Here is a 57,671-nt window from a genome sequence, read left to right as displayed (position 1 = left end):
AACTTCCTTCTCTATGGCCGTCAGAGAGTTGCCGATCTTATCGACGATCCTGATCAGATCGGCATTGGAGATCTTGAGGTGCTTGCGAACGGACTTGACCTGCTTCGCGTTCGCAAGATCAAGCGTTGTGCGAATGACCCGTGGCGGTCTTGAGCGCAGCATCAGAAGGTCTCCTCACCAAGGTAAGGGCGATGACGTCGCTTTGTTCCTATTTTTCCCGATCGGCGCGGCCTCGACTGGCGAACAAGCGAAACGGCGACGATCGCCGTCGCTATCGACATGGCCATCCGCGCCGGCCGAGGACGACGCCGACCGTGTCGGAAGCTGGGTGTGCGCAAGCAGAAGTTGATCCTCCCGGCTGCCTCTCGGTCTTTACAGTGCAGGCCAGTTGCGCACGGACTGCCGGCTGAAACCACAATCCGGAATGAGGGGGGCGCGCTGCCGCCATTGGCGCTCCCCTTACCATCATGTAAGCCATCCAAAACCTTTTCGGGATCGAACGCTCATGGCCACCACCGACGACGCGGGCACCGGCACCCGCGTGCTGATCCTTGCACTCGTCGCGCTCGCCTTCGGCCACATGCTCTCGACCCTGCTGCGCACGATTCCGGCCGTCAGCCTCGACCTCATGGCGGCAGATTTCTATCTCGAGCCGCAGGCGCTGGCGAGCCTCACCTCGATCTATCCTTTCGCGTTTGCCGCGGCGCAGATCCCGGTCGGGGCGGCAATGGATCGCTTCGGCGTGCGACCGGTGTCGCTGAGCCTGCTGGCGGGGACCGTGCTCGGCGCGGTCGCCTCGGGGTTTGCCACCGGCCCTGCGAGCTTTGCGGTCGGGCAGTTCATGCTGGGGGTCGCCACCTCGGGCATGCTGATGTGCCCGATGACGCTGGCGGCGAAGCAATTGTCTGCGGCGCGGTTCGGGCTGTGGTCGGGCGCGATCCTCTCGATCGGCAATATCGGCATGCTGCTGTCGGCGAGCCCGCTCGCCCTCGTGGTCGACACTTGGGGTTGGCGCGCCGGGTTCTGGATGTCCGCGCTCGGCGGCGTCGCGGTCGCGCTCGCCGTGTTCGCGCTGGTGCCGCATCAGCCGGCCGAGCACAAGGACGAGTCCTCGCCGCTGGCGCAGATGATCGAGGTGCTCAGGCTCGGCCTCTCGCGGCCCTTGCGCGGCCTGATCGCGCTGGCGCTGGTATCGCTGGCGAGCTCGCTGGTCCTGCGCGGCTTGTGGGGCGGGCCGTGGCTGATGGACGTCAAGGGATTGTCGCGGGTCGAGGCCGGCAACCAGCTCGGCGCGTTCACGCTGGCCATGATCATAGGACCGCTTGTCATCGGCGTGATCGACCGCCGGCTCGGCCGGCGTCGCGCGCTGGTGGCGGGCTCGCATATGGCCGGAGCGCTGCTGCTGGCGCTGATGGCACTCGGAGCACCCCATTATGCGGTCTCCGTGCTATCAGGCCTACCCGTGATGCCGCCGCAATACGACCTCGTGCTGTTCGTGCTGATTGGGCTTGCGACCTCCGCCCAGCCGCTGCTGTTCGGCATGTCCCGCCAGCTCGTCGATGCGCAAGTGGCGGGCAAGGCGCTGGCCGCGATCAACCTCGCCTTCTTCCTCGGCGCGGCGCTGATGCAGTCGATGACGGGCGCGGTGGCAGCGCTCGCCGGACTCCCGGCCGTGCTGCTGTTCATGGCTGCCATGCTGGCACTCGGCGTGCTGATCTTCTTGGCTTACACCGCAACAAATTCGTAGGATGGCTGGAGCTCTTCGCGAGCCCATCATCCTCGCGTCCTACGAGATCGCTCGCCAAAGGAATCACCCATGCCTGTCGACACCAAAGCCGCCACCGACCGTCTCATGCGCTTCCTCGCTGTGGAGGGCGTCACCGGACAGGAGGCGGCGATCGGGCGCGAGCTCATGTTCGCGCTGAAGGAGAGCGGCGTGCCCGCGAAGGCGATCCGGCTCGATGATGCCAACACCCGCATTCCCGTGCCGACCGAGACCGGCAACCTCATCGTCGACCTGCCCGGCCGCGGCGCGCTGCACAACCAGCCGCGCATCATGTTCATGACGCACATGGACACCGTACCGCTCTGCGCCGGCGCCAAGCCGAAGAAATCGGGACGCAAGATCATCAACGAGGCCAAGACCGCGCTCGGCGGCGACAACCGCTGCGGCTGCGGCGTGCTGGTGACGCTGGCGGCCGAGCTCGAGAAGCAGAAGCTCGATCATCCGCCAATCACGCTGTTGTTCTGCGTCCGCGAGGAGAGCGGGCTCTACGGCGCCCGCCACGTCAAGCTGGACGAGCTCGGCTCTCCGGTGATGGCCTTCAACTATGACGGCGGCGCCGCGTCCAATGTCGTCATCGGCGCCGTCGGCGCCGACCGCTGGACCGTCGAGATCTTCGGCCGCGCCTCGCATGCCGGCGTCGCACCGGAGCGCGGCATCTCCGCGACCATGATCATGGCGCTGGCGCTCGCCGACGTGAAGGCCGGTGGCTGGTTCGGCAAGGTGGTGAAGGGCAAGCGGCAGGGCACCAGCAATGTCGGCCCGGTCACCGGCGGCGAAGGCCGCCCGGCTGGCGATGCCACCAATGTCGTCACCGACTACGTCCATGTGCGCGGCGAGAGCCGCAGCCATGACGGCAAGTTCTTCAAGGAGATCACCAAAGCCTACAAGGCCGCGTTCGAGAAGGCGGCCAAGAAGGTCACGAATGCGCAGGGCAAGTCCGGCAAGGTCAAGTTCAAGGCCGAGACCGACTATTATCCGTTCCGCATGAAGGACAGCCAACCGGTCATCAAGCGCGCGGTCGAGGCCGTGACCGCAGTCGGCGGCACGCCGAACGTCCGCACCGCCAATGGCGGCCTCGATGCCAATTGGATGGTCCGTCACGGCATTCCGACCGTGACCTTCGGCGCCGGCCAGAACGAGGCACACACGATCGACGAGTGGATCAATCTCGACGAGTACGACCGCGCCTGCGCACTGGCCGTGCAACTCGCGACGATGCGGTGAGTTGGGTTTGTAGGGTGGGTTAGCGTCAGCGTAACCCACCACCATATCCATCCACGGCAACAGAAGAGGTGGGTTACGCCGGCGTTTGCGCGCAACCGCTAGCTAACCCACCCTTCGAACCAAAAGAAGAACAGGGAGGCACCATGCCGCGCATCGCCAATATCGAGACCGGACTCTACCGGATCCCCCTCCCCGTCACGCTGTCGGATTCCACCCATGGCGAGATCACGGCGTTCGAGCTGATCACCTGCCGCATCCGCGATGCCGATGGTGCCGAGGGTGTCGGCTACACCTATACGGTGGGACGCAACGGCGGGGCGACGGCGGACATCCTCAGGCGCGAGATCCCGCCGCTGGTCGAAGGGCGCGAGGCCGACGACACCGAGGCGATCTGGCAGCAGGTCTGGTGGGCGCTGCACTATGGCGGCCGCGGCGGGCCGGTGGTGCTGGCGCTCTCCGCGCTCGACATCGCGCTGTGGGATTTGAAGGCGCGGCGCGCCAAGCTGCCGCTGTACCGATTGCTCGGCGGCTTCGACGGACGGGTGCCATGCTATGCCGGCGGCATCGACCTCGATCTCTCCGTGGATGAGCTGCTCGCGCAGACCGACGGCAATCTCGCGAAGGGCTTTCGCGCCATCAAGATGAAGGTCGGCCGGCCTGACCTCAAGTCCGATGTCGCGAAGATCTCCGCGATGCGACAGCATCTCGGCGACGGCTTTCCGCTGATGGCGGATGCCAACATGAAGTGGACGGTCGAGGAAGCAATCCGCGCCGCGCGCGCCTTCGTTCCCTATGATCTCACCTGGCTGGAAGAGCCGATCATCCCCGACGACGTCGCCGGGCACGCGCGCATCCTGCAGGCCGGCGGCGTGCCGATCGCCGCGGGGGAGAATCTGCGCTCGCTGTGGGAGTTCAAGAGCTACATCGCCGGCGGCGCGGTGTCCTATCCAGAGCCCGACGTCACCAATTGCGGCGGCGTTTCCGCCTTCATGAAGATCGCGCGGCTGGCGGAAGCTTTCAATCTGCCCGTCACCAGCCACGGCGCCCACGACATCACCGTGCATTTGCTCGCGGCCTGCCCGAACCGCTCCTATCTGGAGGCGCACGGCTTTGGGCTGGACAGATACATCGAGCATCCGCTGGTGCTCGAGGACGGCAAAGCGCTGGCGCCCGACCGGCCCGGCCATGGCATCAGCTTCGACTGGAAGGGGCTGGCGAAGCTGGCCGCGTAGAGCACGCCGTCATGGCCGGGCTTGTCCCGCCTGCGCGGCCGAAGCCGCTTCGGCGCGGCGAAGGCCCGGGCATCCACGTTCTTTATGCCGAGAGGAAGACGTGGATGGCCGGGTCAAGCCCGGCCATGACGATGTGGCTGCACGCGAGGCATTCCAAGGCGCCAGGTGCATCACCGCGATAATCCGTTATGGTGACGACAATCGACACCTTGCGAGAGAGCGTTGCCTTGACACCTGAGCTGCACCAGAAACTGACCGCGTGGCGCCGGCACCTTCATGCCCACCCGGAGCTGTCGCTCCAGGAGAAGGAGACCGCCGCCTTCGTGCAGGACAGGCTCACCGAGCTCGGCATTCCGTTCGAGGCCGGTATAGGCGGCCACGGCATCGTCGCGACCTTGACGCGCGGGCATGCGCAAAGCCGCGTCGGCTTGCGTGCCGACATGGACGCGCTGCCGATCACCGAGGACACCGGCCTGCCCTATTCGTCCAAGACGCCAGGCGTGATGCATGCCTGCGGCCATGACGGCCACACCGCCGCGCTGCTCGGCGCTGCCGCGCTGCTCGCCACTGATACCAGCTGGAGCGGCACGGTCGATCTCATCTTTCAGCCGGCGGAGGAAGGTTTTGGCGGCTCGCGCGCGATGGTCGCAGCCGGGCTGTTCGATCGCTTTCCGATGCAGCGCGTGTTCGGCTTCCACAATTGGCCCGGCCTTGCCGCCGGCACCATCGCCGTGCACGACGGCGTCGTCATGGCCTCCGGCGGACGCATCACCATCACCATCGAGGGCCATGCGGGCCACGCCGGCATGCCGCACCTGACGCGCGATCCGGTGATGGCGGCCGGCCATCTGATCGTGGCGATGCAATCGATCGTGGCGCGGGGCGTCGATCCGCTCGACACCGCCGTGCTGTCGCTCTCCACCATCGAAGGCGGCACCGCGCCGAACCAGATCGCGGGACGCGTCACCATCCGCGGCACGCTGCGCTACCACCGCGAAGCGGTCAAGGACGTCATCCTCGACGGCATCGAACGCACCTGTGCCGGAATCGCGACCAGCTTTGGCGTCAAGGTCACGCCCGAGATCGTCTGGGGGGTGGGTGTGGTGGTCAACACGCCTGATGAGGCGGACCTCGCGCGCATCGCCGCGGAAAAGGTCCGGGCGCCCGTGCGGCGCGACCTCGCGCCCAGCATGGCCGGCGAGGATTTTGCCCATTATCTCCAGCAGCGGCCGGGCGCCTTCGTCTGGATCGGCAATGGTGAATTGCGCAACGGTGCCGAGCTGCACGGCCCGCGCTACGACTTCAACGACGCCATCCTGCCCGTGGCGTCGAGCTGGATGGCCGAGGTGGCCAAGGCGGCGCTGGCGTCGAACTGATCTACGCCCGCCACGCCGACAGCAACATATCTTGCGAACGAACGTTGCCTCCAACAAGGCGCGCGGCCTCCCGCCGCGTCCAACGGATGGCAGATCGATGGCGCGCGTTCTGATCGGAACCTCGGGCTGGCATTACGATTCCTGGCGCGGCCCGTTCTTTCCGGAGGGCGTGACGCTGAAGCAGCAGCTCAGCTACTACGCCGGGCAGTTCGACACCACGGAGCTGAACGGCGTGTTCTACCGCACGCCGACGCCCGAAGCGGTGAAGGGATGGCGCGAGCAGACCGGGCCGGATTTCATCTTCGCCTGGAAGGCGTCGAAATTCATCACGCATTGGAAGCGCCTGTCGGAGCGCTCCGTCAACAGCCTCGAGCTGCTGGAGGACCGCATCTCCAGGCTCGGCGGCAAGGCCGGCCCGATCCTGTTCCAGCTGCCGCCGCAATTCGAGGCGAATCCCGATCGCCTTGCAGCCTTCTTCAAGCTGCTGTCGCGGAAGCGGCGTTACAGCTTCGAATTCCGGCATCCGAGCTGGTATCAGCCGCGCATCCTGCGCATGCTGGCGGACGAGAACATCTCGCTCTGCCTGTCCGACCATCACGACGCGCCGGCGCCGTGGAAGCGCACGGCGGATTTCGTCTATGTGCGCGGGCACGGGCCGAGCGGCCGATATCACGGCCACTATACGAAACCCGCGCTGGCGCAATGGGCCAAGCGCATCAAGTCCTGGAAGCGGCAGGGCTGCGACGTCTACGTCTATTTCGACAATGACCAGAAGAGCGCCGCCCCAGCCGACGCACTGGCGCTGAAGCGGCTGCTGCGATCCTAGATGATGCCGCCCTGCCGAAGCGCCGCGATTTCCGCGGCGTCATAGCCGAGCTCTTTGAGGACGCGATCAGTGTGCTCGCCGAGCGTCGGCGGGCGGCTTGCGATTTCGCCCGGCGTTTCCGACAGCCGGACCGCGGCCCGTGTCACCGGGGCCGGGCTCGGCAGGCCGGGATAGTCGACGTCCTGCATAAAGCCGGCGGCACGGATGTGCGGATGATCCAGCGCCTGTTGCGGCGAGAGCACGGGGCCGGTTGGAATCATGGCCTGGCCCAGCGTATCGACGGCCTCCTGCGTGGTACGCTCGGCGCACCAGCGCGCCATCCGCTCGCTGATGATGCGGCCGTTGTTGCCGCGGCTGATATCGTCGGCAAAGCGCGGATCGTTCAGCCATACGTCCTCCTCGCCCATCAGCCGCGCCCAGCGCTTGAACAGCGGATGGCCCGTGACCTGGCACAGCACCCAGCCGTCCCTGGTGCGGTAGATGTCGGCGGGAGCCGCGGTCTGGCCGAGATTGCCTGTCGGCACGCGGTTGACGTTGATCAGCGCCTGCTCGATCAGCGTCGCGTTGGTGAAGGACAACGCGGTTGCGAGCAGAGCGCCCTCCACGATCTGTCCGCGCCCGGACTTGCCGCGCTCGATCAGGGCGGCGAGCGTGCCGAACGCGCAATGCAGCGCGGTGCCGAAATCGACCCAGTTCACCGCGGCGCGGTACGGCGGATCGCCTGCGCCCGTCATGTACACCGAGCCGGACATCACCTGCCCGGCACCGTCGAAGCCGACGCGGTCGGACCACGGGCCGGGCCCGCCGAACGCGGTCGCCGTGGTCAGGATGATGTCGGGCTTGATCGCCTTCAGGGACTCGTAGTCCAGCTTCATCGCGCGCAGGGTCTGCGGCGGCAGATTGGCGACGACGACGTCTGCGGTCGCCACCAGGCGGCGCATCACCTCCTGCCCTTCCGGCTTCATCGGATCGAGCGTGACGCACTTCTTGTTGCGGTTGACCTGGAGAAACAGCGCGCCTTCGCCGTTTTCGCCGACCGGCGCCACGAAGCGGTCCTCGCTGCCGTCGCGCTTCTCGACGCGAATGACCTCGGCGCCGAATTCGGCCAGCAGCGTCGCGCAATAGGGCCCGGCGATATAGCGCCCGAAATCGAGCACACGCACGCCTTCCAAGACTCCCCCCATCGATCCCTTCCCTGTTGTTTGTTGCAGATTACAGGGAAAGGCTGCCGGGGCAAGCTGGGAAGCGGAAGGCACATGCGGCTTTCGTCATCGCATCGCGAACAGCTCCTGATGAAACCGCAGTTCGACAGGAAAGCCGTGCGCACGGAAGTCTCGCCTGAGCGCCTCCCCGAAAGCCGCCGGACCGCAAAACCAGATGCTCGCCTCGCGCCATTGCGGTACTGCTTCGCGAATGCGGTCGCCGGTCAAGCGGCCATCGCGGGCGTCGATGAGAACGTGGAGACGAACATCTGCCGAGCGTGCATCTGCCGCAAGCCTGCCGAGGGCTTCTTCATCCACATCAGCGGTGGTGTGGAAGAGATCAACCGCCTGCGCGACAGAGCAGCCGGGAACGTTCTTCATGGCCGCCTGTTTCATGCGGGCAACGAAGGGGGTGATGCCAATACCGCCGCCGATCCAGATCTGATGCGAGCAATCGTCGTCGAAGGTGAAGCAGCCATAGGGCCCTTCCACCTTCACCTCCTGCCCGACACGGAGCTTGTCCCGCAGCCGGCTGGTGTGGTCGCCAAGTTCCTTGGTGATGAAGATGATTCTGGGGTCTGCAGCGTTCCAGCCGGAGGCGATCGTGTAGGGATGCGCGCCCTCGGAGAGGTCGGACGTGGCGAATGCGAACTGGCCCGGCCTATGCCCCGGCCAGCCATGGGGCACCTCGATCTCGGTCTCGATTGCTCTGACGCCGGGATAATATTTGAGCGAGGTGATCCTGCCCTGGACCTGGCGTTGGGCGCCAATGCGTCGCAACAGCGCAACGAGCGCCGCCCATGTTCCGACGGCAAGCAGCGCCGCGACGATCCAGCCGAGCGGCGACATCCAGTAGCTGAACTTGATCAACGTGACCGCATGAAAGACCAGGACCAGATATGCGACGGCGAGGAGCCGATGCGTCTTGTAGAAGAGCCGATAGGGAAACATTTGGATGAGCGCCAAAGCAATCAGCACTACTGTGCCGTAGAAGGCCCATTCGCCCAGCCCCTCCGCCGCTCCATGCAGGCCGTTGAAAAAAGCCTCGATGGGATTGTCGATGGCGGGCCTTGGTCCACGCTGCGGTCGGGTCAGCAACCCCCAACCGACCGCCCATTTCGGACCATTGGCCCAGAGCCAATGGACAACCGCCGTCACGAGGGCCGCGATCCCGAACCATTTGTGCAAGCGGTACATCTTGTCGAGACCGCCCAGCCACGCCTCAGGCCAACGCGGTCGCAGCGCGAGGATCATCGCCATGCTCATGCAACCGATGGCAAGGACGCCACTCAACTGGACCATCCTCTCGCGAAGCGGGAAGAAGGGGCCCGGGCCAAATGGCTGCGGCTCCGCAATCAGCCACAGCAGGACGAGAACCGCCAGACTGCCCCAAAAGACCCGTTTGAGCTTCTGCATGTCGCCCTTCCCTCACGAGTTACCCAGCTTGAGCCAATCGCGCTGCGTTGCATTGAGCTGACTCAAAGCTCGTTCATGATGGGCTGCATTGGCCGACGACGGTCCGGCGCCTGGCTCCCGGCGCATCCTGCGTCGTGGGGCCGCAGCTCGTTCAGCCCGCGACTTTGCTCCAGCACAAACTCCCGTCCGTCGCGAATCCCCATCTGGATGCAAGAAGCTCTCCGGAGGAAATCCATGATGATCCCGACCAAATCGTTCGCGCTGGCCGCCCTCGCGCTGTGTCTTGCCGTCGGACAGCCTGCCCTCGCCGCCGGGCCACACGCGCACGAAGGACCAACCGAGACCGCCCGGCCGCAGCTCGACCACGGCAAGAAGTGGCCGACCGACGATGTCCTGCGCCGCGGCATGAACGACATCGCTCTCGCGATGAGGCAATCGCTGGCGCCCATTCACAGCAATGTGTTTACGCCTGCGCAATATGAGGCTCTGGCCGCGCGAATCCAGGCGCAGGTCGATGACGTCGTGGCAAACTGCAAGCTGCCCGAGCAGGCCGATCAGCAGCTCCATCTCGTTCTCGAGCAGATCATCGACGGTGCGGCCAAAATGAAGAGCGGCACAGGCCGCGATCAGGGAGCCGTGAAGATCGTGCGGGCGCTCGCTCAATACGGCCGGTATTTCGACCACGCCGGCTGGCGACCGCTGGAACACTGAGATCGATTGACGGTTATGCGGCGACGGCCTCGTAGATATCCTCCTCCTGGGCCGTGTGCATGCGCACCAGCGTTTCGATCGCCTCGATCACGCGCTGGGCGTCTCGGATGAGGTAGCGGTCGATCTTCTCCGACGGCAGATCCTCCGCGATCCGTGCGAGCAGCCGCGCAAGATGCAATATCTCGCGATGCGCACGGCTCATGGCAGCGAGCCCATGGCGGTCGCGCAGCACCTCCGTGAGCTTCGGATAGACGCTGTCCTCGTCCTCGCGCTCGTGCAGCACGACGCTGCCCTGCACCAGGCGGTGGGCTTCATCAATCAGGGCGGCGGCAGCTTCGGGCACCGCATCATCCAGCGCATCGACGATGTGGCGCAAGCGGTCGAGATCCCTGAGCAAGGCCTGATGATCGTGATGCAACGTCAGCCCCTGCTCCGCCGTGAGACGCGGTCCACCCCTGACCAGGGGTGGATTGAGCGCTCGCAGCGCGTTCAGAATGACGGCGACATCGATCACCTCCTGAACGATCGCGGCGGGCACGGGAGCTAACCAGCCGAGGCTGGCGGCGGCCATTGCCACCAACGACAATCCCATCCCGACGAAGATGCTTTGCAGGGCAATGCGCCGCGCACGCTGCGCGATGATGATCGCTTCGCCGACCCGATCGAGCCGATCCGTCAGAATCACCACATCCGCCGCCTCCGAGGAGGCGCTGGCCCCGCGCGCGCCGAGCGCGACCCCGGTGTCGGCCACGGCCAGCGCGGGAGCGTCATTGATGCCGTCGCCGACCATGATGGTCGGATGCAGCCGCTGCTCGCTCCGCACCGCTTCGACCTTGTCCGAGGGAACGCGATCGGCCAGCACGGCATCGAGGTCGAGCGCGGCCCCGATGGCCTGCGCCGCGGCGGCGCGATCACCCGTGACCATCACCATGCGCGCGATGCCGGCATCGCGCAGCAGCCGGATCGCCCGCGGTGTATCGGCTCGCAATTCGTCGGCAAGCAGCAACGCGCCGACGAGGCGGCCGTCCACCGCGACAAAGACGATCAGCGCCGAGCGCCACGAGGCACGACGAATCGCCCGCAGCTCCCACGGCGAGAGCTCGGCACGGGAGAGAAGCATCTCTCGCGAGCCCGCCGCCACATGCCGTCCATCGATCTGGCCGCTGAGGCCGGACCCCATGGTCTCCTTGACGTGCTCCGGCGGCTTCAGCTCGAGCCCTTGGGCGAGGGCCGCGGCGACAACCGCCTTCGCCAGCACGTGATGCGACGCCTGCTCGAGCGAGGCCCCGAGCGCGAGGACCTCAGCCGGATCCTCGCCCGGCGCAACCTCCACGGACAATAGCCGCGCCCCGCCTACAGTCAGGGTCCCGGTCTTGTCGAACAGCACCGTGTGCGCACGGGCAAGCGCCTCCAGCGCCCTTCCGCCCTTGACCAGGATACCGCGGCGGGCCGCTCGCGCCACCCCGGCGATGAAGGCGACGGGCGCGGCCAGGATCAGGGGGCAAGGCGTCGCCGCCACCAGCACGGCAAGACTGCGGGTCACGTCACCGGAGATGTGCCAGGCTACGAAGGCGACGACGAGCGTTACGGGCAGAAAGATCAGCGCATACCGATCGGCCAACCGCACAAAGGGCGCTCTCGCCGTTTGCGCCGCAGTCACCATGCGCACGATGCCCGCGTAGGTGCTCTCGCTCGCCGGCGCGGTCACGGTCAGCTGGAAGGTCTCACCCGCATTCAGAGAACCGGAAAGAACGGCGCTTCCGCGCGTCTTCTCCACCGGAATCGGTTCGCCGGTCACCGCGGACTCGTCGATCGTGGCAAAAGCCGACGCAACGACCCCGTCGACCGGCACGATCTCGCCGGCCTTGACCAGCAGCTCTTCGCCGACCGCGACAGCCTCGACCGGAACATCCTCGATCCGCTCGCCAGACTTGCGATGGACCTGCCGCGGCGCCCGATCGACCAGGGACCTGAGATCATGCTCGGCCCGTGCGACCGCGATCTCCTCCAGCACGTTGCCGCCGGAATACATCAGCGCGACCACGGCGCCTGCGAGCGGCTGTCCGAGCGCCAGCGCCGCACTCATCGACAGCAGCGCGATCGCGTCCACGCCGAGGCGGCCTCGCAGCAGATCCTGGACGATCGAGACCGCCAACCCCACGATCACGGGCGCCGTGCCGAGCGCCCAGGCGACATCGGCGAGATCAGGCCGGCCCGCGGCTCGCGCGAGAATACCCGCGGCCAATCCTGCGATTGCGATCGCAACCAAAGCCCATCGCAGCACCCGATCAAACGACATGGCTTGGCGCGCCCGCCCTTCGGTTCGGCTCAATGCTGTGGCGCGACGGCGCTCTTGTTCCTGTGCATGAACGTCATCATCTCCTCAGGCGTGAGCTTCCCGTCCTTGTCGCGATCCATTGCCTTGAAAATTCGCTCGTGAGCGGCCTGAAATTCGGGCAACGCCACGGTCCCGTCACCATCCGCATCCATCAGCGCGAAGATGACGCGGAAGGCAACCGGCGGCTCCACGGCGTCACCGCCTGTGCCATGCCCCTTCATGCCTTGTCCCATCATGCCGCGCCTCATCATTCCCATCATATCTCCGCCGCGGGTCGAGCTTTGCCCCTCGGCGGATGGGTTTGCAGGAGAGCTCGCCTGCGGCGACGCCGGCGCCTGGTCCTGTCCTGATTGATGGCTCTGATGGTCCGCCGGCGATTGCGCCAGAGCTGGCTGGCCCAGGATGGCGAACAGCAATCCTGCAGCAACGGTTCGGCCTATCATGGACGTCCTCCGACCTTGGTGTGAACCTGGGAGGATGTCGAACTTCGCCGAGTTCATCTTGAGCTAAGTCAAGAAAAGGCGGCTCGTGCTCCAGCTTGCGCCCGTGGCTTTTCGACGCGAAATGACCTTGGCGCCGAATCCGGCCGGCGAGATCGCACGACCGGAACCCGGCGCTGCGGCGGCTTCGTCCGACCTCCTGCGTCGATGCGGCCGGTGTCTCCGCGAGCTAGCCGTCCCTGCGGGCGCAGCCGATCGCCTCGGTCAGCACCTTGCGGTCGCCGATGTGATTGGCGAGCAGCAGGATCAGCCGGGCGTTCATGCGCAGCGCCTGCTCCTCGTCGAGGTCGCGCTGGCTGTTGATCAGCTCGGCATAGAAATCGTCGGGGTCAGCGATGTTCGGCGACAAATTGAGCATCATGCCGCAAGCTCCGTCCGGTCGGCGGTGTCGTGGCCGGCGGCGCGCAGCACCGCCTGTGTGATCCTGGCCTCGTCGAATCCGCTCCAGCGCGCGGCGACATATTGATCGGGGCGGAACAGATAGGTGGTTCCGGGCGCAGCGCCGTAACGCTCCGCAAGAAGACCTGTGGGATCCTCGATGTCGCGGCCGACGAGAATGAGCTTCGCCGTGAACGGCCCGACTGCGATCTCGGTCTTGTCGCTCACCTCGCCGAAGGCCACGACCGTGAAGCCGTCGCCGAGACAATGCAGGAACCAGGCCGGCTTGCCGTCCACCGCGATCGGCGCATCCGCCGCATTCGTGCCGGGCCGCATGCCTCCCGGCACCGCGTCCTGGTCCGGCGTGTTGAGCGCCGACGTCAAATAAGGGGTCGGCGTCGAGAGCCGCCCGCTGTTGACCAGCGGCCGGGCAAAGCCGTGATGCCGGGCGAGCTCCAGCACCGCGTCACGGAAATAGCGGCTGGGTTTGGTCTTCGGGGTGATGAAGTCGGTGGCCCGCGTCGAGTTCAGGATGTTGTCGTCCGCGGCATTGGCACGCTCCTCGTGATAGCTGTCGAGCAGCGCTTCCGAGGCTTCGCCGCGCAGCACCATCGCGAGCTTCCAGGCGAGATTGTCGATGTCCTGCACGCCGGTGTTGGCGCCGCGTGCGCCGAACGGCGAGACCTGATGCGCGGCATCGCCGGCGAACAGCACCCTGCCTTGCCGGAAATTGTCGATGCGCCGGCAGGCGAACTGATAGATCGAGACCCATTCGAGCGTGAACTCGGTGTCCTCGCCGAGCATGGCGCGAATGCGCGGGATCACCCGCTCGGGCCGCTTTTCCTCATCGGGATTGGCCTCCCAGCCAAGCTGGAAGTCGATGCGCCAGATGTTGTCGGCCTGCCGGTGCAGCAGCACGGACTGGCCGGGGTGGAACGGCGGGTCGAACCAGAACCAGCGCTCGGTCGGGAAGTCCGCCTTCATGGCGACGTCGGCGATCAGGAAGCGGTCCTGGAAGAACTGCCCGGTGAACTCGGCGCCGACCATCTTGCGCACGTCGGAATTGGCGCCGTCACAGGCGATCACCCATTGCGCCTCCATGGTGAAGATGCCGTCGGGCGTCTCCACCGCCAGGGTCGCGTGGTCCGCGGCCTGCTTGAGGCTGATGAGGCGGTGCTTCCAGCGCAGCTCGATCAGCGGATTGGCCCGGCATTGGGCGACCAGCATCTCCTCCAGATGATATTGCTGCAGGTTGATCATGGCCGGCCATTGGTGGTCGGCCTCGGGCAGCAGATTAAACTGGTAGGACAGCTCGTCCCGGAAGAACACCTTCCCGACATTCCAGCTGACGCCGCGCTCGACCATCGGCGCCGCGCAACCGAGGCGGTCCCATATCTCGAGCGGACGCTTGGCGTAGCAGACCGCGCGCGAGCCGATCGAGACGGTGTCGTTGTCGTCGAGCACCACGACCGGCTGGCCGCGTGCCGCGCAGTCGAGCGCCGCGGTCAGGCCGATGGGACCTGCGCCGACCACTACGATCGGATGCCGCTTCACGATTCCCTCGGCCTGCTCCTGGGACCGGCGATAGCCGAACTTCGGATAGATGTAGCTCGTCATGTTCGCTTCCTGATGCAGGGCCAAGGATCAATGCGCGTCCGCGAATTCCTTCTCGTGCATCCAGGCGGTGTGGCGCGGCGGACGCTTGGTGCGCGACCATTCCTCGACCATCTCGTGGGCGACCGACTTCATGCGGTCGATCTGCTCGGGCGTCGCGGTCCAGGCCGCGATCTCCAGGCGATGACCGCTGGGATCGCGGAAATAGATCGACTTGAAGATGGTGTGGTCGGTGACGCCGACGACGTCGAGGCCGGCGGCCTCCGCGCGCGCCTTGGCCTCGTCGAGCTCGGCGAGATCCTTGACCTGGAAGGCGATGTGCTGGGTCCAATCCGGCGTGTTGGGATCGCGGCCCATCGGCGGCGAGTTCGGCAGCTCGAAGAAGGCGAGGATGTTGCCGTTCCCGGCATCGAGGAAGATGTGCATGTAGGGATCCGGCGCCTTGGTCGACGGCACCCGGTCCTCGGCAATGGCGCCGAGAAGATCCATGTTCATGACCTTCTTGTAGAACTCGACGGTGGCCTTGGCGTCGACACAGCGATAGGCGACGTGATGGATCTTCTCGATTTTCATGATGTCTCGCTCCCTGGACTTGCCGTTGCGAAATTGGTATCAGATGTTACTATTTCTTGGATTTGATCTGGATCAACCGGCTCGGAAGAATCCGCCAGGTGGACCTGCGGCGCGGAAATGGTGTGATGGGACGTTCGGGGACGGCGCGTGGCCGGGAGGCGACCGAGCGCATGACGGCGCAGGAGGGTAGCCAGCTCGACCTGCAGGAATATTTTCCGTACCGGCTGGCGCGCCTCGCCGAACAGGTGTCGCTGGCCGTTGCCGAAGTCTATTCCGAACGCTTTGCACTGACGCGGCAGGAATGGCGGGTGCTTGCGATCCTCGGCCTACAGACGGAAATCGCGACCAAGGAGATCGGTCCGCTGACGACGCTCGACAAGATGCAAGTCAGCCGCGCCGTCCAGGGCCTTCAGTCGCGCGGCATCGCGAGCCGCAAGCATCATCCGGACGATCGGCGCGAGCTGATCGTCGCGCTGACCCCGGCTGGCCGCGCGCTCTATCGCAAGATCGTGCCTTTCGCATTGGCGCGGGAGAAGGAGCTGCTCGGCGTGCTGACCGCCGAGGAGGTGGAGGTGCTCGACCGGGCGATGCACAAGCTATCGGCAGCGTTGAGCTAGCCGGTCCTTTGGCCGACGTCATGATCAGCGCCCGGCCGCAATCCGGCGCGGAGAAGCGCGATGGACATGATGCCTTGCGCACTGCGACCAAACGTCAAAGGCACGCAGCTCCAGACTTGAAGTCGTCGCCGCCCATCCTAATTCAGACGCTGCCGGGCCGCGTGTTCGGCGAAACGAAACTCATACAGAGGATGGAAGAGCCCGCGCTCGCGGGCGCGTATTCGAGGGAAGTCACATGAGAAAGCTTGCTCTTGCAATCGCCGCGGCAGCAACGCTCCTCATCGGAACGATTGCGCCGGCTTCGGCCCACTGGCGGGGCCATCATCATTGGGGCGGCCCGGGCATAGGTCCAGCCGTCGCGCTCGGCCTGTTCACGGGAGCATTGGCCGCCGCGACCGCCCCGCCGGTGTACTACGCGCCGGTCTACGGGCCGCCGGGGTATCATTATGGACCCCGGTACTATCGGACTGTGCGCTATTATCCACCCGCCTACCCCTATTGGTACGCCTGGTGACGGGACAAGGCCCGGCTCCGGCCGGGCCCTGTCGGCGCGTGTCCCTACGTGCGGAGACACCGGGAACGGAAGGCAGGAGGAAAAGTTCTGTCGATACGACGCAGGTCCGGACGCGTCCCGGGCCCTGATCGCGCGCGCAACATGCGCCTCGACGCGACCCGCCGGCGCAAACAGCATCGGATCTGCTCTCGCATGAACAAGAATGTCCGCTTCAATCTCGGATATGCCGTTGCCGCAATCTTCGCGGTGTTCTTGATCCAGCATCTCATCTCCACGGCCAGCCAGATCGCCGTGATTCCCTACAGCGAATATCAGCAATTGCTGCGCCAGGGGAAGGTCGACACTGTCGGCATTTCCGACCGGACCCTGCAAGGCACGCTGAAGGAGCCGCTCGCCGGCGGACAGAAGCAATTCGTCACCACGCGGGTCGACCAGGATGTCGCGCAGGAGCTGGAGAAACACAATGTCCGCTTCACCGGACAGATTGAAAGCACGTTCCTGCGTGACCTCCTGTCGTGGGTTATGCCCGTGCTGCTGTTCTTCGGCCTGTGGTGGTACATCGGCCGCCGCATGGCGGAGGGCGGCGGCATCGGCGGTGGGCTGATGGCGATCGGCAAGAGCAAGGCCAAGGTCTATGTCGAGTCCAACACCGGCGTCACCTTTGCCGACGTCGCAGGGGTCGACGAAGCCAAGGACGAGCTTCGCGAGGTGGTCGATTTCCTGAAGAACCCCACCGATTATGGCCGACTTGGCGGCCGCATGCCGAAAGGCGTGCTGCTGGTCGGCCCGCCGGGCACAGGCAAGACCCTGCTGGCCAAGGCTGTCGCGGGCGAAGCCAGAGTGCCGTTCTTCTCGATCTCCGGTTCGGAGTTCGTCGAGATGTTCGTCGGCGTCGGCGCGGCGCGGGTGCGGGACCTGTTCAAGCAGGCGCACGAAAAGGCGCCGGCCATCATCTTCATCGACGAACTCGACGCGCTTGGCCGCGCCCGCGGCATCGGCCCCTTCGCCGGTGGCCACGACGAGAAGGAGCAGACGCTCAACCAGCTGCTGGTCGAACTCGACGGCTTCGATTCCCGCTCCGGACTCGTCATCCTCGCCGCCACCAACAGGCCGGAAATCCTCGACCCCGCCCTGCTCCGCGCCGGCCGCTTCGACCGGCAGGTGCTGGTCGACCGCCCCGACAAGAAGGGCCGCATCGAGATCCTCAAGGTCCACATGAAGAAGGTGCGCCTCGCCGAGCATGTCGAGGCGGAGACGGTCGCAGCCCTGACCCCCGGCTTTACCGGCGCGGACCTTGCCAATCTCGTCAACGAAGCCGCGCTTCTGGCGACCCGCCGCGGGGCCGACGCAGTGAGCATGAGCGACTTCAACAATGCGGTCGAGCGCATGGTGGCAGGCCTCGAGAAGCGCAACCGCCTGCTCAATGCCAAAGAACGCGAGATCGTCGCCTATCACGAGATGGGACACGCCTTGGTCGCGCTTTCGCTGCCCGGGACCGACCCCGTGCACAAGGTGTCGATCATTCCACGTGGCGTGGGGGCGCTCGGCTACACCATCCAGAGACCGATCGAGGACCGCTTCCTGATGACGAAGGAGGAGCTGGAGAACAAGATGGCGGTGCTGCTCGGCGGGCGCGCGGCCGAGCTGATCGTGTTCGGGCATTTGTCGACGGGTGCGGCCGACGACCTGCGCCGGGTGACCGACATCGCGCGCAGCATGGTGACGCGTTACGGCATGTCCGAGAAGCTCGGCAGTGTCGCCTATGAGCGTGATCCCGGCAATTTCCTCGCCGGCGCGGACCGCCCCTACCCGGGCCGCGAGCGCGACTATGCGGAAGAGACCGCGGCTGCGGTCGACCAGGAGGTGAAGGCCATCGTCGACCAGGTCTTCCAGCGCACCCAGGGCATCCTGAAGACGCGGCGGCCGATCCTGGACCGTGCCGCAAAGAAGCTCCTGGAGAAGGAAACCCTGGAGCAGAGCGATATCGATGCGCTGATCCAGGAAATGCCGAAGGACGGATTGCGGGCGATCTGAGCGTCGCGACGGGCGCGGGCATTCGACGCCTCATGCGCGAGACCGGCCTCTACACGGCCCGCTTCCGCCTGAGTTCCGCCGGAAGTTCGATCATCTTCCGGCTTGACGGCGAACCGTTCGAGATCATCGGCAAAGGCAAGTCTTCGCTGCTGGGCGCCTCCATTCCCATGCCGGAATCTCCATTCCTGGCGCGCCATTCGATGAAGAGGTGACCGGCGACCAACATCACGCCGGCGCACAACAGCGCGAGAGCCGCGCTGACGAGATCACGATAATTGTCCATCCCTCAAACCAACCATAGGTGCCGTCGGGCGCCCCCGGCTGCTCGCTGAGCACACGCAAACCGCCGGCTGCATGGACGAAGGTAGAATGAAGACGCCGCGGTTCAAGGGACGGTCTGAGCGCGCACCTCAGTGAAAATCGCCGCGGCATGCGATTGCCCTGCCGCCTCGGCGGTCGTTCACACCGGAACATTCCGCTCATTGTCAAATTCTTAATGGCACCACTGGCCTGAGAGCGTCTGGGTGCCTGGCTGGGCTCAGCGGATCAGGCGATCGGTGGTTCTGACCAACTTGCTCTCTGGAGGATTTGGACATGAGAAGGACCTGTACCCAAACAGTGCGGCCTGCAGACGCGACGCGCTCGTTGCTTCAGGCAGCAGGCGCAGCGGCTCTGCGCAAGAATGGTGTCGAGGAGCAATGAGCGATGCTAGCGCTCTCGTCGCTTCCTGCGATCCATTCCGAACGCGGGCTGTCCCGCTATCTGAACGAGATCCATCGATTTCCGTTGCTCGAGGCTCCGGAGGAAATTGAATATGCTCGCCGCCTGCGTGATTGCGGCGACCCCGAGGCGGCCTACCGCCTGGTGACCAGCCACCTGCGGCTGGCGGCGAAAATAGCGCTTCAACATCGGCGCTATGGCCTCGCCATCGCCGACCTCATCTCCGAAGCCAATGTCGGGCTGATGTTGGCTGTCAAGCGGTTCGATCCGGAGAAAGGCTTTCGGCTCGCAACTTATGCGAATTGGTGGATCAAGGCGGCCGTGCAGGAGTACATCCTCAGATCTTGGTCGCTCGTCAAGCTCGGCACCACCGCGGCGCAGAAGAAGCTGTTCTTCAACCTGCGCAAGCTGAAGAGCAGGCTCGGCGTCCCGGAGGATGGCGATCTGCGCACCGATCAGCTCAAGCAGATCGCGGGCTGCCTCAACGTGAGAGAAGGCGACGTGATCGAGATGGACGGCCGGCTGCGCGGCGACATCTCCCTGAACGTGCCGCTCAGCGCCGATACCGAGGGGGACGAGTGGCAGGATCGTCTCGTGGATCCCTCCCCCGATCCCGAAAGCCTGCTGCTGGAGGCGAGCGATCGTGAACGAGAGAAGACCGCCCTCGCCGAAGCCCTTGCCGCACTGTCGCCCCGCGAGCACAGCATCATCAGGGCACGATATCTGGACGAGCCGCACAAGACGCTGGAGGACCTTGCCGGTCAGTTCGGCATCTCGCGCGAGCGTATCCGACAGATCGAGCAGCGCGCGCTGCAACGGATCAAGGCGAAGGTCTGCGCCCGCCTCACCGATCCGGGCTCTGCGGCCATCACCGTGGCCCGGTGAGAACCAGAACCGCTGATCGGCCGGAAGGCCGATCAGCACCCGGTGCAGATGTCAGGGACAATGCGCTCGGCCGAAAAGTCGGCGCTCTTGCGCTCGATGCGGCGCGGCTTCTCAGTGTCGGTGCGTGAGGCCGCACCGGAGCTTGTCGCGAGCTGCCGGGCGGGCGCTGCCGAGCTCCGTACCTCTCCGCGCGGAAAGTCCGTCTCCCTGGCCTGGAGTACATTTGCCATTCCCAACAAGGCGACGGCAACAACGATGCCTCTCATCTCTCGTCACCTCCTTTCGCTTGAGCATGCGAACCGCTGCGTAGCCATGCCGCATGAGCATAACGGATGACCGTCGCGTTCTTTCGATGCTCGCGCCTCGGCTAGTCGGTTCAAGGCAACGGACCTCCGCAGACAGCGGAGCGGCGCGCGGCCGCTCCGACGCCTCAGCTCATGGCAGGCTGCGGCCGACCATGCTCGTGCGGGGTAGCGTCGAGACGGATACCCGATGGCCCAAGAACCGGCGACAGCAACGTATCCACCTTCATAGTGGCGTTGGCCCGCTCCCAATTCGACCACGGCATCGTGTCCAGGTATGGGATCGGCGGCAACCTCAACCGTTCGAAAGTGTCTGCTGCATTGGCTCCAGAGCCGGGACTCTCGGCGCCATGGGCCGCAACGGGCACGAGCGAGAGGCTGGCGGCAACGGCCAAGGCCGCGAGGTGCCGCGCCATTTGCGTGTTCTCCGCGCGAGCGGAGAAAGTACGATGCTTGATCATCTCATTCTCCAATCGTTCGACAACAGATCCAATGATCGTGACAACGCTCAGGGAAAACGAGCCCGGCGGCACCGCCGGGCCCGTTCGTCTCAGAAGTCCATCGCGGGAGCGCTCGCCGGTTCGGCCTTCTTCGGCTTGTCAGCCACCAGCGCTTCGGTCGTGATGAGCAGCGAGGCAACCGAGGCCGCATCCTGCAAGGCGGTACGCACCACCTTGGCAGGATCGATTACGCCAGCCTGGACCATGTCCTGGTACTCGCCCGTCGCCGCGTTGAAGCCCCACGTGTAGGTCTCGTTCTCGAGGAGCTTGCCGACGATGACGGAACCGTCCTCGCCCGCATTCTGCACAATCTGCCGGGCAGGCACCTGGATGGCGCGACGCACGATATCGACACCGGCCTTCTGGTCCGCATTGGCGGTCTTGACGACATCCAGCGCCTTGAGGGCACGCAGCAGGGCCACGCCGCCGCCGGGCAGGATGCCTTCCTCGACGGCAGCCCGCGTCGCATGCAGGGCATCGTCCACACGGTCCTTGCGTTCCTTGACCTCGACCTCGGTCGCGCCGCCGACCCGGATCACGGCGACGCCGCCTGCCAGCTTGGCCAGCCGCTCCTGGAGCTTCTCACGGTCGTAATCCGAGGTCGTCTCTTCGATCTGAGCCCTGATCTGCTGGCTACGCGCCTCGATGTCCTTCTTGGCGCCGGCCCCGTCGACGATCGTGGTGTTCTCCTTGTCGATCACGACCTTCTTGGCACGGCCCAGCATTTTCACCGTGACGTTTTCGAGCTTGATGCCGAGGTCTTCGGAGATCACCGTGCCGCCGGTGAGGATCGCAATGTCCTCCAGCATCGCCTTGCGGCGATCGCCAAAGCCGGGCGCCTTGACCGCGGCCACCTTCAGGCCGCCGCGCAGACGGTTGACGACCAGCGTCGCCAGCGCCTCGCCCTCGACCTCCTCGGCGATGATCAGGAGCGGCTTGCCGGATTGCACGACCTGTTCGAGCAGCGGCAGCATCGACTGCAGACCCGACAGCTTCTTCTCGTGGATCAGCACATAGGGATCCTCGAGCTCGGCCCGCATCTTCTCCGCGTTGGTGACGAAATAGGGGGAAACATAGCCACGGTCGAACTGCATGCCCTCGACCACCTCAAGCTCGGTGTGCAGGCTTTTGGCCTCTTCGACCGTGATCACGCCCTCGTTGCCGACCTTCTGCATGGCCTCCGCCAGGAAGCGGCCGATCTCCGTATCGCCGTTGGCGGAGATGGTGCCGACTTGGGCGATCTCGTCGTTGGAGGTGACCTTCTTGGCGTGCGACTTGAGGTCGGTGACGATGGCGTCCACGGCAAGGTCGATGCCGCGCTTGAGATCCATCGGATTCATGCCGGCGGCGACGGCTTTGGCACCTTCCTTGACGATGGCCTGCGCCAGAACGGTTGCCGTGGTGGTGCCGTCTCCGGCGAGATCATTGGTCTTCGAAGCGACCTCGCGCACCATCTGGGCGCCCATATTCTCGAACTTGTCCTCCAGTTCGATCTCCTTGGCGACAGTGACGCCGTCCTTGGTGATGCGCGGTGCGCCAAAGGATTTCTCGATGACGACGTTGCGTCCCTTTGGACCGAGCGTGACCTTCACCGCGTTCGCCAGTGTGTCGACGCCCCGCAGCATGCGCTCGCGGGCCTCGGTCGCAAACTTCACGTCCTTGGCAGCCATGTTGCATACTCCTTTCTGTTCGATGACTGTCAGTTACGCCGCCTTCTTCAGCGCGCCGGCCTGTTCGACCACGCCGAGAAGGTCGCTTTCCTTCATGATCAAGAGTTCCTCGCCCTCGATCTTGACCTCGGTGCCCGACCACTTTCCGAACAGCACCCGGTCGCCGGCCTTGACGTCGAGCGGCACGAGCTGGCCCTGCTCGTTACGCGCGCCCGGCCCCACGGCGATGATCTCGCCCTGCTGCGGCTTCTCCTTGGCGGTGTCGGGAATGATGATGCCGCCGGCGGTCTTCTCCTCGGCATCGATGCGGCGCACGAGCACACGGTCGTGCAACGGGCGGAAATGCATGCACATCCTCCTTGACAGGTTCAGCGATGTCCAAAATCCGGGTCCGGAACCGGCCCCCGGGCGGCAAACGACCTAGGGAGGGATCGATTTCCGTTCAAGAGGGCCCGGCGAAAATTTTTGCCCCCGGCTGACGTGCGCCTGGGCGGGCTGCCAGGACCGCCGGCACGGCACTTCGGCCGCCAGCAGGACGTGTCGGCACGTCGTGGGTGGATCGCCTGCAAGCTCAACTCTTTCTGGATCGGCGAAGCCGTGATGAACCTTTGCGTCGGGAGGCGGAGCTCTCCGCAGCGCGCGCCTCGGCCGGGATAAGGTGCCCAAGCGGCAATTGCGAGGTTTGCTTCAAGCGATCGAGAACGATGGACGAGCGCACATGCGCAACGCTGTCGTGCGGCAGGAACACCTCGTTGAGAAGCCGCGAGAGTGCCTTCAAGTCGGTGATCGTCACCTTGATGAGGTAATCGGCTTCGCCTGTCAGCGCATAGGCCTCCTGCACTTCCTCCAGGCTCTCGATCAGCTTGAGGAAGCGCCGCGAATTGTCCGGCGAGTGAGTTGCAAGCGTCACCTGCACGAAGACGACGATGCCGAGCCCGAGCACTTCGCGGTCGAGATGAGCGTGGTAGCTCGCAATGGCGCCGGCATCTTCGAGCGCCGCACGACGGCGCGAGCATTGCGATGCCGATAGACCGACGACGTCGGCCAGTTCGAAATTCGACAGACGTCCGTTGGCCTGAAGCGCCTGCAATAATTTGACGTCGAACTGATCCATGCGTGATCCTTGCGCAAAAGTGCGACCATCCGCATGTTTCACGCATAGTTCGGCTTTGTCGAGCGGATTTTGCGGAGATCGTGCAGGCCGCCGGCAGTATATTTCCATCGGATCAGACAGCTTTCCAGGAGTGCGACATTGGGCCCCTTCCCTCACGATGCCCCGCCCGCCACGATTTCGGCGCTCAATCCGGCCGGCACCGATGGCTTCGAGTTTGTCGAGTTCTCCCATCCGGAGCCGCAGCAGCTCGCCAAGCTCTTCGAGCAGATGGGCTACACTGAGGTCGCGCGGCACAAGACCAAAGACATCTCCCTTTGGCGCCAGGGCAAGATCAATTACGTCCTGAACCGGGAGCCGAACTCCCACGCGGCGCGCTTCGTCGGAGAACACGGACCTTGCGCGCCGGCGATGGCCTGGCGCGTCGTCGATGCCAAGCACGCCCTGAAGCGCGTCCTCGAGCTCGGCGGAACGGAATACACCGGCAGCGACAAGTCGCTCGACGTGCCGGCCGTGGTCGGCATCGGCGGATCCCTGCTGTATCTGGTCGAGACCTATGGCGCGAAAGGCTCGCCCTATGCGGCCGAGTACGACTGGACCGGTGAAGCCGACCCGATCCCGAAAGGCGTCGGGTTCTACTATCTCGATCACCTCACGCACAACGTCATGCGCGGCAACATGGACACCTGGTACAAGTTCTACAGCCAGACGTTCAATTCCGCGAGATCCGCTACTTCGACATTTCGGGCAAGCTGACCGGCCTGACCTCGCGCGCCCTGACGTCCCCCTGCGGCAAGATTCGAATCCCGATCAACGAGAGCGCCGACGACAAGAGCCAGATCGAAGAATATCTCCGCCAATACAAGGGCGAAGGCATCCAGCATATCGCCGTCGGCACCGACGACATCTATTCGGCGACCGACGCCATCGCCGCGCGCGGGCTCGAGTTCATGCCGGGTCCGCCCGCGATCTACTACGACAAATCATTCGACCGCGTGAAGGGCCACACCGAACCGCTCGATCGCATGCGCAAGCACGGAATCCTGATCGACGGCGAGGGCGTCGTCAATGGCGGGCTGACGCGCATCCTGCTTCAGATCTTCTCCAAGACCGTGATCGGTCCGATCTTCTTCGAGTTCATCCAGCGGAAGGGAGACGACGGTTTTGGCGAGGGCAACTTCAAGGCCCTGTTCGAGAGCATCGAGGCCGATCAGATTCAGCGCGGCGTGCTCAAGGCATCCTGAGGGAGGTCGCGATCCAAGACGCATGGAGGAGCTATCGCGGCGCGCCGGCCGAGGGAACCATCCTGTGCGACGCCAATGACATCGGCGAAGGCAGCTTCAAATCGATCAGGTCCGGCCCGGCTGATTTTCCGATCCTGATCGTCAGATCGGCGGGCATTCTGGCAGCCTACGTCAATGCATGTCCCCACCAGTACCTGCCGCTGGATCATCGCGGTGACAATTTGCTGAGCGCGGATGGCACGGTTCTCCGGTGCACCAATCAAAGCGCCGGGTTCCGTGTTCAGGACGGCTTCGGCGTCGAAGGACTCGGCCTGAACTGCACGCTCGACGCCATTCCGATCGCCGTGGACGACGAGGGCCGCATTCGCGTTCGTGCCGCCTCGCCGAAGTGATCAAGGATCACGCCTCATCCGCGACCGTGTTGCGGAGCACGCCGATGCCCTCCGCCTCCACCTCGACGACGTCGCCGGGCTTGAGCCAGATCGGCGGGTCGAAGCGCGCGCCCGCGCCCGTCGGCGTACCCGTCACGATGACATCGCCGGGAACCAGGGTCGTGAACGTCGAGATGTAGTTGATGATCTTGCGGAAGGAGAAGATCATCCGGCTCGTGCGGTCCTGCTGGCGGACGTCGCCATTGACCCGCGTTTCGAGCTTGACGTCGGCAAGCTGGCTCTCATCGGTATAGGGGATGAGCCAGGGTCCGATCGAACCGGTCCGATCGAAGTTCTTGCCCTGTGTCACGTTGAACTTGGCGTGCCTTACCCAATCGCGGATCGTGCCTTCGTTGCACAGCGACAGCGCGGCGATGTGCCCGAGCGCCTCGCCCTGCGCAATCCTGCGCCCGCCCTTGCCGATCACGATGACGATCTCGCCCTCGTAGTCGAGCTGCGGGCTCTCCGGGGGACGCAGCAAAGGCTGTTCATGGCCGGTGAACGAGCGCGGAAAGCGGATGAAGAGCGAGGGATTTGAGGGAGCCGCCTGCCCGTCCTTGTATTCCTCGTTGCGGTCGGGAAAGTTGACGCCGACACAGATGATCTTTTCCGGTGCCGGCACGGGGATCTCATAGCGGATGTCTTCGACCGGAAAATCCGCGGGTCGCGCGTCACTCTCCTCGGCCAGAGACAGCAGGACACCGTCCTCGATCACTTCACGCAGGCTGGGCCAGCGCTTGCCGTGACGTCCGGACAGATCGACCACGCCACGGTCCACGAGCAGGCCGTAGCCGGGCGCACCGTTGCGGGTGAAGCTGATGAACCTTGGACGAGACATGCGCGGCCTTCCTTGTTGAATGTGTTGCCAGCCGATCAGGGCGCGATGATCGGCTGGGCCGCGAGGTCGGCGTCGCGCGGGACAATTCCGGCGAAGAGGCTGCCGTGTTCGAACCAGGATTTCGGCGCGGGCGCCCCCCACAGCGTCTGACGCTGCGGGTCCTTCAGGTCCCATTTGATCGGCTCGAGATCGGGATCGACGGTCTGGTAATCCGAGCAATAGATTTCGATGCGGTGGCCATCCGGATCGAGGATGTAGAGGAAGAAGGCATTCGAGATGCCGTGGCGGCCCGGACCGCGTTCGATGTTGGAGACCCATCCGGTGGTCGCCATGAGGTCGAGAAGATCGATGATGTTGAGCGGGGTCGGCACCCAGAACGCCGTGTGGTGCAGGCGCGGGCCGCGGCCATTGGTGAACGCCAGGTCGTGAACGCCGCCCTTGCGGTGGGTCCAGGCCGCCCATAGCCGCCCGGTCTCCTCATCCGCCGTGTACTCCGTCACGCGGAAACCGATCTCGTTGTAGAACGCGACGGATTCATCGACGTTCGGCGAAAAGCAATTGAAGTGGTCGATGCGGAGCGGCTTCACGCCCTTGTACAGAGCGTACTTCTGGTGAATCGGCGGCAACCGGTCCATCTTCGAATAGAACTCGAGCGGAATGCCGTGCGGATCGCGGGTGCGGAACGTGCGCGACTGATAGGGACGCTCCACCCATTCGACCGGCAAACCCCTGCTCTTGAAGAAGTGGACTGCCTTGTCGAGGTCCTCTTCGCCGAACAGCTTGAAGCCGAGATCGCGGGCCTCGATCTTGTCGGACTTCCTCAGCACGATGCAATGGTGGCCGCGCTCTTCCATCGCCCGAAGATAGATCGCATCGGAGCTTTCGTCCGTCACCTGCAGACCGAGCGTGTCGACATAAAACGCGCGGGACTTGGCAAGGTCGCTCACGCCAAACTCGACATGACTGAGACGTACGATGTTGAACGGCGGATAAAGGTTGGGCGTAGGCAATGCCATGATATCCTCCTTAGGTCTGCTGCGGACCGCTTAACCGCCCAGTTTTTGGATCTTATGCGCGGTGGTGGCGAACGCGACGTTCTTCGTCTCCATATAGAAATCGAACGACCAATCGCCGCCGTCGCGGCCGATGCCGGAGCTCTTCACCCCGCCAAAGGGCGTCGGCAGGTGGCGAACGTTCTCCGAATTGACCCAGATCATTCCGGCTTGCAGCCGGTCGGTGAAGCGGAAGGCGCGCGTGACGTCGGCCGTCCAGAGATAGCCGGTGAGGCCGTACTGGACGTCGTTGGCGAGCGCGAGAGCCTCCGCCTCGTCCTTGAACGGAATCGCCGTCAGCACCGGCCCGAAGATTTCCTCCTGTGCGATGCGCATTCGGTTGTTGGCGCCGGTAAAGAGCGTCGGGGCGACGTAGCAGCCGCCGCCGGGACCATCAACCTTGCGGCCGCCGGTGGCAATCGTCGCGCCCTCCGCCCTGCCGATCTCGACGTAGTCGAGGACCTTCTTCTCATGAACCGGATGAATCAACGGACCGATGACGGTCTCGGGATCGAGCGGATGTCCCACCTTGATACGGCCGGCCTTCTCCGCGACCATCGCGGTGAATTTGTCATAGATGCTCGCCTCGACGAGAAGACGCGAGGAAGAGGTGCAGCGCTCGCCATTGAGCGAGTAGATCATGAACACCGCCGCATCCGCGGCGCGATCGAGGTCGGCATCGGCGAACACGATCACCGGGTTCTTGCCGCCCAGTTCGAAATGAACACGCTTCAAGGTATCGGCGCCCTGCTTCATGATCATCGAGCCGGTGCGGCTTTCCCCGACGAATCCAATCGCCTTGACCAGCGGATGCTCGGTCAGCGCCTTGCCGGCGTCCTCGCCAAGACCGTTGACGAGATTCCAGACGCCCTTGGGCAGACCGGCCTCTTCCGCGATCTCGATCAGCAGGCGCGCGGTCAGGGGCGAGAATTCGGCCGGCTTGTGTACGATGGTGCAGCCGGCCGCGAGCGCCGGCGCGATCTTCCACGTCGACAGCATGAATGGCGTATTCCACGGCGTGATGACGCCCACCGGACCGATCGGCACGCGGGTGGTCATGTTCACCTGGCCGTCGGTCCGAAGCGACTTGCCGTCGCGCGCCTCGGGCGCGCGGTCGGCATAGAAGCGGAAATTCTCGGCACCCCTCAGCGCCGCCTTGGCCATGAACTTGAGGGACTGCCCGGTATCCATGCATTCGACGAAGGCGATTTCTTCGGCGCGGGCGACGATGGCATCGGCAACTTTGTGCAAGAGCGCTTTCCGCGCCTCACCGGAGGTCTCGGCCCATTGCGCAAAGGCCGCGTGCGCGGCCTTCGCGGCGCGGTCGATGTCCGCGGCCTTGCCGTGCGCCACCTTGGCGAGCGGCTTCAGATCGACGGGAGAGATCGTTTCGAATGTCGCGCCGTCCGCAGCCGGCACGTCCTCGCCGCCGATGCGGTTGAGTACCCCATGCTGCGCGAACCGGGCAAGGTAGCGTTCCGCCCTGGCGATGTTTTCCGCAAGCTTGGACATCACGGGTCCTCCCTCGTTCGAGCCGTTGCGACCGGCAGCTCTTTGTTTGGCGACGGCAGAAAGCAATGCGCGTTCCGACGCACTACGTCGCCTTGCCGGCCATCATATATTTAACATGTTAAGTATTCTGGCCGCTGTCAAGGGGTTTGCGGCGGAAAACCTCCGCCCCGAGCTGGCGCCGGGAATCGGGACCGCAAGAACTCATCGAACAAAGGCCGGCCGACTCGGCGAGCCCGACGAGATCGGGAGGCACGGCCATCCTGACGTCGTGACCGCGGCGCTGCAGCTCACATGCAACCGCAGCCGCAGGCTCGATGTCTCCTCGTGTCCCGTGGACTGCGATGGCAAACCTGATGGTCCCGCCCCGGTTTTCGACGGTGCCGCGTGATGGCGTTCGCGTCGGTGCGGATTCCATCGATCATGTTTCAAGCCGTGGGAAGATTTGGAGAATACGAAATCATGGATGTCAAGCGCGGCCCTTCATGCTAATTGACACTGGTCAAGCGCATGGCTTACGGCTTTCTACGTACGATATTTTCTTCAAAGTCTGCGCTGTTTTGCTCGGAAATCCATGATCAAGCCATGACGTTGCCCCAGGCCCTCAGCGACGGCGCACCCGACGCCCCCGATCTTTCCGCGCTTGCAATCGATCGTAGCGCCGGCTCGCGCCGTCGCCGACGGTTGCGCCAAATCCTGGGTCGCGTCCTTCTCCTCGCCGTGCTCGTCGGCATCGGTGGCGCGACGTGGCTGTGGCGCAGCCATGCGCAGGTCGTCGTCGAGACGGCGGTGGTCTACTCCGTCTATCCGTCACAGGCGCTGACACTGCTGAACGCGACCGGCTACGTCGTTGCGCAACGCAAGGCATCCGTCGCCTCGAAGGCGACAGGCCGTCTCGAGTGGCTCGGTGTGCTCGAAGGCAGCAAGGTGCGCGAGGGCGAGGTGATCGCCCGGCTCGAGAGCAGCGACACGGTGGCGGTGCGCGACCAGGCAGCCGCCAACGTGCAGGTTGCGGAAGCCAACCTGGCCCAAGGGCGGGCGGAGCTTACGCAGGCGGAAATCGCCTTCAAGCGCTCCGAGGCCCTCGGCGAGAAGAATATCATCAGCGAGTCGACGCGCGAAACCGCCGAGGCACGCCTCGCCAAGGCGCGCGCCGCGTTTAGCGGATACGGCGCCGCCATCGCCGCGGCGCAGGCCAATCTGCGCGCCTCCGAAGTTGCCGTCGGGCAGACCCAGATCCGGGCGCCCTTCGACGGCGTCGTCCTCACGCGCCACGCCAACGTCGGCGACACCATCACACCGTTCTCGCAGGCGGTCGACACCAAAGGCGCAGTCGTCACCATTGCGGACATGGACTCGCTGGAAGTGGAAGCCGACGTGGCGGAGTCGTCGTACCTGAGCATCCACGCGGGGCAACCGGTCGAGATCCAGCTGGACGCGATCCCCGGCGAGCGTTTCGAGGGCGTGGTCAGCCGGATGGTGCCGACCGTGGATCGCGCCAAGGCATCGACCCTCGTGAAGATCCGGTTCGTGCAGCGCGACCCGAGGATGCTTCCGGACATGAGCGCAAAGGCGGCTTTCCTCGAGCGAGAGGTATCGGAGAAAGAGCGCAAGCCCGTGCTTGCCGTGCCGGCGGCCGCCGTCTTCGAGGTCGATGGGCGCCAGCATCTCTATGTCGTCGAGGATGGCAAGGCTCGTCTGCGGACCGTCGATCTTGGCGCGAAGATAGGCGACCAGATCGAGGTCCGCGACCTCAAGGCCGGCACGCGCGTCGTGGTCCGGCCGCTGGAAGATCTCGTCGACGGGCGCGCCGTGAAGCAGGCCACGAAGTGACCGTGCTTCGCATCTCCGACCGGCCGACCGGGGAGGACGTGCTGATCGCGCTGAGCGACGTCAGCAAGAGCTACCGTCGCGGCGCGCAGATCGTCCCAGTGCTATCCAGACTCACCTTCGACATCCGCCGCAAGGAGTTCCTCGCCCTGATGGGTCCGTCGGGGTCGGGCAAGTCGACGATGCTCAACCTGATCGCCGGCATCGACAGTCCGGACCAGGGCTCGATCAAGGTGGGCGGCGAGGACATCACGCTCCTTCCGGAAGCCGAACTCGCCGACTGGCGCGCGGCGAACGTAGGCTTCATCTTCCAGTTCTATAATCTGATGCCCGTGCTCACGGCGCTCGAGAACGTCGAGCTGCCTCTCACGCTCACCAGCCTGGGGCGGCGCGACCGCCGGGACCGCGCGCAGCTCGCGCTCAGCCTGGTCGGCCTCAGCGATCGCGTCAAACATTTGCCCTCCGAGCTCTCCGGCGGACAGCAGCAGCGCGTCGCGATCGCGCGGGCGATCGTCACCGACCCGACGGTGCTGGTGGCCGACGAGCCGACGGGAGACCTCGACCGGCAGTCGGCGAAGGAGGTGCTCGAGATCATGCAGCGGCTCAACCGCGACATGGGCAAGACGATCGTGATGGTCACGCATGATCATCGCGCCGCCGCGCATGCGAAACGCATCATGAATCTGGAGAAGGGCGATCTCTCCTATCTCGTGGAGCAGCGCCTTGAGTGAGTGCCGACCATGAGCCAGTGGCTCACGCTCGTAGCGCGCAACGTCTTGCGCCACCGGCTCCGCACCTCCCTGACGCTCGTCGGTCTCATCGTCGCGATCCTCGCCTTTGGCGTGCTCCAGACCGTCGTCAAGACGTGGTATGCGGGGGTGGATGGCGCCGTTCCTTCGCGGCTGCTGACTCGCAATGCCGTCTCCTTTACGCTTCCGCTGCCGAAATCCTATCAGAAGCGCATCAGCGCCGTCGAAGGCGTGCGGCGCGTCACCCACTTGAGCTGGTTCGGCGGCGTCTACAAGGATTCGAAAAACTTCTTTCCCCAGTTTGCGATCGACGCCGCGAGCTATCTCGACATGTTCCCCGAGCTCCTGGTGCCGGACCAGGTGCGGCGCGCCTTCCTGAGCGAGCGCCGCGGCGCGATTGTCGGGCGCAAGCTCGCCAAACGCTACGGCTTCAAGCCGGGCGACGTGATCCAGCTGCGCGGAACCATCTTCCCCGGCAATTGGGAGTTTGTGATCTGCGGCGTCTTCGACGGCCGGGATCCCAAAACCGACACCTCGCAACTGTTCTTCCGCTGGGACTACCTGAACGAGACACTGCGTGTGCGCTCGAAGGCACAAGCCGACCAGGTGGGCGTGTTCGCGGTGGACGTCGTTAGCCTGGACAGCGTCGCAGACGTCAGCCAAGCCATCGACGAAGTGTTTCGAAACTCGCTGGCCGAGACGCTCACCGAGACGGAGCGCGCTTTCCAGATCGGCTTCGTGAAGCAGACCGAGGCGATCCTCATTTCCATTCGTGTCGTCTCCTTCGTGGTGATCTTCATCATCCTGGCCGTGATGGCCAACACCATGGCGATGACGGCCCGCGAGCGACTCCGCGAGTACGCCACGCTGAAAGCCATCGGCTTCAGTCCCGGCTACGTGGCGCGATTGATCCTCGGGGAATCCGTCCTGATAGCGTTGATCGGCGGCGCGATCGGCATCGCCCTTACGCCCCCGGTCGCCGCCCGCCTTGCCGAGCTCTCCGCCACGCTGTTCCCGACCCTGTTCGTAAGCGTCAACACCGTCATACTGCAGGCACTTGCAGCGTTGGTGGTCGGGATTCTCGCCGCACTATTGCCGATGCGCAGGGCAGCCCGTGTCCGCATCGTCGACGGCCTTCGGGCGTTGGGCTGATCATGCCGCTGCTGCTCTCCTACAGCTTGCGAAACCTGCAGGAGCGCAAGCTCACCAATTTGCTTACCGCAACCGGCATGGCCCTCGTGGTCTTCGTCTACGCTGCCGTGCTCATGCTCGACTCCGGACTGAAGCAGACGCTGGTCGCGACCGGCGAAGACACGAACGTCATCTTCGTGCGCCGCTCTGCGGAAGTCGAAATCCAGAGTTTGATCGATCGCCGGCAGGCCAGGATCATCGAAAGCCAGCCCGAAATCGTCATCGGGGCCGAAGCAGCGCCGCTTGTATCGAAGGAAGTGGCGGTTTTGATCGCGCAGCCAAGGCGCAAGACCAGGCAGGCGAGCAACCTGTTGATCCGGGGCGTCGGTCCGGCCGCCCTCGCCGTGCGTCCGCACGTGCAGATCGCCGAGGGGCGCATGTTTCGCCCGGGATCGAACGAGATCGTCATTGGCCGCGCCCTCGCGGGGCGCTTCGAAGACATGGAGATCGGATCGAGCCTCCGGTTTGCCCAGCGGGAGTGGAGGATCGTGGGACGGTTCGACGCGGGCGGCAGCGGGTTCGATTCCGAGATCTGGGGCGACAGCGAGCAGCTCATGCAATCGTTCCGGCGCGACTTTTTCTCGTCGATCACGGTGCGGCTCGCCGATCGCTCCGGCTTCGACACTCTCAAGGCGCGCCTTGAAGCTGATCCCCGCCTCACCATCGAGGCCAAGCGCGAGCGCATCTTCTATGAGGAGCAGTCACGCCTGCTCTCAGGGTTCATTCAGATGCTCGGGCTCACGCTCTCGGGGATGTTCTCGCTCGGCGCGGTCATTGGCGCGACGATTACAATGTACGCGGCCGTGGCCAGCCGCATGATGGAGGTCGGAGTGCTGCGCGCGCTCGGATTTCGGCGCTCGCGGATCCTGGTTGCATTCCTCGTCGAGGCGCTGCTGCTTTCGCTGATCGGATGGGTCGTTGGAATCTTGTTGGCGTCACTGATGACGCAGGTGAAGATCACGACACTGAACTGGACGTCGCTCTCCGAGCTTGCGTTTCGGTTTGTGCTAACGCCCGGCATCGTCCTGCGGTCACTGGTCTTCGCCCTCGTGATGGGCTTCCTCGGAGGTTTCCTGCCGGCCGTGCGGGCTGCCCGCATGAAGATCGTCGACGCGCTACGCGTGGCTTGAGCGCTCGGCAGGCGTTGCGCCGTCCGCTTCGTCAATCGGCAATCGCCAGCCGATCGTCCCGCACAGACCCATGTCCGCAAGCGCCTCGCGCACGAATGGCATCAGCTCGACGTAGGACGTGACGTGGTTCGGCACGTAGCCGGACACGTTACACAACAGCTGCTCGTTGACACGATAGCACGCGATGAAGAGGAAGCCACCGAGCCGCGCGAGGTCCGAGGCCGTATAGCGCTCCAGAGGCGTAGCCTGCAGGAGCAAGGCTTCGCCACAGGGACGGTTCACGTCCAGCGGCAATTCTCCGACCAGGCTACACCCGACCGGCAGGCCAGCCCCGAGCGCCTCTTGCTCCAGGCGCCGCACCAGCCACAGCGGCACATAAGGAATCAGGGGAAACAGCGGCGACAGATCATCGCCATGCTGATTCAGCGAGGCCAGCGCAGCCTTGAAATCGCGCTGCAGGGCGTGCGGATCGTTGCGGCAGGCATCGGGGTCCGCCATTACCGTGATCGACCGCAGCGCGTTGCCGCGCCGGTCGCCGGCACGGCGGTCGCTGACCGGCAGCACCAGCTTGACTTGGCCCGAGGCGTCCACGCGGCCGATCCGGAAAGCGAGCCGTGCCGCGAATGCCATGATCAGCGTGCTGCTTGCAACGCCGAGATCGGACGCGCGCAGCTGGCACGATCCCGCGTCCATGACCACCGGCACGAGCGGCGCGTCCACGGCCGGCTCGAAGCGGTCCAGGCGGCTTCGCACGTGGGGGCTCGAAGCGGGCAAGCCCGCTCTCTCCTTCGACCGCCGCACGAGAGCCGCCAGAGCGCAGCAGACGTCAGGCAGGGCACGCAGGCTCTCGACGCTGTCGCGCGCCAGCATCACCGGAGACCAGCGCCATGACGGGGCCGGAAACCCGTGGTCGAGAGGTCGACCGGCCACCGCGTCGGCGATGGCCAGACTTACGGCACGCATGTCGGCGATCGTGTGCGACACCAGCATCGTCAGCGCGCAGCCACCGCCCTCCAGCGCCTGGACTGCCAGGCGCCAGCCAGGTCCGCGCTCGGGATCCACGGGCAGATCAAGCAGCAGACGTCGCAGCTCGGGCAGACGCTCGCGGGGCAGCGGGTCGCGGAACCACGTCACCGGGCCCGGTACAGGGTTGGCCACCCAACGGTGCCGTCCCCATGGCAGCGGTGAACGTTGCAGGAGGCGTCCCAGCAATCCTCCTGAGAGGCGCTCGCCGAACTCTCTCACAGCGGCCTCATCGATAGCGCGAGGATATAACCAGGTGACTTGCACGACAGGCCCGCGTCCGAGCGCACGTAATGCGACGAACGAGCCCTGGTCCATATAGCACAGGACATCATCCGCCCCAGCATCTGAGTCGCTGGTCCCGCCGCGCCGTCCGAGCTGTCTGTCGGCAGACGAAGAACTCAAGCCTCAGATCCCCTGTCTGCTTGCTGCCCGAAGCGACTACTATCCATCAAGGGTTCATCTCCCATTGATTCGGAATACAATGCAATAAACGGCCTCGGCCACGCCGCCGGGATCAAGCGTCTATGACCGCCTCAAGCCCAAAATCGGTGAGCGTTCGAGAGACCAACTGGCGAAGTTCGTCGACCGTGGTCGGCGCGGGCCGCAACTGGCAGGCCTCGATGCACAGAGACACTTCCTTGTCGTAGCGGGAGGCCACGACGACGAGATGTCCATGGGAACGCTGCAGGTCCTCGCGTGTGACGTTGACATCGACGGCTCGTGTCAGCAAGTGCCGGCACGGCTCGCCGTCGATGCGCGCGAGCCCTTCCGGCAGCATTCCAAGGTCGGAACAACTCACCGGCAGCTCATCAGAATAGTCAAACAACCCGTTCACAAGCGTCTTTGCCGCAGTGCGGGGCATCCAGGCGATGGCCGGAAGCAACGAAGTCAGCACATCCGTCTGACTTTTCCGCGCGCCACGCAGCAGAGCCCTCGCGGCATTCACGGGCTCCAGATTTTTGGTCAGCCCTTCAGGCGCGACGTTCATCATGTGGAATTCGATCGCCAGCGCTCGTTCATCGGCCAGCCCCCGCCTTCGGCTTCTCGGGACAAGCAGGCTGACAGCGCCATCCGAGAAACGGCGGCGGCCCAGGCTCGATGCCAAGGACGCCACGAAGCCCGGCAGCAGCGTGCTCATGCCACCACCAAGCCGCTGCTCGCACGCCAGCCAGGCCCGCGAATCAACAGTCACCGCAACAGCTGGAAGCTCCACGATCGCTGAGGGGTCGTGACCCGCCTCGACGGCGGCAAGGGCCGGGCGCTTTGCGGGAGCGGCGAGCCTGTGCCGGTTCGTGTGTGCGATCCGAGCGAGGGCGGCAACCGTCTGCGGAGCGTCGGCGAGAACCTGCCAGGCGTCTGACAGGCACCCGGACAGCCGCCCGCGGGCGCCTTTGGGCGAGTAGGGATTCGGGACGCCTGTGCCGTTCACGGCAGACGCGATGACGCGCAAGGCTCCCATCCCATCGAGCAGCAGATGCGATCCGACGATACTCACAGCCGTGCTGCCATCGTCGAATGGCTGGATGGCCATTCGCCCGGCGGGACCGATGACAGGATGGATCGGGGCGCGCGCGTGCTGATTGGCCCACTGCAGCAGCTGCGATCGTGGCAGCGGGTCCGAGCTCTGCTCGAACGGAACGGACCCTGCTGCCGGTTTCACCCACCGTGGCCTGCCCCAGGGTAGAGGTGACGGCTCAATGAGCCGGTTGAAGGACAATGCCGTGAGCCGTTCATATGTCTGCACCAGCGCGGCGTGGTTCACGTCACGATCATAGAGCCAGAGGCATTGCATCAACTGGCTCCGGCCGGTGCCCCGGAACAGTTCGTAGGCAAGTTGGTCCAGCCAGGCGAGGCGGTGCCGCGTGTGTGCAGGGATCCCGGCCGTGCTCGTCTCAAGCATCAAAAAACTCGCCAACGAGTTCGTAATCGGCCAAGAGACCTTCCACGAGCGCACGAAGATGCCGAGGCTCCGTGACCACGCCGGGCTGATAGGCAACGAAGCTCAGGGCGATATATCCAGATATGACGCCCGCGAAGAGCGTTGCCACGCCTTGACGCGCCTCGATCGCGCGGCGCGCGACCGGGCGGTCGATGCCGCGAAAGCAGATCCGATCGGCCGCGTTGCCATCGATCAGGAGCACGTCCTTGGGCAAGTCGCCCAGGTTCGAACAGGTGACCGGCAGGTCGGCGAGCGCGCCAAGCGCCAGATGGCTGGCAGCCGCAAATGAGCGTCGCGGCACAAAGGGCACCAACGGCAGCAGCGCGGCAAGTCGATTGGGCTCCTGTCTCGTCCGCAGCAGCGTGGCCCGCAGACGCCGCTGCAACGCATGCAGGCGCCCGCGCGGTTCGTCGACACGCACCTTCAATGTGGCGAGGGCGACGTCGTTCCCGCCGGTGTGCGACAGACCTTTGCGCTGGTTCACGGGAATCAACAGGGTCACATCATCATCGCGGACGCGACCGAGCAACTCGGCGAAGCGCGCAGTGATCGCAGTCAGGAGCGTGAGGCGGCTCGCACCGCGGCTCCGTGCTCTGGCGTCCCAGACCGACGTGGGCACGCGCAGGAAGGCCGACGGATACACGATTGTCCGGTTATCCTCGGTTGCCACCACCGGCGATGCGGCGGGTGTGTTGGACCTGCCGAGCGAGGTGGATGCCGTACGGGCCAGCTGGCCGAGCGCTCGAAATGTCGCCGGCGCGTCACGCACAATGCGCTGGAGCTCGGCACCCAGCGCCGTCGCAGCGCGCCGCGCCGTCCGAACTCCCGGATAGATTGGTACACGCCGCTCTCCGCGCACCGCATCGCTCACGGCCATTGCGATCGTCAGCCCGTCTGCGATGCAATGCGACACGACAAGCGAGACTACCGTGGAGCCGTCGGTGAAGCCCTGGGAGGTCAAGCTCCATGCTGGTCCGTGCACGGGATCCAATGCAAGCTCCACCTGGGCGTCGGCCCACGCCTGCATCGCCTCGGGGGCAAGCGGCCCCACCGCGGCAGCTATGGCAGCCGGCGGCGGCGGCGCGCTGACCCATTGGTGCCGTCCGAACGGAAGCAGCGCAGGCCGGATCAGCCGCGCCAGATGACCATGCGCGAGATTGTCACGAAACCTCGTCAAGGCGTCCATGTCTACAGGCCGCAGGTAGCGCCACAGCACCTGGATCACCGCATGCTGCCCAAGCGAGACATGCGCGAGATAGATCGCCTGATCTGCGAAGGACAGGAATGCCGGCGACATGCTCGACACGTTCGCCGGGTGCGCCATCGCCCGCGTCATCATTCACGACCGACATCGGAGTACGTCGGCAGCAATGCGTCGGCGGCCCGGCGGCATGCGCCCGCAAACGCCTTGACATAGCGGTGCATCGATGCGCGAGCCGCCTCGTTGGCCGGATAGGCCGCCGTGAGCGAGAGCCCGCGTTGCGTACGGAACAACCAGATCGCAACCTGCGCGGCAATGCCCTGGTTGATATAGACCCTCCCATTCGCCTGATGCCATTCGCGGGCGATTTGCGCGCTGAGCGGAGGAACGTTCACATCCATATAGGACAGCATGACGCCACCTGAGGCAGCGGACCCGACCGTCGGCAATCCCGCCGCCAACTCCAGCACGAGCTCGATGGGCAGCTCGGCCAAGCTCATCCGGTCGTCGAAGTTGCGCTGGGCCGCGAAGGCAAGTTCAGGAAACCTTCGTTGCTGCACGTCGAAGTCGATTGGCACCACTCCCACGCACCAGCCGCTGGTCCTGAAAGCCTTTGGCGATCTTCGCGTCGTCGTCGGCGTGACGACACTGTAGCGGGAGCGACCGGCCAATTCCCGTTCGGTCAGCGCTGCGCACGCCAACAGACCGCCGATCACCCGCGCGCCGGCAGCATGGCACGCGGACTCGAATGCGTCCATGACGGCCTCTTCGAGGATGTCCACATGCACGTACTCCGCGTGATAGCGATCCTCCAGCACACCGAGCGGCAGCGCGAAAGAGGGCATCCGCCCGCCGTTGCGGTGCAGGAACGCGATCCATCGGCTCACCTCGGGATCCGCCAGATTCGTCGCGGCCGCCCGCTGGCGCTGACTGCTGCAATAATCCAGATAGCTTCCCGGCGGTCCCGGCTGAAGCGGCCTCTCGCCGTCGAGCAAAGCGCGATACGCTGAGCGGATCTCCGTCATCAGGAACGCTATGATGGTCGCATCGGCGTGCAGATGGTCGATGCTTGCGAAGCAAGTGAACCCGCCCGCGCGCTGGAGAATGCCAAATCGGAAGCAATCCCATGCAAACGGTGCTGGAGTTGCCATGACATGTTTCTGCCAATCCTCCGCGCATGCCTCCCCCAGCGTCCAAGGCTCCATCTGGATGGCCCCGGGGTCCGGGAGTACGTGCCGTACGATTGCTCCGCCAAGCTCTTCGAACCAGCTGTGATAGGTGTCGTGCCTGCGCACATGTGCAGTCACCACATGCGTCATGGCTCTGAGGTCACATTGCCCGGGCTCGTCCCAAACGACGACGAGCAGCCGCGCCATCGCCTCGTGCCGCAGCTCACAGGCGCGGAAGGCGTATAGATGCTGCTCTTGTTCGTAGCTCGGCAATACGGGGGACACCGGCGCGCGCTTCGCACTCTCCATCGACGCAGCAGACGGACGCCAGAGCGTCAGCACCGCCGGAGGTCCTGACCAATCGTGCAGCGGACGAAGATCAGTCACGGGCATCTGCTCCGGCTGGCTGCAACTCCTGCATGGCGCCACTCAGCGTGTCGGCGAGAGCACGCACGGTCGTCACGTTCACGGAACGAAGCCGGATGCCGGTGTCGGCCTCGAGCGCAATCAGCAGCTGGAGCGTCCCGAGCGAGTCGAGGCCGTAATCGAAAAACGAGCGGTCCGGATTTACCGTGCGGCGCAAGATGACACCGAGATGCTCGATGATCAGACGCCTCAGCAGGGCCGGCCGCTCGTCGGGCGTCGCACGTCTCAACTCGATGCGCAGGCGGCGCGCCGGTTCGGCCTTTGCCTCTGCGGCGTGCGACATCGCCGCCGCGAACGGGCTACGCGCGGCGAGCGACGTCAGCCATGGGGCGCCGTCGAGATGGGCGTATGCGGCGTACCCGCGGTCGTGCCGCAGCAGCGTCTCGAATGCGTAAGCACCGTCGCGCGGCTCGATCATACGCGCATCGCCGCGGGCCGAAAGATGCGCACCGGCGCCGATATCCGCCCACGCCGCCCAGGCGATCGCCGAGGACGGCAGCCCCTGGGCGCGCCGCCACTGCGTGAATGTGTCGAGCCACCCGTTGGCGGCGGCGTATGCAGACTGACCAGGCGAACCGAACAGCGCCGCAACCGAGGAGAAACAGCAAAACCAGTCAAGTTGCTGCTTAAGCGTCGCCGCATGCAAGTGCCAGGCGCCTTCGACCTTGGGCGCCCAGTTTCGACGCAGCTTCTCGTCTGTCACGGAAGGGAGGATGCCGTCCTCGACGACGGCGGCAGCGTGCAGGACACCTCGCAGCGGCAGGCCAGTCGCCGTGGCTGCTCCGACAATGCGCCGTGCGGTCGATGGCTCCGCGATATCGGCACTTATCACCTCAACTTCGGTGCCCCGTGCTTTCATCGCGCTCAGCACGCTGGTCGCTGTGTCGGTGGGCTTGGCGCGCGCGTTGAGGATGATGCGACCGGCTCCGGCTGCGGACATCGCATCAGCGAGGAACAGGCCGAGCCCGCCAAGGCCGCCAGTGACGATGTATGCACCATCGGGGCTGAACGGTGTGAACCGCTCCGGCGCCGCCGGCACGCGGAAACGGCCGGCCGTTGGAACGGTGAGCGCGAGCTTTCCGGTGTGACCGGCGCCGCCAACAATGCGAATGGCGTCAGCCGCGTCGGCGAGAGGATAGGTCGCGATGTCCGGCAGGGGCAGCCTCCCCTCCCCGACCAGGCGCATGACTCGCGAGAGCAGTGCCTGCACGCGGGCCGGAGCAGTGATACACATCTGCGCAAGATCGACGGCAAAGAACGAGAGGTTACGCTTGAACGGCGACAGTTCCAGCCACGTGCCCCCATAGATGTCCTTCTTCCCGATCTCGACGAACCGCCCGCCCGCCGCGAGGAGCCCCAGGCCGGCGCGCTGGGCCGCGCCCGTGAGCGAGTTGAGAACGACGTCCACGCCGTACCCTACGGTGTCCTGCCGGATCTGCTCGGCAAATGCCGCGGTTCGAGAATCGTACACGTGGCGGATGCCGTCGGCGCGCAGCAGCTCTCGCCGCGCCTCGGAGCCCGCTGTTGCAAATATCTCTGCGCCAGCCGCGCGGGCCATGGCCACAGCCGCCTGGCCGACGCCGCCGGTTGCCGAATGAATGAGCACCTTGTCGCCAGGCCCGATCCGGGCCAGATCCTCGAGGCCATACATGGCCGTGGCCGTTGTCGTGAGAACGGCGGCCGCTTCGGCATCCGTGAGCGTGCGGGGTATTGCGACCAGCAGGCGTGCATCGCAAGTCAAATATGTGCCCCAGGCGCCCCCGCCGCAGAGCCCGGCCACGCGGTCGCCAACGCGAAAGGCCGAAACGCCAGGCCCGACCGCAGTGACGATGCCGGCGAAGTCCAGGCCAAGCCCCTGCGCACGGCCATCAAGTGAGGGATAGCGGCCAAGGGCGACGAGCACATCCGCGAAGTTGACGCTCGTGGCATGGACGACGACCTCCACCTCGCCGTCGCCCGGCGCACGCCTCTCGAAGGCGGCCATCTCCAGGCTCTCAAGGTCACCGGGCACGCGGATCTCGAGGCGAAGACCATCGCGGGCCGCGTCGCGGTCCACGATGCGGCGATCGGCGTGACTGAGCGGGCTTCGCTGCAGTCGTGCGACATACGCGCTTCCTCCGCGCAGCGCCGTTTCGTCTTCGTCCGAGCCGCTCAGCAGCTGAGCGCGAAGCAATGACACGTCCGCCTGCGGGTTCACGTCGATCTGGGTGGGATGGAGGACGGGAAGCTCGGCACCGATTGCTCGCAGCCAGCCACGCACACCGGCATGCGCGAGCTGAACGGTATCGTCCGGCAGGACGCGTTGCGCCATACATGTGACGACGAAGAGGCGGGGCCGCCGCTCGCATTGCCGCAAGGCGTCGGCCAGGTGGATCAGGCTGCTTATGTTCGCCCGGGACACGTCGGGACTCGCCGGCTCATTGCCGCGTGGCAAGACCACCACCACAGCTCCAGGGCGATGCTGATGCAGAGCGTCTTCAATCTGCGCACGCCATGCGCCCCCCTTTCCCGCTCCGCCGCCGCTGAGGATGCCAGACTTGAACCCTTGCGCGCGCAGGCCTCGTTCCAAGTCCAGCATCAAGCGGTGTCCCGCATCATCGGCGTCCAGCAGCAACCAGGCCCCATCCTCCAGCCTGACCGTGGCGCGAGGGATGTCCCATGACTGCCAGGTGATGTCGAGCAGGCGCGAGTTGCAAGCGACGGCGTCGGCATGCTGTTCCGCCGCGCCGCTCCCCATTGCCAATCCCTCGACACTGAGCAGCACGCGACCGGAGACGTCGAGCAGATCGATGTCCACCTCGACGTGCAGGGCGTCGACCGCGACCAGGCGGGTCATGCAATGGGCGGCGTCGGCGTCCGTGCGGTGGAGCCGGAGGCTTCGCACCGAGAGCGGCAGCAGCAGGCGCCCGTTTGTCTCCGAAACCACCCGGGCGAATGCCCCGACGGTCTGGAAGCACGCATCAAGCAGCACGGGATGCACCGTGTAGCCCCGTGCGCTCCTTCGGAACGAGGTCGGGAGTCGAAGATCCGCAAAGAGCGACGCGCCGTCGGCGGACAACGCCAAGTCCGGGGCCAGTGCGCGAAATGACGGGCCGTACTGGATGCCCTGCGAGTCGAACCACCGCCACACCTCGTCCACGGCGACGGGCGTCGCGTGAGCGACGCGCAGCGCGGCTACGTTGTGCACGGCCGGCGGCTTTGCAGAGGCAGCGCCACAAAGCCGGCCGCTCGCATGGACCCGCGCTTCGCTCTCCGCCTGGCTCTCGAGCCTGAAATTCAGCTCACCCGGCCGGTCCGGCACTGCCGTGCAGACGATCGGCATGGATGGCTCCAACCGCAACGCGTGGTCGAATGTGATGGTCTGCACTTTGACGAGCGACGTGCCAAAGACCGTGCGCGCGGCGGCGAGCGCCATTTCACAGAAGGCAGCGCCAGGGAAGAGCGGCGTTCCATTCACCCGGTGATCCGCAAGCCAGGGATGGGCATCGAGACCAACCTCGCAAGCCCAGACGTGGCGCTCCGGCTCTTCGTGCAGGACGCGGTGGACGTTCAACAGCGGATGCGTTGACGGCAGGTGATGCGGACCTGCAGCCGGCGTCGCCGGCGCAAGGAAAAGGGGATAGTGCGTCCAGGCTGGCAACGGGACGTCAAGCAGCTGGCCATCGGGATAAAGGACATTGAAATCGATCTCCGCCCCGGCGACATAGATGGCGCCGACCAGGTCCAGAAGCCCGTTGTGCATGGGCTCGCCGCGGGTCATCGACGGAAGCGCGCGGACGGCGAAGTCCGTTGCGGAAGCATTCTCCAACACCGCGTGGGACACGATGGGATGTGGCGAGAGCTCGACGAATACGCGGTGTCCGTCTTCGAGCGCCGCCTGCACGGCCGGACGGAAGCGGACCGCTTGCCGAAGATTGTCGATCCAGTAAGCGCCATCGCAAACGGGGGTCTCGCGCGGATCAAGCAGCACGGTGCTGTACATCGGCGTGTGCGGATTGTGCGCCGTCACCCCCGCAAGGCGCTCCGACAGCTGCGCGAGGATCGGCTCCACTTGCGACGTGTGCGAGGCCACATCGACCGCGACCTCGCGGGCGTACCGGCCCTCAGCCTGCCAGGCGGCGACGAGACGCTGCACGGCCGCGGCAGCGCCCCCCACCACCGTCGAGGCCGGCGCAGCCAGCACGGCGATCTCGACGTCGTCGATCCGCCGGCGCGCAAGGTCTTCGCGAACCGCCGCCGGCGTCATCCCGACGACGGCCATGGCACCCGATCCAGCGAGCGTTTGGCACAGCATGGCGCGATGACAGATCACCCGCACGCCATCTTCGAGCGAGAGTGCGCCGGCCACGACTGCCGCCGACGCTTCGCCCATCGAATGGCCAATCACCGCCGACGGCACCACGCCCTTGGCCTTCAGGGACGCCGCCAACGCGACCTGGATGGTGAAAATGGCGGGCTGGATCCGTTCGATGCCGTCGAGTTGCGCGGGTCGACGCAGGGCATCGGTCACCGAGAAGCCGCAGAGGGTCTGAATCAGAGGTTCAATGGCGCCAACCATTCCGGCGAAGACCGGGTCGATGTCGATCAGCGCCGCGCCCATCGAGTCCCACTGCGAGCCCTGTCCGGAGAACACGAAGACGGGACCGCTTCCATCATGGTCGGGCCAATCTGCATCGATGGACTGATCGACCGCGAGCCCGCGCAATTGCGCTGTCAGATCGGCGAGCGTTGTCGCAATGAGCGCGTGCCGGACCGGCCGGTGCCCGCGCCTGCACGCGAGAGTCCGCGCGACGTCACTGGGGCGATGACGGCCGCCACTCGCATCCAGCCAAGCGGCAAGCCGCCCGGCCGAAACGCGAAGCGCCTCCGGCGAGGTCGAAGACATCGGAAACAACCACGGCTCGTGTGTTACGGCGCCTTCCGGCAAAAAAGACAAAGCAGGCGCGTGAGGCGCCTGCTCGAGCACGACGTGGGCATTCGTGCCGGACATTCCGTAGGACGATACGGCCGCGCGGCGGAGTCCGTCAGCGCCGGTCGAGGGCCAGGGCGCGGTGTCCGTCGGGACGAAGAGCCGCGTCTCAATTGGCCGGAGATGCGCAGGCAGCTGATGGAAGTGAAGGGATCGCGGTACGACGCCATGCGAAAGCGCGAGCGTCGCTTTGATCAGACCCAGGACGCCCGCCGCCGATTCCGCGTGGCCAAGGTTGCTCTTGAGCGAGCCTAGGGCGCAGGGCGACTGTCGTCCATAGCGCGATGAGAGACTTTGATACTCCTCGGTATCGCCCATCGGCGTGCCGGTGCCGTGCGCCTCGATCATGCCGATGGATGAGGGATCAATCTGCGCCTCGGCAAGCGCGCGATCGATCACCGCGATCTGGGCCGCGCGGGAAGGCGCCAATATGTTGTGCGTGCGTCCGTCCTGGTTGACGGCGCTGCCGCGGATGACTGCGAGCACGCGATCGCCATCGCGCAGGGCGTCGCTCAGTCGCTTGAGCATCACCACCCCACAGCCTTCGGCGCGAACGAAGCCGTCGGCGCGCGCGTCAAAGGCATGACAACGCCCAGTCGGCGACAGCATGCCGAGACCCGACGCCGAGGCGAATGTCGTGGGCGAGAACATCAACATGGCCCCGCCGGCAAACGCGACGTTGCACTCGCGCGCGAGCAGGCTGCGCCGCGCCGCGTGCACGGCGACGAGACTGGACGAGCAGGCGGTGTCCATGCTGATGGCAGGACCCGTGAGCCCCATCGCATGGGCGACCCGTCCCGACGCCATGCTGAATGGCGTTCCCGTGAAAGCGTAGGCGAGGCCCATTGCACCTGCGTCACGCGTGACCTGCATGTAGTCCTGATGCGAGAGGCCGAAGAACACACCGGCATCGGTCCCGAACAGGCGGCGCGGATCGCGGCCGGAATGTTCGGCGGCCTCCCAGGTGACCTCGAGCAACAGCCGGTGCTGCGGGTCCATGGCGAGGGCCTCGGGTTCGCCGATGCCGAAAAAGCGATGATCGAAGCCCGACGGGTCGTCGAGGAACGCGCCCCAGCGCGAAACCGAGCGGCCCGCCATGCCTGCGACGGGCTCGTAGTCATCGTCGGCATTCCAGCGCTGCGGCGGAATCTCCCCAACGAGGTCGGCTCCGGCCAGGAGCGCCCCCCACAAAGCGTCCGGGGAGTTGATATGTCCCGGAAGTCTGCAGCCAATGCCGACGACAGCAATCGCAGTCACAATCAAGACCTTGTTTTTGTAAGCTTTATCGATCCAAATCAATACATGCCGGATTACGTTATTGATCCGTCGATCGATCGTCCAGCCCGCAGACTGCCGTCGGCGGCACTGACGGGGATTCTGGGCACGTCGTCTTACACCGTTGATAGCCTCGACGGCCGGGTCAATATGCTGGACCAACAGGCAAACCGGATCTTCGAAAAATTGCGCAATCGACCGAGAGCAACGTCATTCAGGCCGAATCGCCGTTCATAGTCGCGACAGCCAAGCTGGAGAACCGCGCCCTCGGCAAGCTAGTCCAACCTTTGCTGCAATTCAGCCAGCGTGAATTCTACACGCTTCATGCTTGGAGCCCTGAGCTGGCAGGCACGATAGGCGTGGCCAAACCTCGCCGTTGCGCAAGATCAAGATGTCCTTGCACCCTGGACGTTTCGCCTTGACGCAGATCAGAACGATTTGCGGCAGAGGCCTACCTGGTTCTCAGATCGACAGCGGCTGCCAATTGCTGAAGCGGGGCCGCCACCTGGACCGGATAGGACGAACCGCTTCGAAGGCTTTCAAAGCCCCTCGGCAATCGCTGCAACTGCGTCCGCGCGTAGGCGCGGATATCCGGGAGCGATGGCCGATGCGCGACCAGGCGCCCCGCTTGCAGAACAGGGACGATCAGGGTCTCCCCTTCCTGAACGTCGTCCTCTGTCGACAGCACGTCCAACGCTATACGGCCGTCGGCATCGTAACGGCGCCACACCTGCTTGCGCCCGGGCCATGTCGCCTTGCCGGACGAACGCTTCCGCCGCGCCACGCCCGCGTATTCCTGCAGCTTATAGGCGCAATCGAGGGCCGGCACATCGGACGACGTTGCCAGGCTGGTGCCGATCCCGATGCCATCGATCGGGGCCGCCTCGCGAGCAAAGGACAATAACGTTTCCTCCTCAATGCCACCGCTGGCGAAGATGGTCACGTCCTTCAGGCCGCCCTCATCAAGGATCCGCCGCACGCTTTTCGAGAGCGCCACCAGATCCCCGCTGTCGATCCGCACGGCGCGGATTTCTATTCCAGGTGCCCGCAGTCGCGGGGCCAATGTCACGACCTTCCTGGCCGCCGCCTCAGTGTCGTATGTGTCAATCAACAGCACGAGGTCCTTCGGCCGCGCCCGTGCAAACGCTTCGAAAGCGGCCGTCTCGTCGTCGAACGACTGGATGAACGCGTGTGCCATCGTGCCGTAGGCGGGAATCCCGAAGCATTTTTCCGCGAGAACGGTGGCAGTTCCGGCAAAGCCCGCGATATAGCTGGCCCGGGCAGCCAGAAGGCCCGCTTCGGCACCATGGGCTCGGCGTAACCCGAAATCAACCAGCAGCTTGTCCGGTGCGAGCAGAGCCATGCGGGCCGCCTTGGACGCGATCAATGATTGGAAATGCAGCACATTGATCAAGCGGGTTTCGACAAGCTGGGCTTCGGGCAACGGTGCCGTGACGCGAAGGATCGGTTCGTTGGCGAAGAAAACCGTGCCTTCGGGCATGGCATGAACATCGCCGCTGAAATGAAAGGCAGCCAGATAGTCGATCAGGCGCGCGCTGAACCTGCCGCTACGGACAAGCCAGCTCAGTTCTTCATCGGAAAAGCGCAGTCCTTGCAGGAACTCCACCGCCTGCTCGAGCCCGGCCGCCACCAGGAAATTGCGCTGCGGCGGAAGCTTGCGGACGAAGAATTCGAAGACTGCAGTCCCGGTCTGGCCCGTCTCCAGATAGGCCTGCAGCATGTTCAGCTGATACAGATCGGTCAGGAGCGCGCTAGGTGATGAATCCATAACAGATCCCTCATCTTCGGATACCCGGCGGCCTGAAAGCTCATGAAGCCGGTGCCGCCGTCGCCCTTGCCGGGAACCGCTTCAGGATGGCGATGACCTCGTCATCGCTGACCTGGCTGAAATCACGGTAGTAATAGCCGATCGCGCCAAAATCCCGCGGCGTATCCAGGCAAACGATTGCGTCGACTTCTCCGCGCAGCCTCTGCAGCGTGTCGAGGGGGGCCACCGGTACGGCCAGGATCAGTTCCTTTGGCTCCCGTTTTTGCAGTGCCTGAATCGCTGCAAGGGTTGTCGCACCCGTCGCAATGCCATCGTCGACGATGATCGCGACCTGTCCTTTGACCTCAGAGCGGGCGCGATTGCCGAGATAACGTTCCCGGCGCCTGTCGATCTCGTCAAGCTCCTCCTTGCAGATGGCGTCGAACGTCTCCTCGCTCACGCCGGTGAAATCGATGATGTCCCGGTTGCGAACGATCACAGGCTGTTCCCCGTCCACAACCGCACCCATAGCAAGTTCGGGCTGCATGGGCGCGCCGATCTTGCGCACCAGGACCAAATCGAGGGGCGCCTGCAACCGATCGGCGACCTGCGCCGCCACCGGCACTCCACCGCGTGGCAGAGCCAGGATCACGGGACGGCGGCTCTTGTACTTCACCAAAGCTGTGGCCAACTGACGGCCGGCATCGTCTCTGTCTTGAAACAGCATATCGGCAGATCCCGGTTGAACGTCGGATCAGACTATTGCACGAGCACCCCGGATCGTTGATCAGCGTCAAGCCGCATCGCTCCTCGTCTGGCAATAGATTCTCATGCTGGAGCGCCAGGAGAAACTTTCAACCGAGGGTGCCGAGAACGACAGCATTTCTGCCCTGGCCCGCAAGGTCGCCTTCCTGAGCGAGCCCGGCAGCTACAGGCCTGCTCCCGATCACGTTCAGGCGCGGGAGACCCACATGTCCTGGGTCTTCATGAACGGCGCGCGGGTCTACAAGCTCAAGAAGCCGGTCCGCTTTTCCTACCTCGACTTTTCGACGCTGGCTCGCCGCAGGGCCGCATGCCTCGCTGAAGCCAGCCTTAACCGCCGGCTTGCGCCCGACGTTTATCTCGGCGTCGTTCCGCTGATCGAGACGGTCTCGGGATACGCGATCGGTGGCTCCGGTCCGGTGGCGGACTGGCTCGTGGTGATGCGCCGGCTGAACGAGCATGAGACGCTGGAGGCCATGCTGCGCAATGGCACGGCGCGTCAGACCGACGCCGAGCAGCTCGCAGCGGTTCTCGCCCGCTTCTATTCGCATACCGACCGCATCCTGGTCGCGCCCGAGACCTATTTGGCTTCTCTGTACGAAGCCGCCGTGCTGGATTGGCAGGTTCTACTGAATGAGCGCTTCGGTCTGCCGCGTGGCACGATCTTGCGCGTTGCCTCCGGTCAGCGACGATTTCTCGAACAGAACGCCCGAGTTCTTGTCGACCGCGTCTGCCGACGATTCATCGTCGACGGTCACGGCGACCTGAGACCTGAGCACATCTGGCTGACGCCTCCTCATCCCATCATCGACTGTCTCGAGTTCAATACCCGTTTGCGGGCCAGCGATGCCTTGGACGAGATCGCATTTCTGCATCTGGAATGTGAGAGGCTCGGCGGCCGATGGTTCGGTGACGCGATCCGCCGGCGGCTGGCACGCACCCTGCATGATGACCCCGCGGGCGGCATATTCCTGTTTTATCGAATGGGACGCGCGATGCTGAGGGCGCGCTTGTCCATCGCGCATCTGTTCGATGCGCACCCGCGCACGCCCGAGAAATGGCCTCGCCTCGCGCGCGCCTATCTCGCCCTCGCCGAATCCGACGCAAGACAGCTCGAACGGCTGCTCGCCCGATGACGGGCGTCAAGCTCCGTCAAGCCTGATACATCAAGAGGTCAGCCAGGGATTCGTTCTGATGCAGCCGCCTGATGGCTTCGGCCAGCAGCGGAGCCGCCGAGATCACCTCGAGCTTGGCAAGCACGGGCCCCGGAGCAAGCCTGAATGGCGGAACGGTGTCTGTGGCGATGATGCGATCAATCGACGGATCCGCAAGTGCGGTCTCGGCCCCTGGCATGAAAAGGCCGTGGGCAACGCAGGCAATGACATTTCTTGCGCCGTGCGTCCGCGCCGCCTTTGCCGCACGAACCAGGGTTCCGCCGCTGCTGATCAGGTCGTCGACCACGACGCAAAATGCATCAGTCACATCACCGGCAAACAGGTCGCCGGACACCCGGCCCGAGCTACGATGCTTCTCGACGAAGGCCTTCCCGATCGGCCTCTGCAACGTCTTCTCGAGGGCTTCGCGCAGCAGATCGGCTCGCTTTCCACCGCCCAGATCCGGGGACACGACGCTGATTGGCCCATCGCTCGCGATCGACCTGATCTTGTCGATCAGCAGCGGCGCCGTCGTGAGTGCAACGGAAGGACAGCGAAAGGCGTTCTCGTAAGCAGCTTCGTTGTGCACATCCAGCGTCACGATCCTGTCCGTACCGACAGCCTCGAACAGAGACGCCAGATAGCGGATGGTCACGGGATCATTTTCCTTGGTTCGGCGGTCCTTTCGCGCATAGCACAGATATGGCGTGACCGCGGTCACGCTTGTAGCACCCGCGTCCTTCAGTGCGCCGATCAAGAACAGCAGGCGGCAAAGCTTGTCATTCGGGCTCTCGACGGGCCCACCGTGAAGACTGTGAACGACGTAGACATCGCGGCCGGCCACCGTATCGAGCGGACGGACCTTGTGTTCGCCGTCTTCAAAGCTGCGCTCTTCGTGAGCAGCCAGCGAGCAGCCCAACGACGTCGCGATGCGCTCGCCCAGCGCGGTGCTTCCGCTAAGGGCGAACAGACTTAACCGATCGCTCCGCGCCAATGCGGTGCGCGGCATCCAGCTACTATCCATCATGCACTCCGCAATTCAATGATGGAGCACCTACGCCCGCAAGCTGTGCTTGCCCAGAACCTTGACCGTGCTGGCCTGTGGCCCTTTCTCTCCGGGCTCCTCAACAAAGCTGACACGCGATCCGACAGCGATGTGCGCGCGACCTTCCACGACACTGTTGCAGTTGAAATAAATCTCCTGGCCGTCGGTCCCTTCCAGGAAGCCGAACTCGCCACTTGGGTCGATACGCACGATTGTGCCGAGCGGCTCTACTTCATGGAGCTTGGTCTGGCCTTGCATCTCGCGCACCTGGTCCTGCAATTGCCGGCGCGCGCGCTTGAAGGCATCGTCCACCGCAAAGGTCAGATCGGCGTACCTTTCATCCTCCTTGGGCGTCCGTCCAACATTGACTTCGCGCCCTTCGGGAAGGGCCAGACGGATGCTGACCTGATATTGACCACCCGTCTTGTGCCGATCACCAGGGCCTCTCACGATGATGCGGCCCGCGGTGACTCGACCGTAGCGCCTTTCCAGCTCGGCGATGTGCCCCTCAATCGCAGCCTGCAGCTCCAGGGAAGGGATCAGATGTTCGAATTCGATTTGAGCGGGGGTTTGCATGGTTCGCTCCTATTATGGGGCGGTCGATCTGAGCACACGGCGCGCCCATAGCTTTGCGCGAGATCAACCCGATCCAACCGGCGATTCACCCTGGGAACTTTGCGGCACGTCAAAGCAGCCCGGCCCGAGCCTGCAAATAATTCACACTCTGCCTCTGATCCGGGAGCAACATCATGACCACGTCCACGGGTGTGACTGCGTTGGATCATTCGATCCAGGAAACAAACGTTTGGCTCAAGGCCATCGACGAGCAGCTGGCCCTGGAGAACCGTCATCAAGCCTACAATGCATTGCGTGCCGTCCTGCATGCGTTGCGTGATCGCATGCCGCCGGAGGTCGCCGTCAAGCTCGGGGCGCAGCTGCCGATCGTGGTGCGCGGCTTCTACTATGAAGGCTGGCATATGGCGGCAACGCCGACAAGGGAACGGCATATCGAGGAATTTGAGGCACATGTCGCCAGGGAGCTTCCGCCGCAGTTCCCAGTGAGTGCGCTCGCCGCAGCCCGCGCCGTTTACGAAGTGCTGTGGGAAAAGCTCGATCCCGGCGAATTCGAGAAGTTGATGTCCCATCTTCCGGCGCCGCTCAGAAACCTCCAGGGCTGACCAGACGGAGTCGGTTCGTGAAACGTGATCGATCGCTCGAGGTCATCATTCCGCCGCTAGGACTGGCGGGAATGTTGACGCTGCCGGACAATGCCCGTGGCCTGGTTGCGTTTGCCCATGGCAGCGGTTCGAGCCGATTCAGCGTCCGGAATATCGCGGTCGCGCAGGAGCTGAACGCACGCCGCTTCGCGACGCTGCTGTTTGATCTTCTCACGCCGCAGGAGGAGGACGACCGCGCCAACGTCTTCAATGTCGGAATGCTTGGAAAACGGCTGGTCGCAGCCGTCGACTGGCTTCAAGGCCTTGAACCTGCGGTTGCCTGCCTCCCCGTCGGATTGTTCGGCGCCAGTACCGGCGCGGCGGCCGCCCTCATCGCGGCGGCTCAATTGCCTGACCGAATTGCCGCGGTGGTCTCACGTGGTGGACGTCCGGATTTGGCCGGCGAAGCCCTGCCCCACGTCCGCGCGCCGACCCTGTTGATCGTCGGCGGCGCCGATGTCGGCGTGATCGAGCTCAATGAGGAGGCGCGCACTTGGCTTGGCGGGCTGACGGCGCTGGAAATCATTCCCGGTGCAACGCACCTGTTTCCCGAGCCGGGCGCCATGGACGCCGTCATCGGGCATGCCAGCCGATGGTTTGAGCGATATCTGCAGGCGCCGACGCCAGTCCGCGCCGCGAGCTAGGAGAAAGCCATGCAGCTCCGGTCCAGCGCCTTTGCCGACCGATCGGCTATTCCGCGGCGCTTCACCTGCGACGGCGAGAACCTGTCCCCGCCCCTGCAATGGTCCGATGCGCCCGAGGGAACCCGCAGTTTCGTGCTGCTGTGCGATGATCCCGACGCGCCCGCCGGCACTTGGCACCATTGGGCAGTCTACGACATTCCGCCTGACCAAAGTGGCCTTGTGGACAACGCAGCTCAGAAAACGAGGCTGAAGCAGGCCACCAACGATTTCCGGAAGGTTGGCTATGGCGGGCCATGTCCGCCGCCCGGCCACGGCGTCCACCATTATCGCTTTCGGCTCCTTGCCCTCTCCACCGATCATCTTCGTGTCCCGGCGAATGCATCATGCGTCGACGTCGAACGCGAGGCGCGCAAGCTCGCCCTTGCCGAAGCCACTCTCACCGGCACGTATCACAGATAACGACGCCGCGGGATCCTGCTCATGACGAACATCATGGTGGCGACGGACGGATCGGACGGCGCGCGCCGCGCGATCGATGTGGCAGCGAAACTTGCCAAGGCGTTGGCATGCAATCTTCTAATCGTAACAGTTGCCGATCGGCTTTTGGAAGAAGAGGCTCGGCGACTTCCGCACAGCGGAGCCACCGCCGGTGACCTCTTGGAGGCCTTGACGGGGCAGACCCTCAGGGCCGCGGAGGCCCAACAGAGGCGATCGATCATGGCGACTGATCAAGATCGCAAATGGCGGCGGCTCCCCACTTCGAACACCAAGCCGCGACAGATTACCCGTAAGGCCATCGATTGCGCCTCTGAAGTCCTCAAGGCCTCGCGATGAAGGGGTCGACGCGCAGCGCAGGCTGCCGACCGGCACCACGCGGATCGAAAGCAGCCTTTCGCTGCAACTCTACGGAAGCGGCGCTCGGCGGCACGGAGCAAGCGCGATCACTCAGCCAGTAGACGGTCGCTCACTTCAGCGAAATCACAATCGCACTGAGGTTGGCGGCCATCTCCAGCCCCGCCTTGGGGCCTTGCAAGATCATCACGACGCCATTGTCGTTTCGCAGGTGGACACCACCCACGCCGCCGACGAGAGCGCCACCACCGCCAACCGAACTATAGGTGCCCGCGAAGTCGCGGACGTCTCTGATGCCGGAGGCCCAGCCTTCCAACCGGCCGGCTGTCGCGCCGGCGGTGATGCCGAGACTTATGCCGGTGACGCGGAAGGGATAGCTGCGGCCGCGATAGCTCAATACGCCGGTGCCGGCACCGCCGCCCACCAGCAGGCCCGCCTTCACGATCTTGACCCGGACATGGCCGGCGGCTTGCGCAAGCGAGGGAGCGGCCGGAACCGTGACAGCGAGCAGCACGATCGCGACAAGGCGGCCGATCGAGCGCAGCCTGGCGCTGGTCATCTCACGGCTTCGCGGCATCGACCTTCTTCCAGGTCTGGTCGGGATCAAACAGCGTCAGGCGCTTGGCCACGAAGTCGGTGCGCTTGCCGAGATCCTTTTGGTAGACCACGCCGGCATGATTGACCAGGAAGGTCATCACGCCGGAATTGCCGTACTCGGCCGGCCAGGCGATCAGCGCGAAGCCGCCGATCATCTTGCCTTTGACGACGTAGTTCATGGCGCCGCCGGGGGCATCTGGTCCCTGCGCCTTGAGAATGCGGAAGTAATAGCCGTGATAGGGCGTCATGCCCTCGCCGGCTTTGTAGCCCTCCCTCGAGGCCTGCGCGGCCAGTGCTCCGAGCGGGCTCGGGTCGCTGTCGTCGCGCCAGAACAAGCCATCTTTCTTGCCGGGCGAGGAGACGATGCGCTGTGCATAGACGCCGACCCCCTCGCCGCGGTCCTTGTCTGCATATTCGTTCTGCGCGTCGACGAACGCGAGCGCGGTCTGGATTGCTTCGAGCTCGTTACGTCCAATGCGACGGCGAAGCACCTCGATGCGCCCTTCCTCGGTGTCGAATTCCCAGCCCGCCTTGGTGTTCACCAGCGGAATCGGGAACGGGAAATCTTCAGATCCCAGGACGAGGGTCGCGCTCTTGTTACCCTCCGTCTTGACGCCGTGCTTAGCGTCATACATCGAGGTGAAACGCTGGCGGATATCGTTGTCGGCGATCTCGTCGCCGGAGAAAACGATGTCCTCTGCCGCACTGCCGAGCACTTTCAGGATGTCTCGGGGGCCGCTCTTGACTGCGGCCGCGAGCGCTGCGGCTGCGTCCTCGGGTGTCTTGTAGGATTGCTGCGCCTGAGCCGCAGAGCCAAGAAGCGCAAGCGCAATCATGCCCGACAACACTGCACATCGGAAAGATTTCAGGCCGATCATGGCATCACCTCCGCAGGAAGCTTCGCGCCGCCGGCGAGCCAACCGCGATAGGTGCGGAATGTCAGCCCAAGCCTTTCGTAGTAGACCCGCAGGTAATCGTCACGACCTCGCGTGACCGCGTCAGGCATCACCTGCGCGACCTCCTGCGCAAGCACACCGACATAGACCTTGTCGCTGCCGACATAACTGAAGCGGTAGTAGCCGAGGCCGTTGGCGAGGTGCCCAAGAAGGACGACATCGTGCTTCAGCCCGGCATCGGAGCGCCGGCCACCCCCGCCTCCGCGGAAGCCGCCTCCTCCGCCTCCGCCACCTCGACCGGCCATGCTCGGACCGCCACCACCGCCGCGCGGCATGCTCGCCATGCTGGACCGTCCGCGCGCCGATGCTGCGGCCGCCGATCGGCCGGATGAAACGTTCATCGCGCCGCCGCGATTGCCGCCACCGCCGCGGTTGGCCGCACCGCCACCACGGTCCGAGGCCTTGGCGCGATCGCCGCCGCCCTTGGCGGCAGCCTTGGACCGGTCACCGCCACCCTTGGCACCGCCACCCTTGGCACGATCCCCGGAACCCGCACGGTCGCCGCCTCCGGGCCGGTCGCCCCGATTGCCGGCGCGATCGCCTGCACGGTCTCCGGCGCGGTCGCCTGCGCGGTCTCCCGGTCCGCCACGATCGCCAGCGCGGTCGCCTGCGCGATCCCCCGCCCGGTCTCCCGCACCTTGATCAGGACGCAGCACCTGGCTGCCGTCACGGCCGCGGAAGTCCATCCGGTCCGATGCGCCAGCCTTCAAGTTGTTGTTGCCGAAGCGCTGTTGAACATTGGTGTTGCTGTAGCGCACCCCTTGCCGATGCGCTGGATTATGCTGCCAGCCGTTGCCAATATTAGTGGTGCGATGATTGACGTAAACGTTGCGGTTGCCCCAGTTGCAGCCGCCGCCCCAGTAATTGCCCCAGCGTCCGATCGCCCAAGCCGTGCCGAACGCGATGCCGGCCGCGACCACTCCCGCACCGATATAGGATGGGTAGCCCCAGTAATATGGCGGGTACTCCGCATAGGGCCAGCTGCCATAGACAGTGGCCGGATCGTAATACGGCACGTACATCGCTGCAGGATCTGCCTGCTGGATCACGACGACCTGCTTGCCTTCCTGAGACTGGACGCTGACCTTCTGCTGCTTGGTGGTCACCAGCTTCTTGTTGTCGTAAGCCTTCGTGCGAAGGCGCTGGATCGCGTCCATCACGTCGGGCTGCTGCGCCAGGAAGGCATCGCCGAGCTTCTTTGTCCAGTCGAGCTGGTCACTCATCATGGTCAGGACATCGGCGGTGCTGGCCAGTGCCTTCACGCTGTCGTCCCAGCCCTGCTTGTCCACCTCCGTCTTCAGCGCATCGCCTTTGAGAGTCTTGCGCTCCTTCAGCCAGCGGTCGGCCTGCACGATCTCCAGCGGATAGGTCGAGGCGGCCAGCACGTTGGCGAGCAGTTCGTCCGGATAGAGCGCGATCGGCGCGACCAGAGCCTCCAGCTGTTCGGGCTTCAGAAGCTCGGCCGTCGGCGCGGCCGGATTCGCCGGCTGCGCCTGGGGGGCGGCCGCGACCGGCTTGTCGGTCGTCTGGGCGGACACGCAAACCGGCGTGCCCAGCAACAGCGCAAGCGCCATCAACGTCTTGCCGCAGCGGATCATCGCATCCTCCCTCTCAATCCAGCCGAGACCATGAGATCGAGAGCGCGACGTTCATTGACAAAAATCAACGAAACGCGCGTGTTGTCTGCTGCAACGCGGGATCCTAGCTCGCGAGCGGAAGCCGAACCGTGAACAGCGCCCCGCCGAACGGCTGGTTCTCCGCGGAAATCGTGCCGTGGTGCGCCTCGACGATGGTGCGGACAATCGCCAGTCCCATGCCCATGCCATCCGGCTTGGTGCTGAAAAACGGATCGAAGATGGTCTTGAGATCGGCGACTGCGATACCCGGTCCCGTATCTCCCACGCGAATTTCGGCAAAGTCACCGGCGCCGGCCATGATCACGCTGACCTCGCGCTTGCCTGCCTGAACCTCCGAGATCGCGTCCAACGCGTTGAGGATGAGATTGAGAACGACCTGCTGCAGTTGAATGGGATCACCCATGACGCGCAAGTCAGCATCGGGCGGCGCATAGAAGCTCAGCTCGATATCGCGTCCCGCCGCCACATCGGCGACAAATCCCATCACCTCCCGGATCGTTTCTTTCAGCTCGATTTCTCTGACCTCGAACGGCGCTTTCTTCAGCACGCTGCGCAACCGGCGGATCACCTCGCTGGCCCGCTGATCGTCGCGCCTGATATCGGCCAGGATCTCGCGGATTTCCCGGAGATCGGGCGAGGCCCCCTTCAACATCAGCTCCGCCGTCTCCGTATTGGTCAGTATCGAACCAAGGGGCTGGTTCAGCTCATGGGCGATCGACGCCGTCAGCTCGCCGACGGCCGAGTAGCGGTTGACATGCACGAGTTCGGCCAACCGCTGTCGGGATTCGACCTCGGCAAAGCGTCGGGCCCTGCGTTCGTGAAGCAAACCGCTGATCAGTCCTGCCTGGATCAGGATCACCGCCGCGACCAGCGCCACTTGCCAGCGGTATTTCTCCCAGATGCCCGGCTCCCGAAATAGAATTTCGCTGCCTTGCGGCAGGTTGCTTTCGCTGATTCCCCATCGCTGCAATTCGCGCCAGTCATATCTTGGCGCGGCAGCGACGATCGGTTCAATCTTGACACCTGCCGGCTTCTCGCCATCGAGAATGCGCACCGCCGCATCGGCGGCCTTTTGACCGAGCTCGGAAATGGAATGCATCGGGCCGCCGACGACATCGCGGCCGAAGAAGGACTCGTCGAAGCAGAAGATAGGGGCATTGGCGACGGCGCGAAGGCGATGCAGCGCAGTCTCGCCGTCATGAATGACGCCCGCCGCATCGACCGACATCACCCCCCAAAACAGGGCCGATTGCGGCGGCAGTTCCGAAGCCCGCTTCAGGATCTCATCGAATGACAGATCGCCGTACCAGACGAAGGAGACACGATCTTCCAGCTGCCGGACGTCCTTCTTCACCTCTTCAAACCAGAATTTCTCCAGCGCGGACGCGCCGATAACCAGGGCGATCGTCCGCGTCTCCGGCAGCACCTGAAGGACATTGCGGAAGGCGGCGACAAAATCGATGTGGACAGAGACGACGGTGTCCTTCTCGGTCAGACTCGCTCGGTCGATCAGCCGTTCTTCCACCGTTGT

The 57,671-nt window shown here is 64.8% G+C and carries 50 protein-coding genes and 1 pseudogene (2 of these 51 cut by a window edge); 22 read left to right on the top strand and 29 right to left on the bottom strand.

Features of this window, described 5'->3' with window-relative positions; genetic code table 11:
* Positions 1-162: the 5' portion of a hypothetical protein gene (locus WI560_RS08190; RefSeq protein WP_257193441.1), read on the bottom strand. 99 nt of this gene lie to the left of the window's left edge; the window shows 162 of its 261 coding nt (coding positions 1-162); the start codon lies at positions 160-162; its stop codon lies off the left edge, out of view.
* 343 nt (positions 163-505) lie between these two features.
* On the opposite strand from WI560_RS08190, the gene WI560_RS08185 reads away from it, so the two are divergent.
* From WI560_RS08185 to WI560_RS08165, 5 genes are all read left to right on the top strand, one after another.
* On the top strand, positions 506-1,747 hold the full coding sequence (locus WI560_RS08185; RefSeq protein WP_375307582.1) for an MFS transporter: 1,242 nt from the start codon (positions 506-508) through the stop codon (positions 1,745-1,747).
* 69 nt (positions 1,748-1,816) lie between these two features.
* Entirely contained in the window at positions 1,817-3,010 is a 1,194-nt protein-coding gene (locus tag WI560_RS08180) for a M20/M25/M40 family metallo-hydrolase (protein WP_375307581.1), read from the top strand.
* 143 nt (positions 3,011-3,153) lie between these two features.
* Positions 3,154-4,242, top strand: coding sequence for a mandelate racemase/muconate lactonizing enzyme family protein (locus WI560_RS08175; protein ID WP_375307580.1), 1,089 nt, complete (start codon positions 3,154-3,156; stop codon positions 4,240-4,242).
* A gap of 227 nt (positions 4,243-4,469) precedes the next feature.
* Positions 4,470-5,618 carry an amidohydrolase gene (locus WI560_RS08170; RefSeq protein WP_375307579.1) on the top strand — a complete coding sequence of 383 codons (1,149 nt, stop codon included), beginning with the start codon at positions 4,470-4,472 and terminating at the stop codon, positions 5,616-5,618.
* A gap of 97 nt (positions 5,619-5,715) precedes the next feature.
* Positions 5,716-6,444, top strand: coding sequence for a DUF72 domain-containing protein (locus tag WI560_RS08165; RefSeq protein WP_375307578.1), 729 nt, complete (start codon positions 5,716-5,718; stop codon positions 6,442-6,444).
* On the opposite strand, the gene WI560_RS08160 is transcribed toward WI560_RS08165, so the two are convergent.
* Both WI560_RS08160 and WI560_RS08155 read right to left on the bottom strand, forming a co-directional pair.
* The gene (locus tag WI560_RS08160; RefSeq protein ID WP_375307577.1) at positions 6,441-7,628 is read right to left on the bottom strand and encodes a CaiB/BaiF CoA transferase family protein; all 1,188 of its coding nucleotides are present in this window, start codon (positions 7,626-7,628) and stop codon (positions 6,441-6,443) included. The genes WI560_RS08165 and WI560_RS08160 overlap by 4 nt on opposite strands.
* 84 nt (positions 7,629-7,712) lie before the next feature.
* Complete coding sequence (locus WI560_RS08155) at positions 7,713-9,062, bottom strand: ferric reductase-like transmembrane domain-containing protein (protein ID WP_375307576.1); 1,350 nt, start codon at positions 9,060-9,062, stop codon at positions 7,713-7,715.
* A gap of 234 nt (positions 9,063-9,296) precedes the next feature.
* On the opposite strand from WI560_RS08155, the gene WI560_RS08150 reads away from it, so the two are divergent.
* Positions 9,297-9,773 carry a hypothetical protein gene (locus tag WI560_RS08150; protein WP_375307575.1) on the top strand — a complete coding sequence of 159 codons (477 nt, stop codon included), beginning with the start codon at positions 9,297-9,299 and terminating at the stop codon, positions 9,771-9,773.
* Between the two features lie 13 nt (positions 9,774-9,786).
* On the opposite strand, the gene WI560_RS08145 is transcribed toward WI560_RS08150, so the two are convergent.
* The 5 genes from WI560_RS08145 to WI560_RS08125 form a co-directional block, all read right to left on the bottom strand.
* Positions 9,787-12,072, bottom strand: a complete 2,286-nt coding sequence (locus tag WI560_RS08145; RefSeq protein ID WP_375307574.1) for a heavy metal translocating P-type ATPase — start codon at positions 12,070-12,072, stop codon at positions 9,787-9,789.
* A gap of 29 nt (positions 12,073-12,101) precedes the next feature.
* Positions 12,102-12,527: an EF-hand domain-containing protein gene (locus WI560_RS08140; protein WP_375307573.1), complete on the bottom strand. Its 426-nt coding sequence runs from the start codon at positions 12,525-12,527 to the stop codon at positions 12,102-12,104.
* A gap of 253 nt (positions 12,528-12,780) precedes the next feature.
* Positions 12,781-12,972, bottom strand: coding sequence for a DUF2783 domain-containing protein (locus WI560_RS08135; protein WP_028135051.1), 192 nt, complete (start codon positions 12,970-12,972; stop codon positions 12,781-12,783).
* Positions 12,969-14,606, bottom strand: coding sequence for an FAD-dependent oxidoreductase (locus tag WI560_RS08130; RefSeq protein ID WP_375307572.1), 1,638 nt, complete (start codon positions 14,604-14,606; stop codon positions 12,969-12,971). The genes WI560_RS08135 and WI560_RS08130 overlap by 4 nt, the downstream gene beginning before the upstream one ends.
* A gap of 27 nt (positions 14,607-14,633) precedes the next feature.
* Positions 14,634-15,176: a VOC family protein gene (locus WI560_RS08125; protein WP_135162221.1), complete on the bottom strand. Its 543-nt coding sequence runs from the start codon at positions 15,174-15,176 to the stop codon at positions 14,634-14,636.
* A gap of 125 nt (positions 15,177-15,301) precedes the next feature.
* Here WI560_RS08125 and WI560_RS08120 point away from each other — a divergent pair, with 125 nt between their 5' ends.
* The 5 genes from WI560_RS08120 (at position 15,302) to rpoH (ending at position 19,946) form a co-directional block, all read left to right on the top strand.
* Positions 15,302-15,793 carry a MarR family winged helix-turn-helix transcriptional regulator gene (locus WI560_RS08120; RefSeq protein ID WP_375307571.1) on the top strand — a complete coding sequence of 164 codons (492 nt, stop codon included), beginning with the start codon at positions 15,302-15,304 and terminating at the stop codon, positions 15,791-15,793.
* A 235-nt stretch (positions 15,794-16,028) separates the two neighbouring features.
* Positions 16,029-16,307, top strand: a complete 279-nt coding sequence (locus WI560_RS08115) for a hypothetical protein (RefSeq protein WP_257177206.1) — start codon at positions 16,029-16,031, stop codon at positions 16,305-16,307.
* A gap of 192 nt (positions 16,308-16,499) precedes the next feature.
* Positions 16,500-18,341, top strand: a complete 1,842-nt coding sequence (gene ftsH / locus WI560_RS08110) for an ATP-dependent zinc metalloprotease FtsH (protein ID WP_257177205.1) — start codon at positions 16,500-16,502, stop codon at positions 18,339-18,341.
* A gap of 32 nt (positions 18,342-18,373) precedes the next feature.
* A complete protein-coding gene (locus WI560_RS08105; RefSeq protein WP_257177204.1) occupies positions 18,374-18,553 on the top strand; it encodes a hypothetical protein in 180 nt (59 codons plus the stop codon).
* A gap of 493 nt (positions 18,554-19,046) precedes the next feature.
* Complete coding sequence (gene rpoH, locus WI560_RS08100) at positions 19,047-19,946, top strand: RNA polymerase sigma factor RpoH (RefSeq protein ID WP_257177203.1); 900 nt, start codon at positions 19,047-19,049, stop codon at positions 19,944-19,946.
* A gap of 430 nt (positions 19,947-20,376) precedes the next feature.
* Here the strand turns inward: rpoH and WI560_RS08095 are convergent, their stop codons facing one another.
* From WI560_RS08095 to WI560_RS08080, 4 genes are all read right to left on the bottom strand, one after another.
* The gene (locus WI560_RS08095; RefSeq protein ID WP_375307570.1) at positions 20,377-20,709 is read right to left on the bottom strand and encodes a hypothetical protein; all 333 of its coding nucleotides are present in this window, start codon (positions 20,707-20,709) and stop codon (positions 20,377-20,379) included.
* 89 nt (positions 20,710-20,798) lie between these two features.
* Positions 20,799-22,418 carry a chaperonin GroEL gene (gene groL / locus WI560_RS08090; RefSeq protein WP_375307569.1) on the bottom strand — a complete coding sequence of 540 codons (1,620 nt, stop codon included), beginning with the start codon at positions 22,416-22,418 and terminating at the stop codon, positions 20,799-20,801.
* Positions 22,419-22,451: 33 nt separating this feature from the next.
* Positions 22,452-22,766 carry a co-chaperone GroES gene (gene groES, locus WI560_RS08085; protein WP_257177200.1) on the bottom strand — a complete coding sequence of 105 codons (315 nt, stop codon included), beginning with the start codon at positions 22,764-22,766 and terminating at the stop codon, positions 22,452-22,454.
* A gap of 223 nt (positions 22,767-22,989) precedes the next feature.
* Positions 22,990-23,532, bottom strand: coding sequence for an Lrp/AsnC family transcriptional regulator (locus tag WI560_RS08080; protein WP_375308793.1), 543 nt, complete (start codon positions 23,530-23,532; stop codon positions 22,990-22,992).
* Between the two features lie 138 nt (positions 23,533-23,670).
* Here WI560_RS08080 and hppD point away from each other — a divergent pair.
* Together hppD and WI560_RS08070 are read left to right on the top strand one after the other, a co-directional pair.
* Positions 23,671-24,773, top strand: a pseudogene (gene hppD / locus WI560_RS08075) (4-hydroxyphenylpyruvate dioxygenase).
* Positions 24,774-24,994: 221 nt separating this feature from the next.
* A complete protein-coding gene (locus WI560_RS08070) occupies positions 24,995-25,165 on the top strand; it encodes a hypothetical protein (protein ID WP_375307568.1) in 171 nt (56 codons plus the stop codon).
* Between the two features lie 7 nt (positions 25,166-25,172).
* Here the strand turns inward: WI560_RS08070 and WI560_RS08065 are convergent, their stop codons facing one another.
* From WI560_RS08065 to WI560_RS08050, 4 genes are all read right to left on the bottom strand, one after another.
* On the bottom strand, positions 25,173-26,042 hold the full coding sequence (locus tag WI560_RS08065) for a fumarylacetoacetate hydrolase family protein (protein ID WP_375307567.1): 870 nt from the start codon (positions 26,040-26,042) through the stop codon (positions 25,173-25,175).
* Between the two features lie 35 nt (positions 26,043-26,077).
* On the bottom strand, positions 26,078-27,058 hold the full coding sequence (hpaD, locus tag WI560_RS08060) for a 3,4-dihydroxyphenylacetate 2,3-dioxygenase (RefSeq protein ID WP_375307566.1): 981 nt from the start codon (positions 27,056-27,058) through the stop codon (positions 26,078-26,080).
* A gap of 30 nt (positions 27,059-27,088) precedes the next feature.
* Entirely contained in the window at positions 27,089-28,606 is a 1,518-nt protein-coding gene (gene hpaE, locus WI560_RS08055) for a 5-carboxymethyl-2-hydroxymuconate semialdehyde dehydrogenase (RefSeq protein WP_375307565.1), read from the bottom strand.
* 118 nt (positions 28,607-28,724) lie between these two features.
* Positions 28,725-29,021: a glycosyltransferase gene (locus tag WI560_RS08050; protein WP_375307564.1), complete on the bottom strand. Its 297-nt coding sequence runs from the start codon at positions 29,019-29,021 to the stop codon at positions 28,725-28,727.
* Between the two features lie 167 nt (positions 29,022-29,188).
* On the opposite strand from WI560_RS08050, the gene WI560_RS08045 reads away from it, so the two are divergent.
* The 4 genes from WI560_RS08045 to WI560_RS08030 are packed head-to-tail and all read left to right on the top strand — an operon-like array spanning position 29,189 to position 33,503.
* The gene (locus WI560_RS08045; protein WP_375307563.1) at positions 29,189-30,436 is read left to right on the top strand and encodes an efflux RND transporter periplasmic adaptor subunit; all 1,248 of its coding nucleotides are present in this window, start codon (positions 29,189-29,191) and stop codon (positions 30,434-30,436) included.
* A complete protein-coding gene (locus tag WI560_RS08040; RefSeq protein ID WP_080672153.1) occupies positions 30,433-31,164 on the top strand; it encodes an ABC transporter ATP-binding protein in 732 nt (243 codons plus the stop codon). The genes WI560_RS08045 and WI560_RS08040 overlap by 4 nt, the downstream gene beginning before the upstream one ends.
* 9 nt (positions 31,165-31,173) lie before the next feature.
* Positions 31,174-32,334: an ABC transporter permease gene (locus tag WI560_RS08035; protein WP_257193414.1), complete on the top strand. Its 1,161-nt coding sequence runs from the start codon at positions 31,174-31,176 to the stop codon at positions 32,332-32,334.
* 2 nt (positions 32,335-32,336) lie between these two features.
* Complete coding sequence (locus WI560_RS08030; protein ID WP_375307562.1) at positions 32,337-33,503, top strand: ABC transporter permease; 1,167 nt, start codon at positions 32,337-32,339, stop codon at positions 33,501-33,503.
* On the opposite strand, the gene WI560_RS08025 is transcribed toward WI560_RS08030, so the two are convergent.
* From WI560_RS08025 to WI560_RS07995, 7 genes are all read right to left on the bottom strand, one after another.
* Entirely contained in the window at positions 33,489-34,661 is a 1,173-nt protein-coding gene (locus WI560_RS08025; RefSeq protein WP_375307561.1) for a hypothetical protein, read from the bottom strand. The genes WI560_RS08030 and WI560_RS08025 overlap by 15 nt on opposite strands.
* Positions 34,662-35,043: 382 nt before the next feature.
* Positions 35,044-36,429, bottom strand: coding sequence for a hypothetical protein (locus WI560_RS08020; protein WP_375307560.1), 1,386 nt, complete (start codon positions 36,427-36,429; stop codon positions 35,044-35,046).
* Positions 36,422-37,765, bottom strand: coding sequence for a hypothetical protein (locus tag WI560_RS08015; protein WP_375307559.1), 1,344 nt, complete (start codon positions 37,763-37,765; stop codon positions 36,422-36,424). Before WI560_RS08015 ends, WI560_RS08020 begins: the two co-directional genes overlap by 8 nt.
* A gap of 38 nt (positions 37,766-37,803) precedes the next feature.
* On the bottom strand, positions 37,804-39,225 hold the full coding sequence (locus tag WI560_RS08010) for a condensation domain-containing protein (protein ID WP_375307558.1): 1,422 nt from the start codon (positions 39,223-39,225) through the stop codon (positions 37,804-37,806).
* Positions 39,218-45,670 carry a sulfolipid-1 biosynthesis phthioceranic/hydroxyphthioceranic acid synthase gene (pks2, locus tag WI560_RS08005; RefSeq protein WP_375307557.1) on the bottom strand — a complete coding sequence of 2,151 codons (6,453 nt, stop codon included), beginning with the start codon at positions 45,668-45,670 and terminating at the stop codon, positions 39,218-39,220. Before pks2 ends, WI560_RS08010 begins: the two co-directional genes overlap by 8 nt.
* Positions 45,671-45,959: 289 nt before the next feature.
* Positions 45,960-47,297 (bottom strand): nicotinate phosphoribosyltransferase, encoded by a 1,338-nt coding sequence (locus WI560_RS08000; RefSeq protein WP_375307556.1) that lies wholly within the window; start codon positions 47,295-47,297, stop codon positions 45,960-45,962.
* 40 nt (positions 47,298-47,337) lie between these two features.
* Entirely contained in the window at positions 47,338-48,003 is a 666-nt protein-coding gene (locus tag WI560_RS07995) for a phosphoribosyltransferase (RefSeq protein WP_375307555.1), read from the bottom strand.
* Positions 48,004-48,106: 103 nt separating this feature from the next.
* Here WI560_RS07995 and WI560_RS07990 point away from each other — a divergent pair, with 103 nt between their 5' ends.
* Positions 48,107-49,174, top strand: coding sequence for a hypothetical protein (locus tag WI560_RS07990; RefSeq protein WP_375307554.1), 1,068 nt, complete (start codon positions 48,107-48,109; stop codon positions 49,172-49,174).
* A 16-nt stretch (positions 49,175-49,190) separates the two neighbouring features.
* On the opposite strand, the gene WI560_RS07985 is transcribed toward WI560_RS07990, so the two are convergent.
* Both WI560_RS07985 and WI560_RS07980 read right to left on the bottom strand, forming a co-directional pair.
* Entirely contained in the window at positions 49,191-50,201 is a 1,011-nt protein-coding gene (locus WI560_RS07985; protein WP_375307553.1) for a ribose-phosphate diphosphokinase, read from the bottom strand.
* Positions 50,202-50,246: 45 nt separating this feature from the next.
* A complete protein-coding gene (locus tag WI560_RS07980) occupies positions 50,247-50,813 on the bottom strand; it encodes an HPF/RaiA family ribosome-associated protein (protein ID WP_375307552.1) in 567 nt (188 codons plus the stop codon).
* A 173-nt stretch (positions 50,814-50,986) separates the two neighbouring features.
* On the opposite strand from WI560_RS07980, the gene WI560_RS07975 reads away from it, so the two are divergent.
* The 4 genes from WI560_RS07975 to WI560_RS07960 all read left to right on the top strand — a co-directional run bounded on the left by WI560_RS07975 (position 50,987) and on the right by WI560_RS07960 (position 52,932).
* Positions 50,987-51,415: a DUF2267 domain-containing protein gene (locus WI560_RS07975; protein WP_375307551.1), complete on the top strand. Its 429-nt coding sequence runs from the start codon at positions 50,987-50,989 to the stop codon at positions 51,413-51,415.
* A gap of 71 nt (positions 51,416-51,486) precedes the next feature.
* On the top strand, positions 51,487-52,098 hold the full coding sequence (locus tag WI560_RS07970) for a dienelactone hydrolase family protein (protein ID WP_375307550.1): 612 nt from the start codon (positions 51,487-51,489) through the stop codon (positions 52,096-52,098).
* A gap of 9 nt (positions 52,099-52,107) precedes the next feature.
* The gene (locus WI560_RS07965; protein ID WP_375307549.1) at positions 52,108-52,557 is read left to right on the top strand and encodes a YbhB/YbcL family Raf kinase inhibitor-like protein; all 450 of its coding nucleotides are present in this window, start codon (positions 52,108-52,110) and stop codon (positions 52,555-52,557) included.
* A gap of 21 nt (positions 52,558-52,578) precedes the next feature.
* A complete protein-coding gene (locus tag WI560_RS07960; protein WP_375307548.1) occupies positions 52,579-52,932 on the top strand; it encodes a universal stress protein in 354 nt (117 codons plus the stop codon).
* Between the two features lie 130 nt (positions 52,933-53,062).
* On the opposite strand, the gene WI560_RS07955 is transcribed toward WI560_RS07960, so the two are convergent.
* The 4 genes from WI560_RS07955 to WI560_RS07940 form a co-directional block, all read right to left on the bottom strand.
* Positions 53,063-53,527, bottom strand: coding sequence for a hypothetical protein (locus tag WI560_RS07955; protein ID WP_375307547.1), 465 nt, complete (start codon positions 53,525-53,527; stop codon positions 53,063-53,065).
* Entirely contained in the window at positions 53,511-54,425 is a 915-nt protein-coding gene (locus WI560_RS07950; RefSeq protein ID WP_375307546.1) for a DUF2950 domain-containing protein, read from the bottom strand. The genes WI560_RS07955 and WI560_RS07950 overlap by 17 nt, the downstream gene beginning before the upstream one ends.
* Positions 54,422-56,101 (bottom strand): DUF3300 domain-containing protein, encoded by a 1,680-nt coding sequence (locus WI560_RS07945; protein WP_375307545.1) that lies wholly within the window; start codon positions 56,099-56,101, stop codon positions 54,422-54,424. The genes WI560_RS07950 and WI560_RS07945 overlap by 4 nt, the downstream gene beginning before the upstream one ends.
* Before the next feature lie 103 nt (positions 56,102-56,204).
* Positions 56,205-57,671, bottom strand: the 3' portion of a protein-coding gene (locus tag WI560_RS07940; protein WP_375307544.1) for an ATP-binding protein. The gene runs 432 nt beyond the window's last position; only the last 1,467 of its 1,899 coding nucleotides appear in the window; the start codon falls outside the window, past its right edge — the gene reads right to left on this strand; its stop codon occupies positions 56,205-56,207.

Origin of the sequence: Bradyrhizobium sp. A11, from assembly GCF_042077125.1 — a bacterium.
In the GTDB taxonomy this organism is placed as follows: domain Bacteria; phylum Pseudomonadota; class Alphaproteobacteria; order Rhizobiales; family Xanthobacteraceae; genus Bradyrhizobium; species Bradyrhizobium japonicum_B.
This window is presented reverse-complemented; position numbering and strand designations above follow the sequence as displayed.

Coding starts and splice junctions, on each gene's coding strand:
- WI560_RS08185 (WP_375307582.1), top strand. CDS start 506: ATGGCCACCACCGACGACGCGGGCACCGGCACCCGCGTGCTGATCCTT.
- WI560_RS08180 (WP_375307581.1), top strand. CDS start 1,817: ATGCCTGTCGACACCAAAGCCGCCACCGACCGTCTCATGCGCTTCCTC.
- WI560_RS08175 (WP_375307580.1), top strand. CDS start 3,154: ATGCCGCGCATCGCCAATATCGAGACCGGACTCTACCGGATCCCCCTC.
- WI560_RS08165 (WP_375307578.1), top strand. CDS start 5,716: ATGGCGCGCGTTCTGATCGGAACCTCGGGCTGGCATTACGATTCCTGG.
- WI560_RS08160 (WP_375307577.1), bottom strand. CDS start 7,628: ATGGGGGGAGTCTTGGAAGGCGTGCGTGTGCTCGATTTCGGGCGCTAT.
- WI560_RS08155 (WP_375307576.1), bottom strand. CDS start 9,062: ATGCAGAAGCTCAAACGGGTCTTTTGGGGCAGTCTGGCGGTTCTCGTC.
- WI560_RS08150 (WP_375307575.1), top strand. CDS start 9,297: ATGATGATCCCGACCAAATCGTTCGCGCTGGCCGCCCTCGCGCTGTGT.
- WI560_RS08145 (WP_375307574.1), bottom strand. CDS start 12,072: ATGTCGTTTGATCGGGTGCTGCGATGGGCTTTGGTTGCGATCGCAATC.
- WI560_RS08135 (WP_028135051.1), bottom strand. CDS start 12,972: ATGATGCTCAATTTGTCGCCGAACATCGCTGACCCCGACGATTTCTAT.
- WI560_RS08130 (WP_375307572.1), bottom strand. CDS start 14,606: ATGACGAGCTACATCTATCCGAAGTTCGGCTATCGCCGGTCCCAGGAG.
- WI560_RS08125 (WP_135162221.1), bottom strand. CDS start 15,176: ATGAAAATCGAGAAGATCCATCACGTCGCCTATCGCTGTGTCGACGCC.
- WI560_RS08120 (WP_375307571.1), top strand. CDS start 15,302: ATGGGACGTTCGGGGACGGCGCGTGGCCGGGAGGCGACCGAGCGCATG.
- WI560_RS08115 (WP_257177206.1), top strand. CDS start 16,029: ATGAGAAAGCTTGCTCTTGCAATCGCCGCGGCAGCAACGCTCCTCATC.
- ftsH (WP_257177205.1), top strand. CDS start 16,500: ATGAACAAGAATGTCCGCTTCAATCTCGGATATGCCGTTGCCGCAATC.
- WI560_RS08105 (WP_257177204.1), top strand. CDS start 18,374: ATGCGCGAGACCGGCCTCTACACGGCCCGCTTCCGCCTGAGTTCCGCC.
- rpoH (WP_257177203.1), top strand. CDS start 19,047: ATGCTAGCGCTCTCGTCGCTTCCTGCGATCCATTCCGAACGCGGGCTG.
- WI560_RS08095 (WP_375307570.1), bottom strand. CDS start 20,709: ATGATCAAGCATCGTACTTTCTCCGCTCGCGCGGAGAACACGCAAATG.
- groL (WP_375307569.1), bottom strand. CDS start 22,418: ATGGCTGCCAAGGACGTGAAGTTTGCGACCGAGGCCCGCGAGCGCATG.
- groES (WP_257177200.1), bottom strand. CDS start 22,766: ATGCATTTCCGCCCGTTGCACGACCGTGTGCTCGTGCGCCGCATCGAT.
- WI560_RS08080 (WP_375308793.1), bottom strand. CDS start 23,532: ATGGATCAGTTCGACGTCAAATTATTGCAGGCGCTTCAGGCCAACGGA.
- WI560_RS08065 (WP_375307567.1), bottom strand. CDS start 26,042: ATGTCTCGTCCAAGGTTCATCAGCTTCACCCGCAACGGTGCGCCCGGC.
- hpaD (WP_375307566.1), bottom strand. CDS start 27,058: ATGGCATTGCCTACGCCCAACCTTTATCCGCCGTTCAACATCGTACGT.
- hpaE (WP_375307565.1), bottom strand. CDS start 28,606: ATGTCCAAGCTTGCGGAAAACATCGCCAGGGCGGAACGCTACCTTGCC.
- WI560_RS08050 (WP_375307564.1), bottom strand. CDS start 29,021: ATGGAATCCGCACCGACGCGAACGCCATCACGCGGCACCGTCGAAAAC.
- WI560_RS08045 (WP_375307563.1), top strand. CDS start 29,189: ATGACGTTGCCCCAGGCCCTCAGCGACGGCGCACCCGACGCCCCCGAT.
- WI560_RS08035 (WP_257193414.1), top strand. CDS start 31,174: ATGAGCCAGTGGCTCACGCTCGTAGCGCGCAACGTCTTGCGCCACCGG.
- WI560_RS08030 (WP_375307562.1), top strand. CDS start 32,337: ATGCCGCTGCTGCTCTCCTACAGCTTGCGAAACCTGCAGGAGCGCAAG.
- WI560_RS08020 (WP_375307560.1), bottom strand. CDS start 36,429: ATGCTTGAGACGAGCACGGCCGGGATCCCTGCACACACGCGGCACCGC.
- WI560_RS08015 (WP_375307559.1), bottom strand. CDS start 37,765: ATGTCGCCGGCATTCCTGTCCTTCGCAGATCAGGCGATCTATCTCGCG.
- WI560_RS08000 (WP_375307556.1), bottom strand. CDS start 47,297: ATGGATTCATCACCTAGCGCGCTCCTGACCGATCTGTATCAGCTGAAC.
- WI560_RS07995 (WP_375307555.1), bottom strand. CDS start 48,003: ATGCTGTTTCAAGACAGAGACGATGCCGGCCGTCAGTTGGCCACAGCT.
- WI560_RS07990 (WP_375307554.1), top strand. CDS start 48,107: ATGCTGGAGCGCCAGGAGAAACTTTCAACCGAGGGTGCCGAGAACGAC.
- WI560_RS07985 (WP_375307553.1), bottom strand. CDS start 50,201: ATGCCGCGCACCGCATTGGCGCGGAGCGATCGGTTAAGTCTGTTCGCC.
- WI560_RS07980 (WP_375307552.1), bottom strand. CDS start 50,813: ATGCAAACCCCCGCTCAAATCGAATTCGAACATCTGATCCCTTCCCTG.
- WI560_RS07975 (WP_375307551.1), top strand. CDS start 50,987: ATGACCACGTCCACGGGTGTGACTGCGTTGGATCATTCGATCCAGGAA.
- WI560_RS07970 (WP_375307550.1), top strand. CDS start 51,487: ATGTTGACGCTGCCGGACAATGCCCGTGGCCTGGTTGCGTTTGCCCAT.
- WI560_RS07965 (WP_375307549.1), top strand. CDS start 52,108: ATGCAGCTCCGGTCCAGCGCCTTTGCCGACCGATCGGCTATTCCGCGG.
- WI560_RS07960 (WP_375307548.1), top strand. CDS start 52,579: ATGACGAACATCATGGTGGCGACGGACGGATCGGACGGCGCGCGCCGC.
- WI560_RS07955 (WP_375307547.1), bottom strand. CDS start 53,527: ATGCCGCGAAGCCGTGAGATGACCAGCGCCAGGCTGCGCTCGATCGGC.
- WI560_RS07950 (WP_375307546.1), bottom strand. CDS start 54,425: ATGATCGGCCTGAAATCTTTCCGATGTGCAGTGTTGTCGGGCATGATT.
- WI560_RS07945 (WP_375307545.1), bottom strand. CDS start 56,101: ATGATCCGCTGCGGCAAGACGTTGATGGCGCTTGCGCTGTTGCTGGGC.